Annotated in this window: 56 protein-coding genes (1 of these 56 running past the window's edge); 28 read left to right on the top strand and 28 right to left on the bottom strand. The window is 67.3% G+C overall.

Annotation, left to right across the window (positions count from 1 at the left end; genetic code table 11):
* Positions 1-256, top strand: partial view of a heavy metal translocating P-type ATPase gene (locus tag E1H18_RS25770; protein ID WP_172274907.1) — the 3' end only. Its footprint begins 2,081 nt before the window's first position; 256 of the gene's 2,337 nt are visible here — the last part of the coding sequence; its start codon lies off the left edge, out of view; it ends in the stop codon at positions 254-256.
* A 60-nt stretch (positions 257-316) separates the two neighbouring features.
* A complete protein-coding gene (locus E1H18_RS25765; RefSeq protein ID WP_172274904.1) occupies positions 317-2,083 on the top strand; it encodes an oleate hydratase in 1,767 nt (588 codons plus the stop codon).
* Between the two features lie 31 nt (positions 2,084-2,114).
* Here the strand turns inward: E1H18_RS25765 and E1H18_RS25760 are convergent, their stop codons facing one another.
* The 4 genes from E1H18_RS25760 to E1H18_RS25745 form a co-directional block, all read right to left on the bottom strand.
* Positions 2,115-2,741: a response regulator transcription factor gene (locus tag E1H18_RS25760; RefSeq protein WP_062099708.1), complete on the bottom strand. Its 627-nt coding sequence runs from the start codon at positions 2,739-2,741 to the stop codon at positions 2,115-2,117.
* A 152-nt stretch (positions 2,742-2,893) separates the two neighbouring features.
* Positions 2,894-3,778 carry a ribose-phosphate pyrophosphokinase gene (locus E1H18_RS25755; RefSeq protein ID WP_062099709.1) on the bottom strand — a complete coding sequence of 295 codons (885 nt, stop codon included), beginning with the start codon at positions 3,776-3,778 and terminating at the stop codon, positions 2,894-2,896.
* The gene (locus tag E1H18_RS25750; RefSeq protein WP_062099727.1) at positions 3,775-5,313 is read right to left on the bottom strand and encodes a thymidine phosphorylase family protein; all 1,539 of its coding nucleotides are present in this window, start codon (positions 5,311-5,313) and stop codon (positions 3,775-3,777) included. The genes E1H18_RS25755 and E1H18_RS25750 overlap by 4 nt, the downstream gene beginning before the upstream one ends.
* Positions 5,310-6,842: an MBL fold metallo-hydrolase RNA specificity domain-containing protein gene (locus tag E1H18_RS25745; RefSeq protein WP_231732072.1), complete on the bottom strand. Its 1,533-nt coding sequence runs from the start codon at positions 6,840-6,842 to the stop codon at positions 5,310-5,312. The genes E1H18_RS25750 and E1H18_RS25745 overlap by 4 nt, the downstream gene beginning before the upstream one ends.
* Positions 6,843-6,975: 133 nt before the next feature.
* Between E1H18_RS25745 and E1H18_RS25740 the strand changes: the two genes are divergently transcribed.
* Both E1H18_RS25740 and E1H18_RS25735 read left to right on the top strand, forming a co-directional pair.
* Positions 6,976-7,245 (top strand): DUF2933 domain-containing protein, encoded by a 270-nt coding sequence (locus tag E1H18_RS25740; protein WP_062099711.1) that lies wholly within the window; start codon positions 6,976-6,978, stop codon positions 7,243-7,245.
* Positions 7,242-7,880: an isoprenylcysteine carboxylmethyltransferase family protein gene (locus tag E1H18_RS25735; RefSeq protein ID WP_062099712.1), complete on the top strand. Its 639-nt coding sequence runs from the start codon at positions 7,242-7,244 to the stop codon at positions 7,878-7,880. Before E1H18_RS25740 ends, E1H18_RS25735 begins: the two co-directional genes overlap by 4 nt.
* Positions 7,881-7,915: 35 nt before the next feature.
* Here the strand turns inward: E1H18_RS25735 and E1H18_RS25730 are convergent, their stop codons facing one another.
* Entirely contained in the window at positions 7,916-8,395 is a 480-nt protein-coding gene (locus tag E1H18_RS25730; RefSeq protein WP_062099713.1) for a DUF305 domain-containing protein, read from the bottom strand.
* A gap of 288 nt (positions 8,396-8,683) precedes the next feature.
* On the opposite strand from E1H18_RS25730, the gene E1H18_RS25725 reads away from it, so the two are divergent.
* From E1H18_RS25725 to E1H18_RS25705, 6 genes are all read left to right on the top strand, one after another.
* On the top strand, positions 8,684-9,046 hold the full coding sequence (locus E1H18_RS25725; RefSeq protein ID WP_062099714.1) for a hypothetical protein: 363 nt from the start codon (positions 8,684-8,686) through the stop codon (positions 9,044-9,046).
* A gap of 115 nt (positions 9,047-9,161) precedes the next feature.
* Entirely contained in the window at positions 9,162-9,287 is a 126-nt protein-coding gene (locus tag E1H18_RS27155; RefSeq protein ID WP_255357039.1) for a hypothetical protein, read from the top strand.
* A 124-nt stretch (positions 9,288-9,411) separates the two neighbouring features.
* Complete coding sequence (locus E1H18_RS25720; protein ID WP_066681845.1) at positions 9,412-10,638, top strand: TolC family protein; 1,227 nt, start codon at positions 9,412-9,414, stop codon at positions 10,636-10,638.
* Complete coding sequence (locus E1H18_RS25715) at positions 10,635-12,149, top strand: efflux RND transporter periplasmic adaptor subunit (protein WP_066730187.1); 1,515 nt, start codon at positions 10,635-10,637, stop codon at positions 12,147-12,149. Before E1H18_RS25720 ends, E1H18_RS25715 begins: the two co-directional genes overlap by 4 nt.
* Positions 12,146-15,292 (top strand): efflux RND transporter permease subunit, encoded by a 3,147-nt coding sequence (locus tag E1H18_RS25710; protein ID WP_172274901.1) that lies wholly within the window; start codon positions 12,146-12,148, stop codon positions 15,290-15,292. The genes E1H18_RS25715 and E1H18_RS25710 overlap by 4 nt, the downstream gene beginning before the upstream one ends.
* A gap of 12 nt (positions 15,293-15,304) precedes the next feature.
* On the top strand, positions 15,305-15,676 hold the full coding sequence (locus E1H18_RS25705; RefSeq protein ID WP_099504385.1) for a copper-binding protein: 372 nt from the start codon (positions 15,305-15,307) through the stop codon (positions 15,674-15,676).
* 84 nt (positions 15,677-15,760) lie between these two features.
* On the opposite strand, the gene E1H18_RS25700 is transcribed toward E1H18_RS25705, so the two are convergent.
* The gene (locus tag E1H18_RS25700; protein WP_099504387.1) at positions 15,761-16,168 is read right to left on the bottom strand and encodes a helix-turn-helix domain-containing protein; all 408 of its coding nucleotides are present in this window, start codon (positions 16,166-16,168) and stop codon (positions 15,761-15,763) included.
* A 497-nt stretch (positions 16,169-16,665) separates the two neighbouring features.
* Between E1H18_RS25700 and E1H18_RS25695 the strand changes: the two genes are divergently transcribed.
* The gene (locus E1H18_RS25695; protein WP_099504448.1) at positions 16,666-16,875 is read left to right on the top strand and encodes a GDCCVxC domain-containing (seleno)protein; all 210 of its coding nucleotides are present in this window, start codon (positions 16,666-16,668) and stop codon (positions 16,873-16,875) included.
* Between the two features lie 13 nt (positions 16,876-16,888).
* Here the strand turns inward: E1H18_RS25695 and E1H18_RS25690 are convergent, their stop codons facing one another.
* Complete coding sequence (locus E1H18_RS25690; protein WP_241736215.1) at positions 16,889-18,838, bottom strand: cytochrome c/FTR1 family iron permease; 1,950 nt, start codon at positions 18,836-18,838, stop codon at positions 16,889-16,891.
* A gap of 454 nt (positions 18,839-19,292) precedes the next feature.
* Between E1H18_RS25690 and E1H18_RS25685 the strand changes: the two genes are divergently transcribed.
* Positions 19,293-20,444 carry an aspartyl protease family protein gene (locus tag E1H18_RS25685; protein ID WP_168193568.1) on the top strand — a complete coding sequence of 384 codons (1,152 nt, stop codon included), beginning with the start codon at positions 19,293-19,295 and terminating at the stop codon, positions 20,442-20,444.
* 56 nt (positions 20,445-20,500) lie between these two features.
* Here the strand turns inward: E1H18_RS25685 and E1H18_RS25680 are convergent, their stop codons facing one another.
* The 8 genes from E1H18_RS25680 to E1H18_RS25645 all read right to left on the bottom strand — a co-directional run bounded on the left by E1H18_RS25680 (position 20,501) and on the right by E1H18_RS25645 (position 31,705).
* Complete coding sequence (locus tag E1H18_RS25680) at positions 20,501-21,067, bottom strand: hypothetical protein (protein ID WP_099504452.1); 567 nt, start codon at positions 21,065-21,067, stop codon at positions 20,501-20,503.
* Entirely contained in the window at positions 21,064-23,277 is a 2,214-nt protein-coding gene (locus tag E1H18_RS25675; protein ID WP_241736214.1) for a methyltransferase domain-containing protein, read from the bottom strand. The genes E1H18_RS25680 and E1H18_RS25675 overlap by 4 nt, the downstream gene beginning before the upstream one ends.
* 54 nt (positions 23,278-23,331) lie before the next feature.
* The gene (locus E1H18_RS25670; RefSeq protein WP_206679138.1) at positions 23,332-24,204 is read right to left on the bottom strand and encodes a cation transporter; all 873 of its coding nucleotides are present in this window, start codon (positions 24,202-24,204) and stop codon (positions 23,332-23,334) included.
* Positions 24,205-24,271: 67 nt separating this feature from the next.
* Positions 24,272-25,531: a sodium:proton exchanger gene (locus tag E1H18_RS25665; RefSeq protein ID WP_241736213.1), complete on the bottom strand. Its 1,260-nt coding sequence runs from the start codon at positions 25,529-25,531 to the stop codon at positions 24,272-24,274.
* A 57-nt stretch (positions 25,532-25,588) separates the two neighbouring features.
* Positions 25,589-25,900 (bottom strand): DUF190 domain-containing protein, encoded by a 312-nt coding sequence (locus E1H18_RS25660; protein ID WP_338064190.1) that lies wholly within the window; start codon positions 25,898-25,900, stop codon positions 25,589-25,591.
* A gap of 100 nt (positions 25,901-26,000) precedes the next feature.
* Positions 26,001-29,243: an efflux RND transporter permease subunit gene (locus E1H18_RS25655; RefSeq protein ID WP_099504401.1), complete on the bottom strand. Its 3,243-nt coding sequence runs from the start codon at positions 29,241-29,243 to the stop codon at positions 26,001-26,003.
* A 12-nt stretch (positions 29,244-29,255) separates the two neighbouring features.
* Positions 29,256-30,455: an efflux RND transporter periplasmic adaptor subunit gene (locus E1H18_RS25650; RefSeq protein ID WP_099504403.1), complete on the bottom strand. Its 1,200-nt coding sequence runs from the start codon at positions 30,453-30,455 to the stop codon at positions 29,256-29,258.
* A complete protein-coding gene (locus E1H18_RS25645) occupies positions 30,452-31,705 on the bottom strand; it encodes a TolC family protein (RefSeq protein ID WP_099504405.1) in 1,254 nt (417 codons plus the stop codon). Before E1H18_RS25645 ends, E1H18_RS25650 begins: the two co-directional genes overlap by 4 nt.
* 690 nt (positions 31,706-32,395) lie before the next feature.
* On the opposite strand from E1H18_RS25645, the gene E1H18_RS25640 reads away from it, so the two are divergent.
* The 4 genes from E1H18_RS25640 (at position 32,396) to E1H18_RS25630 (ending at position 38,326) form a co-directional block, all read left to right on the top strand.
* Positions 32,396-32,788 (top strand): helix-turn-helix domain-containing protein, encoded by a 393-nt coding sequence (locus E1H18_RS25640; protein ID WP_099504407.1) that lies wholly within the window; start codon positions 32,396-32,398, stop codon positions 32,786-32,788.
* A gap of 204 nt (positions 32,789-32,992) precedes the next feature.
* Positions 32,993-33,754 carry an ImuA family protein gene (locus E1H18_RS27035; protein ID WP_241736212.1) on the top strand — a complete coding sequence of 254 codons (762 nt, stop codon included), beginning with the start codon at positions 32,993-32,995 and terminating at the stop codon, positions 33,752-33,754.
* On the top strand, positions 33,717-35,192 hold the full coding sequence (locus E1H18_RS25635; RefSeq protein WP_255501142.1) for a DNA polymerase Y family protein: 1,476 nt from the start codon (positions 33,717-33,719) through the stop codon (positions 35,190-35,192). Before E1H18_RS27035 ends, E1H18_RS25635 begins: the two co-directional genes overlap by 38 nt.
* Positions 35,189-38,326, top strand: coding sequence for an error-prone DNA polymerase (locus E1H18_RS25630; protein ID WP_172274893.1), 3,138 nt, complete (start codon positions 35,189-35,191; stop codon positions 38,324-38,326). Before E1H18_RS25635 ends, E1H18_RS25630 begins: the two co-directional genes overlap by 4 nt.
* A gap of 17 nt (positions 38,327-38,343) precedes the next feature.
* On the opposite strand, the gene E1H18_RS25625 is transcribed toward E1H18_RS25630, so the two are convergent.
* The gene (locus E1H18_RS25625) at positions 38,344-38,658 is read right to left on the bottom strand and encodes a hypothetical protein (protein WP_172274891.1); all 315 of its coding nucleotides are present in this window, start codon (positions 38,656-38,658) and stop codon (positions 38,344-38,346) included.
* 87 nt (positions 38,659-38,745) lie between these two features.
* On the opposite strand from E1H18_RS25625, the gene E1H18_RS25620 reads away from it, so the two are divergent.
* Positions 38,746-39,042, top strand: coding sequence for a hypothetical protein (locus tag E1H18_RS25620; RefSeq protein WP_172274888.1), 297 nt, complete (start codon positions 38,746-38,748; stop codon positions 39,040-39,042).
* Here E1H18_RS25620 and E1H18_RS25615 read toward each other — a convergent pair.
* Positions 39,039-39,308: a hypothetical protein gene (locus E1H18_RS25615; RefSeq protein ID WP_172274886.1), complete on the bottom strand. Its 270-nt coding sequence runs from the start codon at positions 39,306-39,308 to the stop codon at positions 39,039-39,041. The two genes, E1H18_RS25620 and E1H18_RS25615, sit on opposite strands and share 4 nt — an antisense overlap.
* A 195-nt stretch (positions 39,309-39,503) precedes the next feature.
* On the opposite strand from E1H18_RS25615, the gene E1H18_RS25610 reads away from it, so the two are divergent.
* From E1H18_RS25610 to E1H18_RS25605, 3 genes are all read left to right on the top strand, one after another.
* Positions 39,504-40,058, top strand: a complete 555-nt coding sequence (locus E1H18_RS25610; RefSeq protein ID WP_241736211.1) for an exodeoxyribonuclease III — start codon at positions 39,504-39,506, stop codon at positions 40,056-40,058.
* Positions 40,059-40,145: 87 nt separating this feature from the next.
* Complete coding sequence (locus tag E1H18_RS27150) at positions 40,146-40,277, top strand: hypothetical protein (RefSeq protein ID WP_255501141.1); 132 nt, start codon at positions 40,146-40,148, stop codon at positions 40,275-40,277.
* Positions 40,274-40,633, top strand: coding sequence for a hypothetical protein (locus E1H18_RS25605; protein ID WP_172274883.1), 360 nt, complete (start codon positions 40,274-40,276; stop codon positions 40,631-40,633). Before E1H18_RS27150 ends, E1H18_RS25605 begins: the two co-directional genes overlap by 4 nt.
* Before the next feature lie 106 nt (positions 40,634-40,739).
* On the opposite strand, the gene E1H18_RS25600 is transcribed toward E1H18_RS25605, so the two are convergent.
* The 7 genes from E1H18_RS25600 to merC all read right to left on the bottom strand — a co-directional run bounded on the left by E1H18_RS25600 (position 40,740) and on the right by merC (position 47,201).
* On the bottom strand, positions 40,740-42,161 hold the full coding sequence (locus E1H18_RS25600; RefSeq protein WP_172274881.1) for an IS1182 family transposase: 1,422 nt from the start codon (positions 42,159-42,161) through the stop codon (positions 40,740-40,742).
* 143 nt (positions 42,162-42,304) lie between these two features.
* The gene (locus E1H18_RS25595) at positions 42,305-43,648 is read right to left on the bottom strand and encodes an NAD(P)/FAD-dependent oxidoreductase (protein ID WP_172274878.1); all 1,344 of its coding nucleotides are present in this window, start codon (positions 43,646-43,648) and stop codon (positions 42,305-42,307) included.
* A complete protein-coding gene (locus tag E1H18_RS25590) occupies positions 43,633-44,412 on the bottom strand; it encodes an alkylmercury lyase family protein (RefSeq protein WP_172274875.1) in 780 nt (259 codons plus the stop codon). Before E1H18_RS25590 ends, E1H18_RS25595 begins: the two co-directional genes overlap by 16 nt.
* Positions 44,413-44,446: 34 nt before the next feature.
* Positions 44,447-46,087, bottom strand: coding sequence for a mercury(II) reductase (gene merA / locus E1H18_RS25585; RefSeq protein WP_172274872.1), 1,641 nt, complete (start codon positions 46,085-46,087; stop codon positions 44,447-44,449).
* Positions 46,088-46,099: 12 nt separating this feature from the next.
* A complete protein-coding gene (merP, locus tag E1H18_RS25580; protein ID WP_172274869.1) occupies positions 46,100-46,378 on the bottom strand; it encodes a mercury resistance system periplasmic binding protein MerP in 279 nt (92 codons plus the stop codon).
* A gap of 12 nt (positions 46,379-46,390) precedes the next feature.
* Entirely contained in the window at positions 46,391-46,741 is a 351-nt protein-coding gene (gene merT, locus E1H18_RS25575; RefSeq protein WP_172274866.1) for a mercuric ion transporter MerT, read from the bottom strand.
* Positions 46,742-46,775: 34 nt separating this feature from the next.
* Positions 46,776-47,201 (bottom strand): organomercurial transporter MerC, encoded by a 426-nt coding sequence (gene merC, locus E1H18_RS25570; protein WP_172274863.1) that lies wholly within the window; start codon positions 47,199-47,201, stop codon positions 46,776-46,778.
* A 141-nt stretch (positions 47,202-47,342) separates the two neighbouring features.
* Here merC and E1H18_RS25565 point away from each other — a divergent pair, with 141 nt between their 5' ends.
* On the top strand, positions 47,343-47,744 hold the full coding sequence (locus tag E1H18_RS25565; protein WP_172274861.1) for a helix-turn-helix domain-containing protein: 402 nt from the start codon (positions 47,343-47,345) through the stop codon (positions 47,742-47,744).
* Between the two features lie 80 nt (positions 47,745-47,824).
* Here the strand turns inward: E1H18_RS25565 and E1H18_RS25560 are convergent, their stop codons facing one another.
* From E1H18_RS25560 to E1H18_RS25550, 3 genes are all read right to left on the bottom strand, one after another.
* Entirely contained in the window at positions 47,825-48,187 is a 363-nt protein-coding gene (locus E1H18_RS25560) for a hypothetical protein (RefSeq protein ID WP_172274856.1), read from the bottom strand.
* Positions 48,188-48,332: 145 nt separating this feature from the next.
* Positions 48,333-48,518, bottom strand: a complete 186-nt coding sequence (locus tag E1H18_RS25555) for a DUF3606 domain-containing protein (protein WP_172274854.1) — start codon at positions 48,516-48,518, stop codon at positions 48,333-48,335.
* A 62-nt stretch (positions 48,519-48,580) separates the two neighbouring features.
* Entirely contained in the window at positions 48,581-48,823 is a 243-nt protein-coding gene (locus E1H18_RS25550) for a helix-turn-helix transcriptional regulator (RefSeq protein WP_241736210.1), read from the bottom strand.
* 100 nt (positions 48,824-48,923) lie between these two features.
* On the opposite strand from E1H18_RS25550, the gene E1H18_RS25545 reads away from it, so the two are divergent.
* The 5 genes from E1H18_RS25545 (at position 48,924) to E1H18_RS26430 (ending at position 51,625) form a co-directional block, all read left to right on the top strand.
* Complete coding sequence (locus E1H18_RS25545; RefSeq protein ID WP_172274851.1) at positions 48,924-49,418, top strand: hypothetical protein; 495 nt, start codon at positions 48,924-48,926, stop codon at positions 49,416-49,418.
* A gap of 5 nt (positions 49,419-49,423) precedes the next feature.
* Positions 49,424-49,873, top strand: coding sequence for a hypothetical protein (locus E1H18_RS25540; RefSeq protein ID WP_370526600.1), 450 nt, complete (start codon positions 49,424-49,426; stop codon positions 49,871-49,873).
* 277 nt (positions 49,874-50,150) lie between these two features.
* The gene (locus E1H18_RS25535) at positions 50,151-50,429 is read left to right on the top strand and encodes a DUF3768 domain-containing protein (protein WP_172274845.1); all 279 of its coding nucleotides are present in this window, start codon (positions 50,151-50,153) and stop codon (positions 50,427-50,429) included.
* A gap of 78 nt (positions 50,430-50,507) precedes the next feature.
* On the top strand, positions 50,508-50,699 hold the full coding sequence (locus E1H18_RS25530) for a hypothetical protein (protein ID WP_101714475.1): 192 nt from the start codon (positions 50,508-50,510) through the stop codon (positions 50,697-50,699).
* Complete coding sequence (locus tag E1H18_RS26430; protein ID WP_194248201.1) at positions 50,699-51,625, top strand: Fic family protein; 927 nt, start codon at positions 50,699-50,701, stop codon at positions 51,623-51,625. The genes E1H18_RS25530 and E1H18_RS26430 overlap by 1 nt, the downstream gene beginning before the upstream one ends.
* Positions 51,626-51,816: 191 nt before the next feature.
* Here the strand turns inward: E1H18_RS26430 and E1H18_RS25520 are convergent, their stop codons facing one another.
* The gene (locus E1H18_RS25520) at positions 51,817-52,038 is read right to left on the bottom strand and encodes a hypothetical protein (RefSeq protein WP_172274843.1); all 222 of its coding nucleotides are present in this window, start codon (positions 52,036-52,038) and stop codon (positions 51,817-51,819) included.
* A 366-nt stretch (positions 52,039-52,404) separates the two neighbouring features.
* Here E1H18_RS25520 and E1H18_RS25515 point away from each other — a divergent pair, with 366 nt between their 5' ends.
* Both E1H18_RS25515 and E1H18_RS25510 read left to right on the top strand, forming a co-directional pair.
* Positions 52,405-54,393, top strand: a complete 1,989-nt coding sequence (locus tag E1H18_RS25515; RefSeq protein ID WP_172274841.1) for a ParB/RepB/Spo0J family partition protein — start codon at positions 52,405-52,407, stop codon at positions 54,391-54,393.
* 438 nt (positions 54,394-54,831) lie between these two features.
* On the top strand, positions 54,832-55,131 hold the full coding sequence (locus E1H18_RS25510; protein WP_172274839.1) for an ArdC-like ssDNA-binding domain-containing protein: 300 nt from the start codon (positions 54,832-54,834) through the stop codon (positions 55,129-55,131).
* Positions 55,132-55,229 lie beyond the last annotated feature (98 nt).

Here is a 55,229-nt window from a genome sequence, read left to right as displayed (position 1 = left end):
GGGCGTCACCCTCCTCAAGGGCGACCTCAACGGCATCGTCAAGGCGCGGCGGCTGAGCCAGGCGACCATGTCCAACATCCGCCAGAACCTGGTCTTCGCCTTCATCTACAACGTCGCGGGCGTGCCCGTGGCGGCCGGCGTGCTCTATCCGCTGTTTGGCATCCTGCTCTCGCCGATCATCGCGGCCGCGGCGATGGCGCTGTCCTCGGTCAGCGTGGTCACCAACGCGCTGCGGCTCAATCGGCAGAAGATATGAGCATGCGCGCTCGTCCCGAAGCCGCCGCCCAAACCGCTCGCCGCCCCTAGGAGCCCGCCAATGCATTACAGCCGCGGAAATTATGAAGCGTTCGTCCGTCCCCGCAAGCCGGAGCGGGCCGACAGGGCGACGGCCTGGTTCGTCGGCGCGGGCCTCGCCGGCCTGGCGGGCGCGGCCTTCCTCATCAGGGACGGCGGCGTCGCGGGCCAGCGCATCACGCTTCTCGAGGAGCTGGAGCTTCCCGGCGGCGCCCTTGATGGCCTGGACGTGGCGGAAAAGGGGTTCGTCATCCGCGGCGGGCGCGAGATGGAGGCGCATTTCGAGTGCCTCTGGGATCTCTACCGCTCGATCCCCTCGCTCGAGCTCGAAGACGCCAGCGTCCTCGACGAATTCTACCGGCTCAACAAGGACGATCCGAACGTCTCGCTGCAGCGGGTCACGCAGAGCCGCGGGCAGGATGTGCCCGACAAGGCGCTGCTGACGCTGAACGACAAGGCCCAACGAGAGCTCCTCTCCGTCTTCCTGGCGACCCGCGAAGAGATGGAGAACAAGCGGATCAACGAGGTGTTCGGCCCCGATTTCCTGAAGAGCAATTTCTGGCTGTTCTGGCGTACGATGTTCGCGTTCGAGGAGTGGCATTCGGCCCTGGAGATGAAACTCTATCTCCACCGCTTCATCCACCACATCGGCCAGCTCGCCGACTTCTCGTCGCTCAAGTTCAACCGGTACAATCAATACGAGTCGATGGTCCTGCCGCTGGTCAAGTGGCTGCAGGATCAGGGCGTCCGGTTCCGCTACGGCGTTCAGGTCACCGACATCGATTTCGCGATCGACGCCGAACGCAAGCAGGCGACGCGGATCGGCTGGATCGAGAAGGGCGCCGAGGGCGGCGTCGATCTTGGCCCCGACGATCTGGTGTTCATCACCATCGGGTCGCTGACCGAAAATTCCGACAGCGGCGACCATCAGACCCCGGCCAAGCTGAATCAAGGCCCGGCGCCCGCCTGGGACCTGTGGCGGCGCATCGCGGCCAAGGACCCGGCCTTCGGACGTCCCGACGTGTTCGGGGCCCATATTGCGCAGACCAAATGGGCGTCGGCGACCATCACCACGCTCGACGCGCGTATTCCGCAGTACATCCGCAAGATCGCCAAGCGCGATCCGTTCAGCGGCAAGGTGGTCACCGCCGGCATCGTCACGGCCAAGGATTCGAGCTGGCTGCTGAGTTGGACGGTCAGCCGCCAGCCCCATTTCAAGAAGCAGCCGAAGGACCAGCTCGTGGCCTGGTTCTACGCCCTGTTCGTCGATCGGCCCGGCGACTATGTGAAAAAGCCGATGCAGGCCTGCACTGGCGAGGAGATCACCCAGGAATGGCTCTATCACCTCGGCGTCCCGGTCGAGGATATCGCCGATCTCGCGGCGAGCGGCGCCAGGACCGTGCCGGTGATGATGCCCTATATCACCGCCTTCTTCATGCCCCGCCAGGCCGGAGACCGGCCGGACGTGGTCCCGGCGGGGGCCGTCAATTTCGCCTTCATCGGCCAGTTCGCCGAGTCCAAGCAGCGCGACTGCATCTTCACCACGGAGTATTCGGTCCGCACGCCGATGGAGGCGGTCTACACGCTGCTCGATGTCGAGCGCGGCGTGCCCGAAGTGTTCAACTCGACCTATGACATTCGCACTCTGCTGGCCGCCGTCGCGCCGCTGCGGGATGGCGAGGGCATCGAGATCCCCGGCCCCGCCATCCTGCGCAAGCTGCTGCTGAAGACGCTGGAAGGCACCGAGATCGCCAAGCTGGTCGAGCGGTTTCATCTGATCGCGGACTAGCGATCGCCGGGGCGGCCGCCGCGGCGAGCGTCTAGGCTCGCGGCGGCCGTCCCATCCCCGCCGCGAAGGCGATCCGCAGGGTCTGGGCCAAGGTCTGGACGCCGAGCTTGCGTGCCAGGCTCGCGCGACAGACCTCGACCGTGCGCGAGGAGATCCCGAGATCATAGGCGATGGCCTTGTTCGCGCGCCCCTGGGCGAGACCTTCGAGGACATCCCGCTCGCGCGGCGACAGGGCCTCGACGCGGCCCTGCGCCTCGGCTTCCTCGGCCGCCCGGCCATCGGCCCGGTCGATGCGCGCGAAGCCGCGATGGAGCGCTTCGAGCAGCATGGCCTTTTCAACAGGCTTGGCCAGGAAGTCGACGGCCCCGGCCCGCATCGCCCGGACCGCCAGGGCGACATCGCCATTGCCGGTCAGCACGACGACCGGCATGTCGACGCCGATATCGGCCAGGGCGACCTGAACCTCAAGCCCGCCCAGGCCCGGCATCTGCATGTCCAGGATGACGCAGCCGATCTTGGCCTGCGTCGCGACGGCCACAAACGCCGTCCCCGACGGATAGGTCTCGACGCTGAAGCCCGTGGCGCGGAGCATGAAGCCGACCGACCGCTGGATCGTCTCCTCGTCGTCGACGATATGAACGACACGCTTGTCCCCCATGGGCCTCCTCAGGCGAACTGAGCGGGCGCCAGGCTGCAGCGGCGAATGCGGCGCCGCTTCGCGGACGCCTTGTGCGGGTTGGACCGGGGTCCAGGGTCAAGAGGCTTCGCCGTTCGCCTCCCGGCGGCTGGCCGAGGATTGGCGAACGCCGTTCACAGCAGGGCGCGCACGGCCTGGGCGATCGCCGGCGTCATGTCGATGGCGTTCGACGCATGGGCGACCGTGTTGGTGCTGACGATGCGCGCGACATGTTCGCCCAGGACCTGGGCGGCGTCGCCGGCGAACAGCGCATGCACCACGACGCAGTCCGGCGGCGCAAAACCCAGGGCCTTGAGCTGGCGGGCCGCGACGGCGAGCGTGCGGCCCGACGAGGCGATGTCGTCGACGAGCACGGCTTGGCGGCCCAGGAAGGCGCCGGCGTTGGGGATCGAGATGTCGACCTCACGATCCCCGGACCGCTGCTTTTGGCAGACCAGGAACGGCGCGTCGGCGCCGGCCGCCACCTGCGCCACCCACTGCTCGCTCTCCAGATCGGGCCCGACGATCACCGGTCGGGCGACGTTCCGCCTGATCCACGACGCCATGAGCGGCGCGGCGTGAACGAGCTGGCTGGGGATTCGGTAGATCTCCGCCAGGGCGTGATGGCGGTGCAGGTGGGGATCGACGGTCACCAGCCAGTCGAGGTGGCGCGAGAGCACCGCCGCGAAAATACGCGACGTGACCGCCTCGCCCGGATGGAAACGGGTGTCCTGGCGCATGTAGGCCAGATAGGGCGCGATCAGGCCCACCCCGCGCGCGCCAAGCTCGCGCAGCGTGTCCGCCGCGAAGAGCAGCGGCGGCAATTTCGCGTCCGGACGCTCGAGGCCGCAGACCAGGATGACATCGCGCTCGGTGACGTCGCTGTCGATCCGAAGGTAGGTCTCGCCATCTGGAAACTGGCGCTGCAGCAGGACCCCTGCCTCCGCGCCGAGCGCTGGGCCAAGGGCTTGGGCCAGGCGCTCGCCGCCGTCCAAGGCGAAGACGATCGGCGGCGTCATGGCGCCGCGATCGCGAAGATCGCCCCGTCGCTCAAGGCGAAGGCGGCCGCATAGTCCAGTTCGCCGGGGCTCTCGGCGTGAAGGGTGCACAAGGGCGACCCCGCGACGATCGACTGGCCGAGCCGGGCGTGGACCGCCACCCCGGCCGCCTTGGCCATCGGCGCGCCCGCGAGCTTGGCGACGGTCGCGAGTTTGCGGTTGTCGATGCTGGCGATCCGGCCGCTGGAGGGCGCGGTCAGGTCTCGCTGGAAGCGGGCGACCGGCGGCGAGCGCATGCCGCCTTGGGCCTGGCAGATGCGCTTGAACTTGGCCCAGGCGCGGCCGCTCTCGAGGCTTTGCCGCGCGCGCGCGAGGCCAGCGCCAGGGGCCGCCACGCCCGCCAGCTCGAACAATCCCCCGGCCAGTTCACAGGCCCTATGGGCGAGATCCTCGACGCCGGGCTCGCCTTGAAGCACGGCCAGTATGTCCAGCGCCTCCAGCGCCGGCCCGATGCCGCGTCCGATCGGCTCAGCCCCAGGGCCATACATCACCCGCGTGCGCAGGCCGAAGGCGGCGGCCACCGAGGTGAGCGCCGCCTCGAGATCCCGCGCGGCCTCCAGGCTCCGCACCTTGGCGGTCGGTCCCACAGGAACGTCGATCACCAGGTGGGTCGCGCCGGCGGCGATCTTCTTGGACAGCACCGAGGCCACCAGCTGGCCGACCGCGTCGATGTCGAGCGCCCGCTCGACGCCAATGATCACGTCGTCGGCCGGGCTCAACCGAACCGCCCCGCCCCAGGCGATGCAGCCCCCCTCGCGCGCCACCACCCGGCGGATCGCGGCGATGTCGAGGTCGACGGGCGCCAGAACCTCCATGGTGTCGGCGGTGCCGGCCGGTGAGGTGATCGCGCGCGAGGAGGTCTTGGGCATGACCAGGCCTTCGGCCGCCATGATCGAGACGATGATCGGCGTGGTGCGGTTGCCCGGCAAGCCGCCGACGCTGTGCTTGTCGACGACGATCGGCCCAGGCCAGCTCAACTGCTCGCCGACCTCGACCATGGCCTTGGTCAGTCCGATCGTCTCGGCCTGATCGAGCGGCGCCGCCGAACAGGCGGTGACGAACGCCGAGAGGTGGACGTCGCTATAGCGATGCTCGGCGATATCCGCGACGATCGCCGAAAAGGCCGCCTGGCTCAGGCGCTCTCCATAGATCCGGCGGCGCACCGCCCGCAGCGAGGCCAACGGCGGAGCGTGGGCGACCTCCACGCGGTCGCCCGCCTTGACCCCGAGCCGGGCCCATGCGGTCTCGGAAAGGCCGATCTCGCCGGGGTCTGGCGTGTCGCCCGAGCTGTGCAACAAGGACACCACCGCCTCGCGGCCGCCGGCGCGCAGGACGACCTGGGCGCGCGACCCCAGGCCCTCGGACCGGCAGACCGGGCAGTCGTGCCGCATCACCGCGATCATGTCGCCGCCAGCCGCGGTGAGCCCCATGCGACGCGCGCGCAGCGTGGCCGACGCCGGCCTCGCGTCGGCCTGCTCGTGCCTTGGGACGCTCACGCCAGCCGCCCCCAGCTGCCGAGGGTCGGGACGGTGCAAGGCCAGCCGTGTTCCTCGCCGATGCGCTTGGCCAGGACCTGCGCGCCGGCCGGCTCGCCATGGGTGACATAGACATGCCGCGGCGCCGCCTGCATGGCGCCCAGCCACCGCATGAGCTCGTCGCTGTCGGCGTGGGCCGACAGCATGGTCAGGTTCGCCACCTCGGCGTGGACGGGGACGTGTTCGCCGTGGATCTTGATCGTCCGGGCCCCCGAGACGAGCGCAGCGCCGCGCGTGCCGGCCGCCTGGAAGCCGGAGAACAGGATGAGGTTGCGCTCATCCGGGGCGAACCGCTTGAGATGGTGCACGACGCGGCCACCGGTCGCCATGCCGCTGGCCGAGATGATCACCTTGGGGGTGGCGTCCGCGGTCAGCGCCTTGGATTCCTCGACTTCGCGCACATAGTGCGCGACGCCGCACGCGGCTTCGCATGCCGCGCGGCTCAGCCTGTGTTCGTCCATGAAATCACACATCAGCCCGCTGGCGTCGATCGCCATCGGGCTGTCCAGATAGATCGGCGCATCACGCAGCCGGCCGTCCGCGCGCAGACGGGACAGATGATAGAGCAGCGATTGGACGCGACCGACCGCGAAGGCGGGGATCACCACGGTTCCCCCGCGTCGGATGCACCGTTCGATATGGTCTCCCAGCGCCCGCGACGGATCCACGCGGTCATGGCGGCGGTCGCCATAGGTGGATTCGACGATGACGTAGTCGGCCCGCGCCGGCGGTTCGGGGTCCTTGATCACCGCGTCGTCATAGCGCCCGATATCGCCCGAGAAGAGAACCGACCGGCCCTTCCAGTCGATCTCGATCGACGCCGCGCCGAGGATGTGGCCGGCGCGATGGTAGCGCGTCCTGATCCCGTCGGCGAGCGAGCGCCATTCGCCAAACCCGATGGTCTCGAACAGCCGCAGGGCCAGGCGCGCGTCGGCCTCCGTGTAGAGCGGCAGCGCCGGATCGTGGCGCGAGAAGCCGTGGCGGTTGGCGAACTCCGCGTCCTTCTCCTGGATGCGCCCGCTGTCGGCGAGCAGCAGTTGGCAAAGGGCCGCCGTGGCCGGCGTGCTGAGGACGGTCCCATCCCATCCCAGGCGGGCCATGCGTGGCAGGGCGCCCGAATGGTCGAGATGGGCGTGGGTGAGCAGCACCTGCTCGACGTCGGCCACCTCGGGCGCAAGCGGCGCCCAGTTGAGGCGGCGCAGGTCCTTGGCCCCCTGGAACAGACCGGAATCGACCACGATCCGGGTCTGGCCGTCGTCCAGCAGGTAGCGCGAGCCCGTCACCGTGCCCGACGCGCCGAGGAAGGCCACGGCAAGGCCGCCGGCCGGCCGCTCGGCAAGGTCGATGCGCGCTTCGCGTTCAAGGGCGGCCGTTCCGAAATTGCCGTGGAGCCGTTGCTTCTTCCTGTTCCTGTGCATGGGCGGCTTGCCTCTGGTGATGATGCTCGCCGCGCAGCCTTTCAGGCTCGGTCGCCGCGGGCCAATACGCAAAGGCCGCAGACATCGCCGCCTGCCTCCGGGGACCCGCGGGCGCCGCCCCCACCCGCCGCTGCGGCCTCTACCTATACTTGGCGCCCGGGTCGCGGGCCTATGATAGGGCGTCAAGGCCTGAAGTGAGCGATCCATGGATGTTCAACACCAAAAGCTGCGTCGGCGCGGAACGATCGTCCTGGTCGGGTTCCTGCTGATCGCCGGCTTCTTCCTGACCACCGAGCACGCCGCGCATGTGCTCGGCGTCTTGCCCTATCTGCTCCTACTGGCCTGTCCGCTGATGCACCTGTTCATGCACCATGGCCATGGCGCCCATCAGCACGGGCGAGAGGACGCGCCCGGCCGCATCCCGGCGGACGCGCCGGCCAATCCCAACGAACCGGTCGAGAGGCAGCGGCGATGACCCATCCCGGTTACGGCTACGGCCTCTGGGGACTGGCTTTGGTCAACGCCGCCGTCTTCATCCTGTTCGCGTTCAGCTTCTTCAAGCCCGCGACCGGCCGCGACTGGCGCAGCTTCGGCGCGTTCAGCGCCTTTATCGTCGCCCTGTTCGCCGAGATGTACGGCTTCCCCCTGACCATCTTCCTGCTCTCGGGATGGCTGCAGTCGCGTTTTCCCAGTGTCGACTGGTGGAGCCACGACGCCGGCCACCTGCTGGAGATGATGTTCGGCTGGCGGGTCAATCCCCACTTCGGACCGTTCCATATCGCCAGCTTCGTGCTGATCGGGACCGGGTTCTGGCTGATCTCGGTCGGCTGGGTGGCGCTGCACGCCCGTCAGCGCCACCGGGAGCTGGCCACCACGGGGGTCTACGCCAGGGTGCGCCATCCCCAGTACGCCGGCTTCATCCTGGTGATGCTAGGCTTCCTGCTGCAGTGGCCCACGCTGTTGACGCTGGCGATGTTCCCCGTGCTGGTGGTGATGTACGTCCGCCTGGCCCGTCACGAGGAGCAGGCGGCGCTGGCGCAGTTCGGCGACGCCTATCGCGACTACAGGGCGCGGGTTCCCGCCTTCATCCCCCGCTGGCCGTTGCGTTGACCCCCGCCATCGCCGCGGGGGCGACCGGGCGATGCTCAGCGAAGGGGCGCGAGCATGGCGCTCATCTGGTCGATCTCCTGCTGCTGGCCCTTGATGATCGTGGCGCAAAGGCTGCGGATCTCAGGATCCTTCACCGGCGCGCGTCCGCACATCAGGATCGCGCCAGCGTGATGCGGGATCATCGAGCGCAGGAACTCGCGGTCGCCGACCAGCCACTGCTGGCGAATGGCCGCAAAGCACAAGACCCCGATGACGAGGCTGGACGCGACCAAGCCGCGGTTGAGGCCCTTGCGCGGATACATCATGCCCATGAGCACGAGTTCGAGCATGACCATCGGCGCGGTCATCAGGCCGGCCATGTAGGCCTGGTTGAAGCTTGGATGGATGTTCGCGGCCCTGTCGACCATGGCGTACATCAGGACATACATGGCCAGGAACGACAGCACGGTCATGGCGGCCAGGCGCAGGTAGGGCCTGTGGTGTTGATGGTCTTTGGGCGCGTGGTGCTCGGCCATGACTGTTTTCCGCTCCTGGAGCCCGGCGCAACCACGCGCCGGGGCGAGGTTTTCCAGCGGGTTGCGATGCTCCCACAACCGGCGAACGGCGCCCCGGTTCCGCCTCTGAAAATATTCACCGCGACCGCGCCAAAGGTCGAGGGATGGTCCAGGCCGCTGCGTATTGGACCAGATGGCGGCTTTCAGGCCCCGCCTCCAAGCCGTCGCCAGTCCGCGCGCGTCGCGGCAAATCGCATTCGGGGATTGTCCGGACATGACGAGGCCGTGTGACCGCGCTAAGCTCGCCCGATGCTAAGGCATGCGCTCGCTTTCCTGGCCGCCGTGGCCCTCGCGTTCAGTCCGCTGGCGGTCAACGCCGCGCGGGCTGATTGCGACATGGCCGGCATGGACGCGATGAGCATGATCGCCATGGCCCCCGCCGGCGACGACGTGGCCCAGGCCGAGCCCTGCTGCGATCACGGCAAGACCATGTCGGCCAAGGATTGCGCCAAGGCCTGCGCGATCAGTTGCGCCCTGTCCGTTGCGGCCCCCTGCCCGGGCTCGGAGACCCCGATCGCCGTCGGCTATCGCGTCGAGACCCGCTGGTCCAACACCAGCGGCCGCACCCACCGCCTCATCCCCGAAGATCCGCCCCCCCGAACGATCGCCTAGGACCGGCCCGAGGGCCGATCCCCGCCATCGCTGGTTTCACGCCCCGGTCCTGCCGGGCGCGCGTGATCGCCCGCGCTTTCGCCGGCTGGCTTTTCGATCTTCAAGGATGACCTTCATGTCTCCCCGCCTTCCCGCGCTGGCGCTCGTCTCCGGCCTAGCTTCCGCGACGACCGTCTCGGCCGCCACGCCACGCGCCTGCGGCTATTTGCGGGCCGCCCAACCGGCCTGCCTGGCTCGCTAGCTCGGCCGGGACGGGTGGGGCCGATCCCCTGTCTTCGCCCGTCCCGTCCGGCCCCGGCGAAGCGGCTGCAAACGCTTCGCCGGGGCGCTGGCCCCTCACGGCTTCCTCCAGGATTTTCGTCTCCATGCGTATTCTCCCCCTTCTGGCCGGGCTGAGCTTGGCGAGCGTCGCCCACGCCGCGCCCCTGACCTACGCCCAGAGCCTCGACGCGGCCGCGGCCAATGCGCCGGCGCTGCGCGCCGCGGCCCTGCAGGTCGAGGCCGCCAAGGCCTCGGCCAAGGCGGCCGGCGCCCTGCCCGATCCCAAGCTCGCCGTCGGCCTCGACAACTTCCCGGTCTCGGGGCCGCCGGCCGGCCGGTTCGGAACCGACGAGATGACCATGGGCAAGGTCGGCTTCAGCCAGGACATGCCCAGCGCCGCCAAGCGCCAGGCGCGGATCGGCCGGGCGCAGGCCGACATCGTCGCGGCCGGGGCCGAGGGCGCGGTCGAGGCCCGCCAGGTCCGGGTCGCCACGGCGCTGGCCTGGATCGAACTGCTCTACGCCCAGCGCAAGCTCGCCGCCCTGGACGGGGTGGTCGCCCAGCTGGCTCCCCTGTGGAGCGCCGCCCCGTCCGGCGTCGCGTCCGGACGCTCGCGGCCCGCCCAGGCGCTGGAGGCCGCGCAGATGCGCGCGGCCCTGGCGGATCGCCGCAGCGAGGCGGTCTCGGCCCTGGGGAGGGCCCGTGCGGCCCTGACCCGCTGGACCGGAGATCCCGACCCCGAGGCGCTCGGTCCGGCGCCCGACCTCGATCTCCCCCCCGCCAGTCTTCGGGCCGCGATCGACCGCCATCCCGCCGTGCTGGCCAAGGACGCCGCCGCCCGCCAAGCCCAGGCCGACGTCGCCCTGGCCAAGGCCGACAAGCAGCCCGACTGGAGCTGGGAAGTGGCCTACCAGCGCCGCGACCCGATGTTCGGCGACATGGTCTCGGCCGGGGTCAGCATCAGCCTGCCGCTGTGGGGCAAGAGCCGCCAGGATCCGATGATCGCCGCGCGCACCGCCAGCGCCGGCCGCGCCGACGCCCAGCGCGAGGACGCCCGCCGAGCGCTGAGCGCCCAGCTCGAGGCCGATCTGGCCGACCACGTCATGCATCACGAGCAATGGCTGCGGGCCCGCGACACGCTGCTGCCGCTGGCCAAGCAGCGGGCCCAGCTGGAGACCGCCGCCTATGGCTCCGGCGCGGCCGGTTTGCCCGACGTGCTGATCGCCTTCTCGAGCCTGGCCGAGGCCCAGCTCACCACCCTAGATCGCGAGGCCGCCGTCGCCATCGACGCCGCCCGCCTGACCCTCACCTACGGAAGCGACGATCAATGACCCCCTCCCCCTCGATGAAGGCCCTGCTCGGCGCCGGCGCCGCCCTGGTCGTGCTGGCCGGGGCCGGCGGCTATGGCCTGGCCCGCCTGACCGCCAAGCCGCCGATGCCGGCGACCTCGGCCGACAGCCGCAAGGTGCTCTACTGGTACGACCCGATGGTCCCGGCCCAGCACTTCGACAAGCCGGGCAAGTCGCCGTTCATGGACATGCCGCTGACGCCCAAATACGCCGGCGAGGCCGAAACCAGTGGTCCGGCGGCGGGGGTGCGGATCGACCCCTCGGCCGCCCAGAACCTCGGCTTCCGGCTGGCGACCGTGGAGGAAGGCGCGCTTTCCAGCGGCCTGACCGCCACCGGGATCGTCGACTTCAACCAGCGTGACGTCGCCGTCGTCCAGGCCCGCAGCGGCGGTTTCGTGCAGCGGGTTTATGGCCGCGCGCCGGGCGACGTGATCGCCGCCGGCGCGCCGCTGGCCGACCTGTTGGTTCCCGAATGGGGCGGCGCCCAGGCCGAATATCTGGCGGTCCGGCGCACCGGAGACGCGGCCCTGAGCGCCGCCGCCCGCCAGCGCCTGCGCCTCTTGGGCATGCCCGACGGCGTGGTCGCCGGTCTCGACCGAGACGGGCGGCCGCGCACCACGATCACCATCACCGCGCCGCTCGGCGGGGTCGTTTCCAAGCTCGACGTGCGCGCCGGCATGACCGTGGGCGCGGGCCAGACCCTGGCCGAGATCAACGGCCTCTCGAGGGTCTGGGTCACGGCCGCCGTGCCCGAGGCGCAGGCCGGGCAGCTGCGTCCGGGCCAGGGCGTTGGCGTCACCCTGGCGGCCTATCCGGGCGAGACCCTGCGCGGGACGGTCCAGGCCGTGCTCCCGCAGGCCCAGGGCGACAGCCGCACCTTGCAGGCGCGGATCGAACTGGCCAACCGCGACGGCCGCCTCAAGCCTGGCCTGTTCGCCACCATCGCCTTCGACGCGGCGACGCGGACCGCCCTGCTGATCCCGTCCGAGGCGGTGATCCGCACCGGGGCGCGCGACGTGGTGATGCTGGCCGCCGACGGCGGCCGCTACCAGGCCGTCGAGGTCCGGACCGGGCGCGAAGCTGGCGGCCGGACGGAAGTCCTGGCTGGGCTGTCTTCTGGTCAGAAGGTCATCGCGTCGGGCCAGTTCCTGATCGACTCCGAGGCCAGCTTGGCAGGCTTGCAGGTTCAGCCGCTTCCGGCGTCGGGTCCTTCGACCTCGCCGAGCGACATGACCATGGCCAAGCCCACGGCGGCGGCCAAGCCGGCCCTGGCCGAAGCCACCGGCCGCGTCGAGCAGGTGACCCCGGACGGCGTCACCCTCTCGCACGGCCCCGTGCCGGCCATCGGCTGGCCGGCCATGACCATGACCTTCCGCGCCGACCCGAGGCTGCTGAAGGGCGTGAAGGCCGGCGACCAGGTCCGCTTCGCCTTCGACCCGCCGCCGGCCGACCCGATCATCCGGCGCATCGCCAAGATCGGCGGTGGCGCATGATCGCCGCCCTGATCCGCTGGTCGGTCGCCAACCGCTTCTTCGTGCTGCTGGGCGCCCTGGCGCTGATCGTGGCCGGCGGCCTGGCGGTGCGGTCGACCTCGATCGACGCCCTGCCCGATCTCTCCGACACCCAGGTGATCATCCGCACCAGCTATCCGGGCCAGGCCCCGCAGCTGGTCGAGAACCAGGTCACCTATCCGCTGGCCACCACCATGCTCTCGGTCCCTGGCGCCAAGACCGTGCGCGGCTATTCGTTCTTCGGCGACAGCTTCGTCTATGTGATCTTCGACGACAAGACCGACCTCTACTGGGCCCGCTCGCGGGTCCTGGAGTACCTCAATCAGGTCCAGGGCCGTCTTCCGGAGAGCGCCCGTCCGGCCCTGGGTCCTGACGCCACCGGGGTGGGCTGGGTCTACGAGTACGCCCTAGTCGACAAGACCGGCGGCCACGACCTCAGCCAGCTGCGATCGATCCAGGACTGGTTCCTGCGCTATGAGCTGAAGACCCTACCGGGCGTGGCCGAGGTCTCGGCGATCGGCGGCATGGTCCGCCAGTACCAGGTGGTGCTCGACCCGCAGAAGCTGGCCAGCTTCGGGGTCACGCACCAACAGGTTGTCGCCGCGCTGAAAGGCGCCAACGCCGAGACCGGCGGCTCGGTGCTGGAGCTGGGCGAGGCCGAATACATGGTCCGCGCCACCGGCTATCTGAAGACGATCGAGGACTTCCAGGCCGTGCCGCTGAAGACGGCGGCCGGCGGCGTCCCAGTGCGCCTCGGCGACGTGGCCACGATCCAGGTCGGCCCGGAAATGCGGCGCGGCGTCGCCGAACTCAACGGCCAGGGCGAGGTCGCCGGCGGCGTGGTGATCCTGCGCTCCGGCGAGAACGCCCGCACGACCATCGCGGCGGTGAAGGCCAAGCTGGCCGAGCTGAAGAAGAGCCTGCCGCCCGGCGTCGAGGTCGTCACCACCTATGACCGCTCGGGCCTGATCGACCGCGCCGTTCACAACCTGACCGGCAAGCTCGTCGAGGAGTTCCTGGTCGTGGCCCTGGTCTGCGCCCTCTTCCTGGGCCATCTGCGCTCGGCCCTGGTGGCGATCATCTCGCTGCCGCTGGGCGTCCTGGCCGCTTTCCTGGTGATGAAGAGCCAGGGCGTGGACGCCAACATTATGTCGCTGGGCGGCATCGCTATCGCCATCGGGGCCATGGTCGATGCGGCCGTGGTGATGATCGAGAACGCCCACAAGAAGCTCGAGCGCTGGGCGCACGATCATCCCGGCGAGACCCTAAACGGCAAGACCCGCTGGTCGGTGATCACGGAGGCCGCCGCCGAGGTCGGGCCGGCGCTGTTCTTCAGCCTCCTGATCATCACTCTATCGTTCATCCCGGTCTTCACCCTGCAGGCGCAGGAAGGCCGGCTCTTCCGCCCCCTGGCCTTCACCAAGACCTACGCCATGGCGGCGGCGGCGATCCTGTCGGTGACCCTGATCCCGGTGCTGATGGGCTATCTGATCCGCGGGCGCATCCCCGACGAGGCGGCCAACCCGATCAACCGCGTGCTGACGGCGGCCTATCGGCCGCTGCTGGACCGGGTGATGCGCCGCCCCAGGACCACCCTGGTCGTCGCCCTGCTCGCTTTCGCGACCACGGCCTGGCCGCTGGCCCATCTGGGCGGCGAGTTCATGCCCAGCATGGATGAAGGCGACCTGCTCTACATGCCCTCGGCCCTGCCAGGCCTGTCGGCGGCCAAGGCCGGCCAACTGCTCCAGCAGACCGACCGGATGATTAAGACGGTGCCGGAAGTCGAGAGCGTGTTCGGCAAGGCCGGCCGGGCCGAAAGCGCCACCGATCCGGCCCCGCTGGAGATGTTCGAGACGACGATCCGCTTCAAGCCGCGCGACCAGTGGCGGCCCGGCATGACGCCCGACAAGCTGGTGGCCGAACTCGACCAGCGCGTTCGCGTACCCGGCCTGACCAATGTCTGGGTCCCGCCGATCCGCAACCGCATCGACATGCTGGCCACCGGCATCAAGAGCCCGATCGGGGTCAAGGTGTCGGGGGGCAACCTCACCGACCTCGACCGCATCGCCCGCGAGGTCGAGGTGGTGGCCAAGGACGTGCCCGGCGTCAGCTCGGCCCTGGCCGAGCGCCTGACCGGCGGGCGCTATGTCGACGTCCGCATCGACCGCGCCGCCGCCGCGCGGTTCGGGCTCAACATCGACGATATCCAGTCGATCGTCTCGGGCGCGATCGGCGGCGAGACCATCGGCCAGACGGTCGAGGGCCTGGCCCGCTATCCGATCAGCGTCCGCTATCCCCGCGAGCTGCGCGATAGCCTGGAGGGACTGCGCGCCCTTCCGGTGCTCACGCCAGGCGGCGCTCAGATCACCTTGGGAACCGTCGCCAATGTTGAGATCGCCGATGGCCCGCCGATGTTGAAGAGCGAGAACGGCCGGCCGACGACCTGGGTCTATGTCGACGTGCGGGGCCGGGACCTGGCCTCGGTGGTCGGCGATTTGCGCCAGGCCGTGGGCGAGAGGGTCAAGCTCTCGCCGGGCGTCAGCCTCTCCTATTCGGGCCAGTTCGAATATCTGCAGCGCGCCGCCGACCGGCTGAAGATCGTCGTGCCGGCCACCCTGCTGATCATCTTCGTCCTGCTCTACGTGATCTTCCGCCGCTTCGACGAAGCGGGGCTGATCATGGCCACCCTGCCGTTCGCCCTGACCGGCGGGATCTGGACGCTCTACCTGGCGGGGTTCCACCAGTCGGTGGCCACTGGCGTCGGCTTCATCGCCCTGGCCGGGGTCTCGGCCGAGTTCGGGGTGGTGATGCTGATCTATCTCAAGCACGCCATGGACGCCCTGGGCCCGAACCCGGCGCCCGACCAGGTCGAGTCTGCGGTGCGCGAAGGCGCCCTGCTGCGGGTGCGGCCCAAGGCCATGACCGTGGCGGTGATCCTGGCAGGCCTGGCGCCGATCCTCTGGGGCCACGGCGCGGGCTCGGAGGTCATGAGCCGCATCGCCGCCCCGATGATCGGCGGCATGCTCACAGCGCCCCTGCTGTCGATGTTCGTGATCCCGGCCGGATACCTGCTGCTGCGTCGCCGGCAAGCCCGAACCGCCGTTTCCGCTTCCACCTCAGCCTAAGGAGATACGCTGATGAAGACCCTGTCCCTGACCCTCGCCGCCCTGGTGGCGATGACCGGCCTGGCCGCGTGTGATCGCAAGACTGAAGCGCCGGCGGCCCCAGCCGCCTCAGCCCCGGCGGCGGGCAACGACATGGCCGGCATGGACATGGCGCCGGCCGACAAGATGGCCAAGGGCGTCGGCGTCGTGAAGGCGATCGACAAGACCGCCGGCACGATCACGCTCGACCACGAGGCGATCCCGGAAGCCGGTTGGCCGGCCATGACCATGGGTTTCAAGATCGCCCCGGGCCTGTTGGAAGGCGTCGCCGTCGGCGACCAGGTCGCCTTCGACCTGAAGCTTCATGATGGTTCTGGCGAAGTGACGGCGATCCGTCGGCAATAGGCCCCACCGGACGGGCGCGGACCAAGGTTCGCGCTTGTCCGGTAGACCGGGGAGACCAGGATTGGCCGACGGTCCGGTCCCGCCTCAGCCGGCCGGTGCGCTTAGCGTCAGAATGAGCGGACACCCCGGATCTTGCCCCTCGTCGCAGGCCCTCACGGACGCGGCCAATACCTGCTCCATTCGCTGAAGGTCGACGATCCGCGAGCGCACATCGCCAAGATGGGCCGCGGCCAGGTCACGAACCTCGGCGCAGGCGGACTGCCCGCCAGCGGCCAGATTCAGCAAAGCGCGGACCTCGTCGAGTTTGAAGCCCAACTCCCTTGCCCTGCGCACAAAGCTCAGCCGGCCTACGTCCTGCGCGCCATAGCTCCGATACCGTCCGCGTCGCGGCGGCGCGGAGATCAACCCGATCCGTTCGTAGTAGCGGATCGTCTCGATGTTGCAGCCGGTGCGGCGAGAAAGTTCGCCGATCTGGAGAGCGTGATCAGTCATGTCCGCCTTGGATTAGGGCTTGAGTCTGTAGTGACTACAGATGGCATGCTCGTCGGTGTCGGACCAGGAGGTGACAGGATGACGGTGCGAAACGGCCCAGGAGCGCGGCCCGGCGGAAGGGATGAACGCCCCGCCGAAACGGCCCTGACATGGGCGGCCCTGGCCACGGCGGCGGGCGCGGTTTTCGCCTGGGCCGCCTGTTGCATCCTGCCGATGTCCCTGGCTCTGGCCGGACTGGGCCTTGGCGGGCTTGGCTGGGTAGCGGGTCAACGCAGCTGGATCACGATCCTTGCGATCGCCGCCATCGGCGCCGGCTGGGTCATGACTTGGCGGCGGGCGCGCACGTGCCGAACCGACGGGTCATGCGCCGCGCCGTCGAAACTCCAAGTGAGTCTGCTTGGAGCAGCCACGCTCCTCCTCGGTCTTGCTTTGATTTGGCGACCGATCATCGAGCCTTGGGCTTTGGCCCTAATCCGGAACGCACGCGGATGAACACCATGCGGATCGAACCAACGTCCACCTTGACCTGTCCCGAGTGCGGACACCGCGCGACCGAGACCATGCCGACCGACGCCTGCCAGTACTTCTACGACTGCCTGGGATGCGGCGCCGTGCTCAAGCCCAAGCCAGGCGATTGCTGCGTCTATTGCTCCTATGGCGACGTGGCCTGTCCGCCGATTCAGCAGGGCGGCGGCTGTTGCGGGTGACCGCGGGTCGGGCCTAGGCCGCCGCATCCTTGCGGCCGCCCGACCGGTTCCAGAAAAATCCGACAACGAGAATGGCGATGGTCATCGCCTGAGCGGCGACGCCCTCGATCGTCGGGAAGAAGCCCAGCAGCTCGACGCGCGGCAAGGCCAGCGGATGCAGGTCGAGCAGACCCGCCTCCTGCAGACCGGCCACACCCTTGCCGGCCAGGACGACCGCCAAGATAGCCATCAGGATCGCGCTGTACTCGAAGAACTTCCCGATCGGCAGGCGCTTGGAGAAACGCAGCATCGCCCAGGCGATGGCGGCCAGCACGACGACGGCGCAGCCGACGCCAGCCAGCACCGCGCCGGCCCCGCCCTGGGTCCAGAGCGCCGTCAGGAAGAGGATGGTCTCGAAGACCTCGCGATAGACGACCACGAAGGCCAGCAGGAACAGGAACCAGGCCGATTGCTTGGAAAGCGCGTGCGACAGCTTCTCGCGGATATAGACCTGCCAGGCGTCGGCCTGGGCCTTGCCGTGCATCCAAAGGCCGACGGAGATCAAAACCGCGGCGGCGATCACCGAACCGAAACCCTCGGTCATTTCGCGACTGGCGCCGCTGATCGAGATGAAGAAGGTCGCGACCGCCCAGGTCAGGCCACCAGCCGCCAGGGCCGCGATCCAGCCGCCGTGGACGTAAGGCAGGACGTCGGTGCGTTCGGCCTTGCGCAGGAAGGCGATCATGGCGACCACGATCAGCAGGGCTTCCAGGCCCTCGCGCAGCAGGATGGTGAAGGCGCCGGCGAAGCTCGACAGACCGCTGGCCTTCTCCGGGGCCAGGGCCCGGCCGGCGGCGGCGAACAGGGCGTCCAGGCGCGCGATCTGGGCGCGGACCTCACTGGCCGGCGCGGCCTTGCCGATCGCGCCGCGCACATCGCCCATCGCGCCCTCGATCCGCCGCATCAAGGCCGGATCGCGCGCGCCTAGTGACGGCTCGACCGGCTCGAAGCCGTCGAGATAGGCGGCCAGGGCGAGATCGGCGGCGGCCTTTCGGTCGCCAGCCTCGTAGGCCTTGAGGCTGGCCGCCAGCTTCTGTCGGGCGACGTCGAGCGAGCCGCCGCCCGAGCGGGTGACGACTTCGGGATGGCGGCGCAGATAGGCGGTCAGGGCCCGGGCCTTGGTCTCCCCCACGGCTGTTGCGAGGGCGGCGGGCGTGGTCTGGGTCAGGGTTTGCAGGTCGGGGAAGCGGGCGCGGACGGCGGCGTCCTCGTTCCAGATCTTCTCGCCCGCGGCAGCTTCGGCGTCGCTGAAAGCGAAGCGCCCGACATAGAAGGCCAGGTCCCAGCGGTCGTCAGACGGCAGGTGGGCGTAGCTGGCCATGGCGGTACCGTCGAGGCCCTGCTGGATGACCTGGTAGAGGCCAAAGACGCTGCGCTGGCGGGCGCGCTCGGCGTCGGCGAAGGCGATCGGCGGCGGGTCCAGGCCGACGGCGTTCGGACCGTCGGCCTTGCCCGTCTCGCCGTGGCAGGCCGCGCAGTTCTCGGCATAGAGGGCCGCGCCGCGCGCCAGGTCCGGCGCGCGCTTGGGCGCCAGCGGCGTCGGATAGGCGGCCAGAAGGTCGTTGGCCAGGGCATGGGCCTTCGCCGAGACCACGGCCGGCTCCTGCTTGGCGGCGATCGTGGCCTGAAGGCTCTCGGCCTTGGCCAGCAAATCCGGCTGGGCCTTGGTGGCCGGCAGGCCGGCGATGCGCTCGCGCACCTGGCCGGCGAATTCGTTCATCTCGGCATATTCGGACGGGCTGATGACCTTGCCGTCCTTCACCGCCCCGGCGTAGTCGACCGACAGGTAGTCGAGCAGTCGCCATGCGGTCTGGGACGAGCTGGCCTCCTGGGCCGTCGCGACGCCCGCGCCACCCGCCAGGACCAGGATCACGATCATCAGCCCAGAGATGGCCCGCCCCACGGCGTTAAGAACAGTAGTCATTATCACTCCGGTGGCGTGGCGATCGGCAGGCTGGAAACGGTACGGGCGACAGGAAGGGAAGCGCGGAGCCGCGAAGGCCGCCACGATGAAGCTTCATGCATCCTATAGCCACTGGAGGAGCAAGCGGAAATTATCTCCGATCGACTGATCGCGGCTTAGCGCACCGGGAATGGGGCCAGATTTTAGTTACGGAGATGACCAAGATCGGCGGCATGGAGCGTGGCGCGGTCCAGTTGGACAGCTCTCCGACAAGCCCGAGATCGAGTGGCGGCCGTGACCGGCGCACGCCAAGTTTGGCCGCGAACACGCACTCGGCGCTATGAAGGCGGACGTCGCTCTTGGTGATTGACCCCGATTGAGGCGATGTTCCGCAGGCCCTCAACATCGTCCGTGAGTCCCGTAAATGCATTGCTCAGAGGAGACCCGCCGAGCGTTATTGGCCAGAATGGGATCAATGGCGTTCGCGACGGGCGCAACGTTAGCGGTCGCGAAGAAGGCGACGAGCGCGACGGTCGCCCGGAACCCCAAAACGCTCTGGTCGACCCTCCTTCCGGATCCCGATGCCGTGATGGTCGGCGGGACTGTACAGGGCGAGCGCCTCAGGATTTTGATCGATACAGGCTCGGCTATGACCGTCGTCGATGCCGCGCTTGCCAAGCGGCTGGGCTTGGCTTCAACGGGCGCCCGCAGCGTTCGCGGCGATGTCGGGTCGGTCACGCTGGGCGCGGGTAGCGACCTCAGTCTCGATCTTGGCGGGACGCATTTCGCCGTCGAGCGATATTTGGTCACCGATTTCGCGCCAATTTTTGGAGCCGATGGTGGCTCGCCCAATGTTATCCTTGGGATCGACGCGCTTAGAGACGCCATTCTCGCGATCGATTTTACAGCCCGCCGCCTCGCATTCCTCCCCCGCGACGCCTTCCGGCCATGGCCGGGCGCGGAACGCTTTGCGGTCACCAAGAGCTTGCGCGGGCAGCTCTCTCTCCCGATCGTCCTGGAGGGACACGACCCGGTCGCCGCGGCGATTGACCTGGGCAGTTCCAATCCTCTCACCGTCACGCCGGCCTTGGCGGAGGCGCAAACCTTGATGCGTGGCCGGAGAATTTCATCGGCGGCGACGGGGGGGATCGACGGGCTGTCCATCAGCCGCACTATTTCGGTAGCGACGCTCCGGGTCGGACGCAGCCTGATCAACGATGTTCCCTGCGAGGTGTTGGCGAAGACCGACCCCACCCTTGTCGTCGCCAAGCTGGGCCTTCCCGTTTTCGAGCGATTTCTATTTGCTCTGGATGTCGCGGGCCAAGCCCTTTGGCTGAAACCCGAGGCACGTCGATTGGCGACGCCGTTTAGGCGGGATTTGTCTGGCCTGGGCCTCGCTGTGGAGTCTGGTCATCTGCGCGTCGTCCATGTCGCCCAGGGTGGGCCGGCCGCCTTGGCCGGGTGGCGCGAGGGCGAGATCGTTGTCGCCGTGGATGGCGTGCCAATCGGCCCGCGTTACGCATCGAGCGGTTTGGCTCAATGGCGCTACGGGCCGGCGGGAGGCAAGGCCGTGCTCTCGCTGTCGGATGGATCTACACGCACGCTGGTGCTGCGACGCTACTATTAAGGCTCGAGCAAGTCGCGCTGCCCGGCAACGCTGTTCTACGGCGCCTCGCACCAGGATCAGCGTAGCAGGTTCGCGCAGGTGTCGAAGATCGCCCAGCAGTAGGCGCCTAGGGTGGGCAACGCGGTGACGGCGATTCCAAAGGCCCGCGCGCCCGCGCCGCGCGGATAGCCGCGGAGGAACGTGCTCCTTCCGACGCTGAAGAGGACGACCGCTCCCACGATGTAAGCCAGGGCGGCTTCGCCCTTGGCCGTCGCGAGCGCCAAGAGGCCAACGCTAGTCACGAAGGCCTGCTCAAGGGTGTTTCGAAGGAACGCGGCGGGAATGGCCAAGCGCGCGCTTGGCCGGCTGAAGGCGGACCCGGCGTTGTCGGCGGCCGATACAAACCGCACGTGCGCCACCCTCTGCACGGCCAGCAGCACCCAAAAGCCGACCACCAGATTGGCCCGCAGGCCAAAGGCGATGCGTTCGGCCAGAGACGTCGGGAATTCGAAGAGCCGGGGCAGGCCGAGACACGCCAGTGTGAGGACCGGGACGCATACGGCAAAAGCGAAGGCGGCCTGTCTGCGAACTCGTCCCTGTTCAGTCACCAGATCGATCTGAGGCGGCGCCATCTCCTCCGTCATTTGGGCGCCTTGGTGCGCCGCGCCCATAGACGATAGGTATCGCCGAAGATTTCGGGATGCTTCATCTCGTGGAGATGAAGGCGCCGGAGGTCGCGCATCGAGTCGGATGATCGATTTTCGGCGCGGTAGCGGGTTCGATCTGCCTGATGCCCGAACTGCACGCCGAGAAACTCCAGGCCCGCTGAATCCAGAAGCTCGCCAATCTGGGGCAACGTGAAACGATGCTCTTCCACATGAAAGAGTAGGTCTCGGCAATCAGATAACGTCCAGAAATCCGAGGCCGGGCTCACCACGCTCTGCAGCTGGGCGGGCGCGCCCGCCAGCATCAGTTCACGCCGTAGAGCGCGAATCCCCTCCGCCGAGTTCGCGTACTGTCCATGGGCGATGTGGCGTCGCGCCTCGACAACGGCGCGCCGGCCGATCTCGCTGTAGAGCCCAAGGAAAATAAGGCCCTGCGGTTTCAACAGCCCTGAGAGCACCTTCAGACCTCGCACCGGCTCGGCCATATGGTGAATGACGCCAAAGCTGTCGATCAGATCAAACCGCTGGCTTAGGGCGGTGAGGTCAAGAATGTCGGCTTGAAGGTGTTCAACCTCGATCCCGTATTCTCGGCTCTTGCGCATGGCGTAGCCAAGGCTGGCGCCGCTTAAGTCAACCGCTAGGATCGAAGCGTTACGGTAGGTGCTCGTCACGCGCAGTGTTTCCAGTCCCGTGCCGCACCCAGCGACGAGCACTTGGGGTGCGTCGGTCTCGGGAATTTCCCGCGTTGCGAGCTCAGGCAATGCGGCCTGAACAGCCTCCCGGAACGGCAACGGCGCACCCAGACCGCAGCGCGTCCAGCGCGGATATGAGTTCTCTTCGTATTGCTGCTGCACGGCGATCGAGATGCTGTCGACCATGGGCTTCAGCAGGGGCAGGGTTGAGCGAAGGCGCGCCTCCTCGGCAGGTTCGGTCAGTTGTTCTCGGAGGAGATCGGCCAACGCCGGGAGATCAACGGCCTGAAGTCGCGACGAGAGCGGGGTGGAGGCAAGCGGGCGATACGCCGCCACCAGGGCGATCCTCGCGGCCGCCCCCGCCCCGAATTCGGGGTCTCCGTGTTCAAGCTGGGCGATCAGAGAATCAACGCGACTCTGCTCTTCGGCGCTAGCGAAATAGACGTATTCGTTGAGAAACGCCTGTCGCGCGATCGCGACAATGAGGCCAAGCTCCTCTTCCAGGCTTGCAGGCTCGTCGTTGGCGATGGCCAATAGATCAGCTCGCAGCTGAACGAGCAGAAGCTCCACTGCCGCGTTCGGAATTGGCGCAGATGCAAGGAGGCTTCGAAACAGCGGATCCTGGACGAAGCGGGAGGCGGCATCACTTTTTTCCTCAAGCGTGCGTGTCAGCGCTCGCGGTTCAGCAGCGACCGCATTGAGGAGATCGTCGATCTCCGCATCTTGACGGATGACCGCTAAGGCCGCGGTCGCCAAATTCCGTGGGTTCACGTCCGTTCGTTCGAAAAGGCGGCATAGAACATCACGGAAGGCAGGGGTCGCGGGCGCCACTCGAGTATGGCGAAGGGCGCCTGCAAGCCGCCGCCAGTGCTCGTCGTCCCCAGGCGCGATGTCGACGGCCTGAGCCAGCACGTCGAAGGCTTGCAGCCCTTGGCCAATCTGCAGCAGCGCAACGCCGAGATTGGCGAGGAGGACGGGCCGCATGGGATGGCCGACGGGCGCGTTGACACAGCCTGTCTCGAAGCGGGACGCGGCCAAGCTCGGATCACCGTTTTGCAACGCCAGGAGCCCATACCCGCTGAGCGCGCCAGGCAGGGTTGGCGATAGACGCAGGGCGGCTTGGTAGCTGCGCTCGGCATGAACCCCCTGTCGCATGATCCTGAAGGCGTCGCCTGCGGCAGCGTGGGCTTCTGCAAAGTCCGGCTTCAACACCGCGGCGCGCTGGAAGAATTTCGCCGCTGTCGGATAGGCGTGTAGGCGCCTGTGCGCCTCTCCGAGATTGAACTGGATGAACGGGTTTCGAGGTTGACCGGCAGCCGCCCGCTCGAACCACACCAGCGCATCATCGACCGGACCAGTGTTCATGGCCACGGTTCCAAGGACGTTCAGCGCCGAGGAATCCTTTGGCGTGACGGCGAGGACCCGCTGGGCATGAATTTGCGCTTGGCGCCATTGCCCCCCATTCACAAGCGCGACCGCACGTTGCAGGTCCGACATTACTTGGGCTGACGGGCGGTGCAGCAGATGTGGCGGCTGCCGGCTCATGAGCGGCTAGACCGGCTGAGGCGTCTGCGCCTCGCGCAGATCGGCGCGCGCATCGCGGATAATCGACCAGGCCGACTGCAGGAAGAGCCCGCCGATGACGACCGCCACCACAAGGTCCGGCCAAGCCGCCTTGGTCCAGAAAACCAAGCCCGCGGCGACAACAACCGCGAGGTTGCCCAAGGCGTCGTTGCGCGAGAAGAGCCAGACCGCGCGGACGTTGGCGTCGCCCTTCCGATGCGGGATCAGGATCAACGCAGCGGCGACGTTCGCTACCAGCGCCACGGCCCCAAAGAGGCCCATGAGTTCGGCTTCAGGCTGGTTCAAGACCAGGACGCGGTAGCCTGTATTCAGGAGCACGCCCAGACCAAGCAACGCCAGAAAGTAACCCTGGATCAGGGCGGACTTGGCTCGCCACGCGAGGGACCATCCAATCGCCAGCAGGCCCAAGAAGCTGATCAGACCGTCGCCAACGAAGTCCAGGGCATCGGCCTTCAGCGCCTGAGACCGTGCGATAAACCCGGCGATGATCTCCACCAGCCCGTAGCCAACATTGATCAGGACGACGCCCCAAAGGGCCCGTCGGTAAGAGGGGGTGACATGACTGACCGCTTTGGCGCTTTGGCGTTGGTCGTCGTCCGCGACGGCCTCTTCGCGATCCAGTTGGTAGCCGAGCCCGTTCACGGTCGCCTCGATCTCGGACGCGCGTCGCTCCACCCCGTCGACTTGCAGGGTCATCATCGACGAAGCGATCGATACGCGCGCCGTTTCCACGCCAGGAAGTTTTGACACCGCCGACTGGATCTTCTCGGCGCAGCTCGAGCAGTCCATTCCAGTGACCCGGTAGCGAAGTGTTTCGGCGACCGCCGTCGTGTTGGGCATGCACATCCTCCTCTTGGCCAAGACCTTACTTGCTCAAGTCACTAGAGGATCAAGTCGTTGCAGGCGGTTATTCGCCCTCCAGGTCATGTGGTTCGGGCGCGGTCGCCATGCGGCGATGGGATCTTAAGAGCCCATCACGCAGGACAGCTACGACACGGCGCCCGTTGAGGGGGACGAGGATCGCCGCTAGGCCCAGATAGGTCCAAGCCAGGATTGTTAGGCTATTGACCGTCGCCACCTCGTCTTCTCGGAAATGAAAGGCCAGTCCGACCTGCACGGCGAAGAGCGCGAACAATAGACCCGCCGACAGAACCGAAATCCGCAGGCGAACCAACAGCATTATGGCGAACAGCGACTGGGCGGCCGTCAGCAAGAATTCTTCCTTCTGCCGCGCGTCAAGGGGCAGGCCGATCAGCCCCCCCGCCCCAAGGCTCATTGCGAGCGGCAGCATGCCGACCAGCAGGGTCCATTGGTTGATCTTGTCGCTGATCATGGCCGTCAGTCCGCTTACCGCACGCCCGGCCAAGACGAAGAGGACCGCAATCGTCACGGCGGGCGCTTCGCTGGCCAATGGCGCGAGCCATTGGATGAGGAGGAACTCGTCGACGCCAAGGATTCTTCCTGACCCCACCATGGCTTCGGCAAACGGCTCGGCGGAGGTCGCGATCACCACGAATGCGATCAAGGTAAGCCCACCCATCCAGGCCCACTGTGCGGTGGGGCGGAGCGCGTTTAGCGCCGCCGCAGGGCCAGGCTCCTCGTCCTCATCGTCGTCGTCGTCGTCGGCCTTTGGCAACTGGCTGACGCGGTAGAGGTAGCCAGCGAAGATCAGGAACAGCACCGCGAAATCGAAGGGAGCAATGGCGCCTTTGAAAAGGATAACGAACGCATAGAGGCTGCCCAGCATAAGGAAGGCGATCTCGACGGCGTTGACGGGTGAGAGTTCGAGAGCCTTGTTGCGCGTCTTCAGCCAATGCAGCAGCACCATCAAAGGCCAGGCCAGTCCCACCAAAAGGCGGTTGGCGCCGGTCATATTGGCGGCGGCGTAGTGGACGTAGTTCGACTGCGGAGCCTGGCCAGCGCGGAAAGCATAGTACAGATCCACCGCGTACTCTGGAAGAACGGTGACCAAGGCGACCAAGGCGACGATGAGGCCTTGAGAAATGTGTTTCTCAGCGGCTTCCGCCCCCCAGGAAAGCATGAAGCCCGCAGCCAGGACCGCGACACCGAAAAAAAGGGCGTCCGCCACAGGGTCGGGTCGCCACCCTGTGATCCTGAGGACCATCGCCGGCGCCGCCGCGAGCAAGGCCGCCAACACGAGCAGCATGAATCGGCGCATTCCTGACCCTCCCATAGCCGCGAGACGCGAGCGTCGGCGACGTGTTTAGCTTGTCTGGTTCCCGTAGCGGACGACCTCAACCTTCTCGAACGTGATCAGACCGATGTCGTGGAATTCGCCGAGAGTGACAACAAACGCGCGAAGGGGCGCTTCATCGTCGACGATCTCGATGACCACCGGCATGTTGTCGTCGAGCCGAAACGGCCGATGCGCGTGCAGTCGCGAGGAATGGCCATAGCCCAAGCTGCCGCGCAGCACCGTGGCTCCGGCCAACTGCGCTTCCCGAGCCCGCTTGACGATGACCGCCGCGAGCGCCTCGGCGCCATAGAGCGCGTCCTCGTCGGTATAGATCCTCAACAGGACCGCTGAACCAGGTGCAACCATCACGCCACTCCTGACCAGGTGGAATAAGGACCACAGTTCATGTTCAACTCCTCTGTCTAGCTCGGCTCACCCTTTAGGCTGACGCCTCCGTGGCTTTGGAGGAAGAGGCCGACGCTTCCCGGCTGAAGCGGTCGCCGATCGTCAACAGAAGCTTGCTGATGGCCGGCAGGACGAGGAGGGTGACCGCCGTGGCGGTGATCAGGCCGCCGATGACCACCATGGCCAGAGGCTTCTGAACCTCGGCGCCTGTGCCATGCGCCAGCGCCATCGGGATGAACCCGATCGCCGGCACCAAGCCGGTCATGAGGACGGGACGCACCCGCTCCATGCCGCCTTCGTAGATGGCCTCAACGACGCTCGCCCCATCCTCAAGCCGCTGACGTATGCTGGTCATCACCACCAAACCGTTCAGGACCGCAACACCGGCCAGGACGATGAAGCCGACGGCCGCGGAGATCGAAAAGGTGATCCCCGTGAGGGCCAGGGCGAAGACACCGCCCGACAACCCCAGTGGAATGGCGGCGAAAACGGCCAAGGCTGGCCAGAAACCGCCGAGCGCCAAGAACAAGATGAGGAAGATCGCCAGGAAGCACAGCGGAACCACGATCGAAAGTCGCGCCGTCGCGGCCTTGAGATTTTCATACTGTCCGCCCCAGACCATCCACGAGCCCGGCGGAAGCGGAACGGCCGCCACCTTGTCGCGTGCTTCGGTCACGAAGGAACCGACATCGCGGCCGCGGACATTGGCCTGGATGACGACGCGCCGCTTTCCGTCCTCGCGGCTGATCTGATTGAGGCCGTCGGTGAAGCGGAACTCCACGAGTTGGCGCATCGGAACCGACTGGCGCGCTTGACCTTCGCCGCCGGACAACATGACCGGCATTGCTCCCAGGGCTTCGATGTCGTTCCGCTCGGCCATGGGCACGCGCACAACGATGTCGAAGCGGCGATCCCCTTCGAAGACATTGCCCGCCTCGCGGCCGCCGAGCGCGCTGGCCAGCGTATCGGCAACGTCCTCGACGGTCAGGCCATAGCCCGCGATCGCGGCCCGGTCGAACCGGACATCGAGCGTGGGCGCGCCGGAAGTCTGTTCTACCCGCACCCCTGACGCGCCAGGGATGGATCCAAGCGTGGCGCCGATTTTAGCCGCTGCGGCGCTCATCTTTTCCAGATCGTCGCCGTAAAGCTTAATGGCGACGTCGCCGCGCACCCCAGCGACCAGTTCGTTGAACCGCATCTGGATCGGCTGGGTGACCTCGTAGTTGTTCCCGAGCAACGGCTCGGCCTTACCGAGGATGCGCTCGACCGCTTCGGATTTCGAATGCACCCCCTTGGGCCAGTCCTTCTGCGGCTTCAGGATGACGAAGCCGTCGGACTGATTGGGCGGCATCGGATCGGCGGCCATCTCCGCCGTGCCGGTCTTGGAAAACATCATCTCCACCTCCGGCAGGGTCGTGACGGCGCGTTCGACGTGCAACTGCATGTCGCGAGACTGCTCCATCGCCGTGGAGGGAATCCGCAAGGAACCGAGAAGCACGTTCTTTTCGTCGAGGGTCGGAATGAATTCCTGGCCGATCGTCGTGAAGATCCCCGCCGCCACCACAAAGACCGCCAAGCCGCCGCCGATGAACGGCCAGGGCCGCAGAAGCGCGCGACGCAGGATAGGCTCATAGCGAACCTTCACCGCCTGAACCGCTTTGACCTCCTTTTCAGCCACCTTGCCGCGCATGAGGATGGCGACCATCGCGGGGACGAAGGTCAGCGACAGGATGAAGGCCGCCGCCAGCGCCAGCATGATGGTGACCGCCATCGGATAGAAGGTCTTCCCTTCGACCCCCGTGAACGTCAGCAAGGGCGCGAACACCAAGAAGATGATCGCCTGACCGTAGACGGTCGGCCGGATCATCTCTTGCGTGGCGTGGAGCACAGTCTCCAGCCGTTCTGGCAAACTGAGCAGGCGGCCCTGGTGCTCCTGTTTGTGGGCAAGCCTCAGAAGACAATTCTCGATGATGATCACCGCGCCGTCGACGATCAGGCCAAAGTCGAGCGCTCCCAGGCTCATCAGATTCCCGGGCACCTTCAGCCCGTTCATGCCGATGGCCATCATCAGGAAGGAGAAGGGGATGACCAGCACCGCAATCAGCGCCGCCCGGCCGTTGCCCAGCAACAGGAAGAGCGTTGCCGCAACGAGCAGCGCCCCTTCCGTCAGATTGCGCTCGACCGTGCCGATGGTGGCGTTCACCAGCGCGGACCGATCGAGAAGCGTGTGTACGACCACCCCGGGGGGAAGGGAGGCCTTAACCTGCTCCAGCTTCTCGCCTGTGGCCTTGGCCACTGTGCGGCTGTTTTCGCCGATCAGCATGAGCGACGTGCCGACCACGACCTCCTGGCCGTTCTTACTGGCCGCGCCGGTCCGCAGTTCGCCGCCGATCCGCACCGCCGCCACATCCTTGACGTGAACGGGGACGCCGCCCCGGGTGGCGATCACGGCCTCTGCGATTTCGTCGAGCCGCCGCACCCGCGCATCGGCGCGCACTAGGTAGGCTTCGCCCGCGCGCTGGATGAAGTTAGCGCCGACAGACAAATTGGCGGCTTCGAGCGCTTTCCCAAGATCGGCGTAAGAGACGCCATAAGCGGCCAGTTTCGCGGGGTCGGGTTCGACGAGGTACTGTTTCTCATAGCCGCCGATGGAATCCACGCCGGCCACGCCTTTGACCGTGCGCAACTGCGGCCGAATTATCCAATCCTGGACGGTTCGTAGGTAGGCCGCCTGGGAGACCGCGTCAGCGAGCCGCTCGCCTTCCGGCGTGAGATAGGCGCCATCGGTTTGCCATCCGGGTGCGCCATCGCGTATCCGGGCGTTCGGGCCGGGACGGGCGAATTCGACCGAGTACATGAAGATCTCGCCCAGCCCGGTAGAGACCGGCCCGACCTGTGGCTGCACCCCTGCCGGGAGCGAGGCGCCGGCCTGAGCCAGCCGCTCGGCGACTTGCTGGCGGGCGAAATAGAGGTCGGTGCGGTCGGTGAACACCGCCGTTACCTGCGAGAACCCATTACGCGAAAGGGACCGGGTCGTCTCGAGGCCTGGGATGCCGGCGAGCGCGGTTTCGATCGGGAATGTGACCCGTTTCTCGATCTCGACGGGCGAGAGCGAAGACTCGACCGTGTTGATCTGGACCTGCTTGTTCGTAACGTCCGGAACAGCGTCGACGGGAAGCTTCGTGAGTTGCCACAAGCCGAGAGCGGCGATGATCAGGGTAAGGGCGACGACATACCAGCGTCCCCTTACCGCGAGGGAAATGAGGCGAGCGATCATGCTTCTGTTCCTCTAATCTTCTTCCGCCTCGCCCTTGGCGAGTTCGGCTTTCAGGAGGAAGGCGTTTTTGACCACGATGCTTTCGCCAGCTCGGAGGCCCGAGGCGACCTCGACGCGCCCGGCGGCGCGAGCACCAACGAGGACCGGTCGGGCCACGAAACCTTTTTGCGTTCGGACAAACACCACGTCCTGTCCCTCCCAAGTCTGGACAGCCTCCTCGGGCACCACGATGCCTTGGGTGAGCGACTGACGCGCGGTGATCCGCGCCCGCACCGCCTGACCTGGCTGGAGCAACCCTTGCCCTCCGGTCAGGGTGAGCACGACGGTGGCGGCCCGGGTGGTCTCGTCGACGCCGGGCGTGACGGAGCGCACGATCGCGCTGGCGGTGGCGCCGTCATTCAGCTCAAGCACGGCAGAATCGCCTGGACGAATGCGGCGAGCGTCAGCGGCGGTCACGGAGGCTTCAACCTGCAGCTGGCTCGCATCCGCCACCCGGAAGAGTTCGGTCTCCGGCTGTACGAATGCGCCGACGCTTGCCGGCGCTGAGGTGACGCGACCCGTGATCGGACTTGTCACCATGACGTATCGGCCATCCCGAGACACATCGGCCGCGCGCACAGCAGCAGCGGCGCTCAGCGCCTCGGCTCGGGCTGAAGCATCCTCCGCTTGCGCGGCTTCGAGGTCCTGGCGCGCACTGACACGCTGTTCATAGAGATGGCGCTCTCTCGCGAGCGCCTTGGCCGCCAAGTCGGCCTTGGCGGCGGCCACACTCCGTGCGGCCGCGATCTGAGCAGCCTCGCGACTTTCCACCAACGCCAATACTTCGCCGGCGCGCACCGGTTCGCCCAAACGCTTGTTGATCCGACTGACCGAACCGGCTGCGCGAGCGGTAAGCACGGCCTGGGCCCCCGGTGCGGCTTCCACGGTCGCCTGCGCCACAATCTCGGCGGCTAGGCCGGTGGCGGACACCGTCTGGACTGAAAGCCCGCTCGCGGCGATGCGGCCCGCCTCCATTTCGACCGCGTCGGGCGCGCCGACCGGCTTCTTCTCTTCACCGGCTTCGGCAGCCACTTTCGCCGGCGGGTTGCTCGTGAGCTTTGCGAGGCCGAAGCCGCCAGCGGCGGCCAGGATCGCGGCCACGGCGATCCCGCCGTAAAGGGCGTTTCGGCTGACCGCGCCCGCCGCGGAGACCTGCTTGTGGTCGTGCTTCATGGTTGATCTCCAAAGGGGGGGACGCCAGCTAGACGGGCGAGCGCGGCCTGCGCGCTCAGCCGCTCGGTAGCGGCGTCGATCATCTGAGTGCGGGCATCGGTCAGCGCGCGACGGGCGTTTAGCAGTTCTACCAAGGCCAGTTTGCCGCCTTCATAGCCGATGCGCGTGAGGCGGTAGGCTTCCTCGGCGGTTTGCTCGCCTTCCCGAGCCGCAACCAGGCGCGTTTCTGCGGCGCTCACGCGAGCAACGCCCGATCGCGCCGCGGCTTCGGCATCGAGCCGAGCCGAATTGAGGCGGGCCTCTGCGGCATTCAGCTCAGCTCGCGCCGCGCTGATGTTACCGCCATTGCGGCTGAAGATTGGAAACGGCATCGCGACGCCGGCCACCATGGCGGTGGAATTGTCTTCCTGCATTTTGCGGACCCCGAACGAGACGGTCACGTCTGGCACCGCCTGGCTCCGCTCCACCCGTACGCGCCGCGCCGCCGCATCGCGCTCGGCTTCTGCTGCCAGATAGGCAGGGCTCGAAAGGGGGTTCGGATCTGGAATTCGGAGGGTCTTGGTGGCTTCGTCGAGCAGGCTGACCGGGATCGAGGTGTAGGACACCGGCGCGCCCACCATGGCGGTGAGATTGGCGAAAGCCGTAGCGCGCGCGGCCCTGGCCTGGTCAACCGCAGCGCGCGCTGCCTGCACCGCCGCTTGGGCTTGCACCCGCCGCAGATCCGCCTCACGCCCGGATTGGACTAGGACGGTTGCTATACGGGCGTCTTCCTGCGCGAGTTCAAGGCCTTCGCTTGCCAATTGCAGCCGGCGATCGGCGCCGTCTGCCTCTGCGTAGGCGGCGGCGAGATCGAACGTATATTCCGATTGGGCGCTCGCCGCGCGCCGACGCGCGGCTTCGACGTCGGCGCGTCCGGCAGCGATACGCGCCGATCGTTTGCCGCCGAGTTCGATCGTTTGCTCGATCGAAGCCGTAGTCTCGGCCATGTTCACCCCATTGCTGGTGGCGAAGTTCTCGACTTCGACGCCCAGTGTCGGGTTGGGCATAGCGCCAGCTTGGCGTGCAAGCCCTTCGGCGCGCGCGATTTCGGCCCGCGCTTCGGCTAAACGGGGGGCCGTCGCCTGGGCCTGACGCAGCAGCTCCCTGAACGGCGGCGCGGGGTCAGCGAGCGCGGCGCCGGCTAGCAGTGACTGCAACGAAAGGCCAAGCAGCAGCTTAAGGCGCAGCTTTTGAGGAACAGATAGGGACATAGACCTTCTCACGATTTGACGAGGCGGCGCGCCACAGGCGCGTAGCGGCTCAAGCGCGAGGCGGTCGATTCAATTCAAATTCGGGATTCGACACAGGCAATGCCGTGTTCGCCAACGCGTGGCGTTCGGTCGGTCGGTCGCTGGCGGGCGCATGATCTGCCGCCATAGGCGGAGGAAAGGCCACACTATGTTTGCAATGGCCGTAAAGGCAAAACCCGACCAGAGCCGGAGAGGGTCTACCCCGCTCTGCGTTGGTCGCCATCGCGACTTGCTGAAAGGTGGCCGCTGACGAGGTGGTCGGCGCAGGTTTGCTTTCGGGGCAGAAGGCAACATCGAGACTTGGTGCAAGAGCGAACAAGGCGACAGCGCAAGCGATCGCCAGCTGCGCAATGCCCTTTCCCCAAGCCCTCAGCCTGTCCATGGCCACCCCAGATACTCCAACGCCACGAACGGGCGCACGCTGTTGGGCGCGCTTTCATAAGACACCGCGCCTTGACTCGTCGGCATCTTGCTTCCTCTAGTGGCTAGAGGATCAAGCGTTTTCTTTACTCGGCTGAGCCCGGCGGAAATCAGCTATCGAAATGCAGCGCAAGAGCCCGAAACCATCGTTCGATGGGGCGGCGTCGCCCGAAAGATTTCGTTCGCCGCTGTGGAACCAGGGCCTATTCGTATGAACAAGGAGCCCTCTAGATGACCCTCTCCATCGGCCTGTTGGCCAAGGCCGCCGACGTCAAGGTCCCGACCATCCGCTTTTACGAGGAGATTGGCTTGCTCCCCGAGCCGAGGCGCGCGGCCAACGACCGTCGGGTTTATGACGCCGACGCCGTCCGACGTTTGGCGTTCATTCGCCACGCGCGGCAGCTCGGCTTCTCAGTCGAGGCGATCCGCAACCTGCTGGATCTGGCAGACAACCCTGAACGCCCGTGCGGCGAGGCTAACGCCCTGGCCTCCCGGCAACTTCAAGATGTCGAGACTAAGATCGCCCAGTTGGAAACGCTGCGCAGCGAACTGCGGCGCATGGTGACCGCGACCTGTGACGGCCGGGCTGCCGACTGCCGGGTGATTGAGGCTTTGGCCGGATAGATGGCCGACCTTCCTGCGCTCGGCGGTATCGGCTTTGGCTGACCAGCAGGCGCTGCTACGCCTGCGACAAAAAATATCTGAATCGGCACAAGCCCTTACGTTTTCGCATGAATCGTAGAGCTTGGGCGTCAAACACGGACGCACCCGGCGTTGACTCATAAATCGGGATGAGAACAAAGATAGAACTTCTTAGTTTTGGTTCACATGTCCCTCCCGCGCTCACCCGCCGCGCTCGACGCGCTCAGACGTCAGGTTCGCCTGATCGAGCTGGCCGACAGCGCCAGCGGCCGGGTCCTGCCTTTCGGCGTGGAGGCGATCGATGAGCGGTTGCCCGGTCAAGGTCTGGCAATGGGCGCGCTGCACGAAGTCGCCGGCGGGGCCGAGGGCGCGCTGCATGGCGCCGCCGCAGCAAGCTTCGCGGCCGGGATCCTCGCGCGGGCGGATGGCCCGGTGCTCTGGTGTCTTCGTCAGCGCGATCTCTTCGCGCCGGCCCTGGCGCAGGCGGGTCTGCCCCCCAAGCGCGTCATCTTCGCCGAAGCCGGCGACGAGGCGGCCATCCTGGGGGCGATGGAGGAGGGGCTGAAGTATCGCGGTCTGGCCGGCGTGGTCGGCGAGGTCGCCAAACTGTCGATGACAGCGTCCCGCCGTCTTCAGCTCGCGGCCGAGAAGAGCGGCCAGATGGCGATCGCCATCCGACGATGGCGACGGATCGCCGATGCGGCCGATCTTGGTCAGCCGACGGCGGCCACCACCCGGTGGAGAGTGTCGGCTCTCCCCTCCTCCCCCCTGCCAACCGCCGGCGTCGGCCGGGCCCGCTGGCTCCTGGAACTCATGCGTTGCCGCGCTGGCGAAGCTTTCGACATCGAGATTGAAGCCTGTGACGCCAAGGGTCATCTCCGTCTTCCTACCGCAGTGGCCGACCGATCGGTTGCGCCGCAGCCTGGGCAAGAGCGCGCCGCCGCCTGACGTTCCCGTCGTCATGGTCGGACGGGTGGGGCGTCGCCGCGCCGTGGCGAGCCTCAACACCGCAGCGGCGGAAGCCGGCGTTCGACTTGGCCAGGCCGTTGCCCATGCCACCGCCATGGTCCCAGGCTTGGTGCTCCACGACCTGGACGCGGACGGTGACGCGGCCGCGCTCCATCGCTTGGCGCTCTGGGCCCAGCGTCTCTACTCGCCCGTCGCGTCTCCCGATGCACCCGATGGATTGGTCATTGACGCCACCGGCGCTGCGCACCTGCGCGGCGGCGAGGAGAAGATGCTGATCGACATCCGCAGTCGGCTCGAGAAGGTGGGGCTGCAGTCTCACGTCGCCATCGCCGACACCTGGGGCGCGGCCCATGCCGTGGCGCGCTATAGCCGCCGTGCCATCTACGTTGTCGATCCTAGCGTTATCGGAAGGGTGATCTCGGACCTGCCAGTCGCGGCGCTGCGTCTTCCGGCCTCCACGGTCGAGGCGCTCGGGCGATTGGGGTTCGACACCATCGGTGAGCTGGAGGCCACGCCCAAAGGGCCCCTGGCCCACCGTGTCGGCTACGCCCCGGTGCGGCGTCTGGACCAGGCCTTCGGTCGCCACGCCGAGCCGATCGAGCCGGTCATGGCGCCAGAAACTCTGACCGCGCGCCGGGCTTTCGCCGAGCCGATCGGCGCGCCCGAAACGATGGCGCGATACGTCACCCAATTGGTCGCCGAGCTTTGCGCCGCGTTGGAGGCTGTCAGCCTCGGGGCCCGGCGTCTGGACGCCTATTTCGTGCGGGTCGACAATCGGACCGAGACGGCAAGGATCGCCATGGCCTCTCCGACCCGGGACGCCAGGCGCTTGGCGCGACTGCTCTGCGAGAGGCTCGAGTACGTCGATCCCGGCTTTGGCGTGGAGAAGATCATCCTCGCCGCGCCTGGCGCGGAGTCTCTGGTTTTCAAGCAAACCGACAGCCTGGGCGACAGCGACGCGCCCACCGACCTGTCGGCCCTGGTGGACACCCTGACCAATCGCCTGGGCGCTGGCCAAGTCTATCGCTTGGCGTCGGCCGAAAGCGATCTGCCCGAGCGATCAGTGCGCGCCGCGCCCGCGCTAGACGCGGTGGAGGAGTTTTCCTGGCCTCTGGATTGGCCCCGGCCCACCCGGCTCTTCGCCCGGCCAGAACCGGTGGAGACCGTGGCTCTGTTGCCCGACGCGCCGCCGGCCGCCTTCACCTGGCGCGGCGTTCGCCGGCGCGTTCGTTGCGCCGATGGCCCTGAGCGGGTGTTTGGCGAATGGTGGAAGGCCGACGCCGAATTGGCCCGCTCGCGCGACTACTACCAGGTCGAGGACGACTCTGGAGAACGCTTCTGGCTCTATCGTGACGGTGACGGCGAGGATCCGGCGACCGGCACGCAGCGCTGGTTTATCGCGGGGATCTTCGCATGAGCGCGACTTACGTCGAGCTGCAATGCGCTTCGCATTTCTCGCTCTTGCGCGGAGCGTCCTCGCCGGGCGAGCTTTTCGACCAGGCCGCGGCCCTGGGCTACGAGGCGCTGGCGGTCTGCGATCGCAACAGCCTGGCCGGCATCGTTCGCGCGCATATCGGGGCCAAGGCCACGGGGGTTCGGCTGATCGTCGGCTGCGAGCTGGCGCTTCGCGACGGCATGACCCTGGTGGTGCTGCCGACCGACCGGCCCGCCTATTCGCGGCTCTGCAGATTGCTGTCCCTGGGCAAGCACCGCGCCGGCAAGGGCGAGTGCGACCTGGACCTGCACGACGTGGCCGCCCATGCCGAGGGTCTGATCGCCATTCTCATCCCCGACAAGGCCGACGATCTTTGCGCCCTGCAGCTGAAGAAGGTGGCCGCAGTCTTCGGGGCCAACGCCCACTTGGCCCTGACCCTGCGCCGGCGTCCCGGCGACGCCTTGCGGCTTCATCGTCTCGACCAGATCGCCCGGGCCGCCGGTGTGACGCCGGTTGTCACCAACCGAGTGCTCTTCCATGAGCCCTCGCGCCGGATGCTGCAGGACGTCGTCACGTGCATTCGTGAGGGCACGACGATCGACGATGTTGGCTTCAAGCGTGACCGCCACGCCGATCGCTATCTGAAGGCGCCGGCCGAGATCGAGCGCCTGTTCGCCAAGCACCTGGACGCGGTGGCGGCAACGACTTCGATCGCCGCTCGCTGCCGGTTCAATCTCGACGAGCTGAGCTACCAGTATCCCAGCGAGGTCAACGAGGGGCGCTCGCCCCAGGAGACCCTAGAGCGTCAAACCTGGGAGGGCGCGGCCGAGCGCTATCCGGACGGGGTGCCGCCCGAGGTTCGCGCGACCTTGAACCATGAGCTGAAGCTGATCGGGATCATGGGCTATGCGCCCTATTTCCTGACGGTCAATTCGATCGTCCGCTTCGCGCGGTCCCAGGACATCCTCTGCCAAGGTCGCGGCTCGGCCGCCAATTCGGCGGTCTGCTATGTGCTGGGCATTACCTCGATCGACCCTGAGCGCAACGACCTGCTGTTCGAGCGCTTCGTCAGCCAGGAGCGTAACGAGCCGCCGGACATCGACGTGGATTTCGAGCATGCGCGCCGCGAGACGGTGATGCAGTGGATCTTCGACACCTACGGGCGCCATCGCTGCGCGCTGGTCGCCGTCGTCCAGCGCTTTCGCCCGCGCGGGGCGGTGCGCGACGTGGGCAAGGTGTTGGGCTTGCCCGAGGACATGACCAAGGCCCTGTCGAGCCAGGTGTGGAGCTTCTCGCGCGAGGAGATCGAGGAAAAGCACGCCGCCGACCTTGGCATGGACCTGTCCGACCGTCGGCTGCGCCTGACTCTGGAGCTGGCTCAGCAGCTGCTCAACACCCCGCGCCACTTTAGCCAGCATCCCGGCGGCTTCGTCCTGACCGAGGACCGCCTAGACGAGCTGGTGCCGATCGAGCCGGCGGCCATGGAAAACCGCCAGATCATCGAGTGGGATAAGGACGACATCGACGAGCTGAAGTTCATGAAGGTCGATGTACTGGCCTTGGGCATGCTGACCTGCCTGCAGAAGGGTTTGGCGCTGATCGCGCAGCACAAGGGCGTCCATCTCCAGCTGGCCACCATTCCGCCGGAGGATCCGCGCACCTACGCGATGATCCGCAAGGCCGACACCCTGGGCGTCTTCCAGATTGAAAGCCGGGCCCAGATGGCGATGTTGCCGCGCATCAAGCCGCGCAGCTTCTACGACCTGGTGATCGAGGTGGCGATCGTGCGGCCCGGCCCGATCCAGGGCGACATGGTCCACCCCTATCTTCGGCGGCGCGAGGGCCTAGAGCCGGTCAGCTATCCCACCCCCGAGCTGGAGAAGGTGCTGGGCAAGACCCTGGGCGTGCCGCTCTTCCAGGAGCAGGCCATGCGCGTGGCGATCGAATGCGCCGGGTTCACGCCGGGCGAAGCCGATCAGCTGCGCCGCGCGATGGCGACTTTCAAAATGACCGGCGGGGTCACGCACTTTCGCGACAAGCTGGTCGGCGGCATGGTCGAGCGAGGCTACGATCTGGAGTACGCCGAAAAGACCTTCTCCCAGCTTGAAGGGTTCGGATCCTACGGCTTTCCGGAAAGCCATGCGGCCAGCTTCGCGCTGCTGGCCTACGCCTCCTCCTGGCTCAAGTGCCACCACCCCGACGCCTTTTGCGCGGCGCTCCTGAACTCCCAGCCGATGGGCTTCTACGGGGTCTCGCAGATCGTGCGCGACGCAGTCGAGCATGGCGTCGAGATTAGGCCCGTGTGCGTCAATCGCTCGCGATGGGACTGCACCCTTGAGCCGGCCAGCCGGGACGGTCGCCTAGCCGTTCGCCTGGGCCTGAGGATGATCAAGGGCGTGGTGGACGAGGAGGCCGCGACCCTGGTGGCCGCGCGCGGTGACCAGCCCTACACCTCGATCGACGACCTCTGGCGCCGGTCAGGGCTGAAGCCGGGGATGCTTGGGAAGCTCGCCGAAGCCGACGCCTTTCTGCCAAGCCTACGCCTGCACCGACGCGAAGCGATGTGGGCGATCAAGGCGCTGCGCGACACCGCCCTGCCCTTGTTCGATCAGCCGGAGGCCAGCGAACTCAACGAGCCAGCGCCGCAGCTGAAGGCCATGACCGAGGGGCGCGAGATCGTCGAGGACTACGGCAATCTTGGCCTGTCGCTTCGCCGGCATCCCTTGGCGCTGCTTCGGTCGGATCTCACCCGCCAGCGCCGCGCGCCCTGCCGATCGGTCAGCGCGGGCCGCGATGGTCACTTCATCCAGACCGCCGGCCTGGTGCTGGTGCGCCAGCGGCCGGGATCGGCCAAGGGCGTGATGTTCATCACCATCGAAGACGAGAGCGGCGTGGCCAATCTGGTCATTTGGCCAACGCTCTACGAGAAGCAGCGCCGGGTGATCTTGGGCGCCAGCCTGCTTGGCGTCGATGGGCGGATCCAGCGCGAAGGCGATGTGGTCCACCTTGTCGCATATAAGGTCCATGACCTGGGCGACATCCTGGCGACCCTGCAGTCGCAATCGGGTGATCAAGGCGGCATGCAATGGGCCCGCAAGAGCCGGAATTTCTGCTGATCGCGACTGCCGGGGAGCTACTCGTCGCGCGCCGGCATCGGCGGCCGCAGCTTTTCGAAGAGATCCTGGTGCTCCTCGCCCCGGGTCGAGCGGGCCACGTTCAGGCGCACGTAGAGACCTTCGGCGCCGTGAGCACGGACGGCCAAATCCCAGTCGCGCATAGCATCGAGCAGGCTGTTGACCGCCCCGCAGCCCATCACCTGGGGCGCAGACCCGCGCCAGCGGACATAGGCGAAGTTGCCCGCCGCCGAGGGCAGCTCGGCGGGGTCTTCGACGAGCTTAAAGCGGTAGGTCGCGCCAGATGCGCCGGCAAGATCGAGGGTTTGCTTCACGGGGCGATAATAGGCGCCGGCTTGAAAAAACTCACGCCTTCTACCGCACTGACGTCGCGTTAAGCGTTGCTTTGTAAGCGAGACGCCGTGCAGCCCGACCTCTCGACCTTTTTGCAGGCGGCCATGGACGTCGGCCTTGCCGACCGCCTGGCGGTGCTGCGTGATGACGTCGAGCGCGCGATCGACGACTTCCCGCCGGGCGGCGGCGGTTGGCGCGTTCGACTAGAGGGCCAACGCGCGCGCCTGCGAAGCCCCGATCTTGATCTGGTCGTGCGCCTGGTCGGCGTTCTTTGCGATGAGGAGCCGTCGCGACGGGCCCGGATCATCCCGGTGGCCCGGTCTCTGAAAGCGCAATTTCCCGCGCTGGCGAAGTTGGCCGGCTAGCGCGCGGTCTTCTTCAAAAGCGCCATAGCCTCCAGTCGCGCGCACGCGGCGTTGTGGGCCAGGGCGCTGTCGCGCGAGCGCAGATATTCGACCGCGAAGGCGGCCACGGCGGCGTCTAGCGCTTTGGTGAAGGCGATGCGGTGGCGCGAGGCGCAGTACGCCGCCTCCACCGAGAGGTCCTGGAACAGAAACCGCGCTTGGGACAGGGAGCCGCCGACGAGAGCGGCGATCTTCAGGACCTGGGCTTCGAAGCGGGCTTGGGTCACTGGGCTTGTCCTTTGCAGGGCCTCATCGTGGCCCATCGCATGTGCGCATGCTGCGACCTTAGCGGCTCTCGCGGCGGCGGCAAAGATCGAGCGAGGTCTGCATCCTTGAGCCAAAGCGCTGCTGCGGCGTTCAGGTCCGATGACCTTCCGCGACCATTCCTTTGGTGATCAGCAAGCCGTTGGGCCGGCGCGGCGATGAAAATCGCGACCTTCAACATCAACAACGTCGTTGGCCGGCTGGACAACCTGATCGACTGGCTGGCCCAGGAAGAGCCCGATGTGGTCTGCCTTCAAGAGCTGAAGGCCGAGCAAGGCGCGTTCCCGGCCCAGCCGTTGGAGCAGATGGGCTACCACGCCGCATGGTCTGGTGAGCGGACCTGGAACGGCGTGGCGATCTTGGCCCGGGGTGTCGAGCCGGTGGTGACCCGCACGCGGCTTCCGGGCGACACAGGCGACCGCCAGGCCCGCTATATCGAGGCGGCCGTGGGCGGGGTGCTGATCGCCAGTCTCTACCTGCCCAATGGCAATCCGGCGCCAGGTCCCAAGTTCGACTACAAGCTTGACTGGTTCGAGCGCTTCATCGACCACGCCGCCGACCTCATGGCCAGTGGGGCTCCGGTGGTGCTAGCCGGCGACTACAACGTCATCCCCACCGACGCCGACATCTACCCAAAGCATTCTTACGCCGGCAACGCGCTGCTTCGGCCCGAGAGCCGCGCGGCCTTTCAGCGTTTGCTTAGCCAGGGGTGAACCGACGCCTTGCGGGCGATGCACCCGGTGGGGCCGCTGTGGACCTTCTGGTCCTATCTTCGAAACCGCTGGGAGACTGATCACGGGATGCGACTGGATCACCTCTTGATATCGACGAGCTTGGTCGACGATCTGGTGGCCGGCGGCGTGGATCGCTGGGTGCGGGCAGAGGCGAACGCCAGTGATCATGCTCCAGCCTGGATCGTGATCGACCGATGAGCCAGACTTCCAAGACCCCAAGCGCCTATCCAACGACGCCCGATGGTCGCTACTTCGTGGTCAAGGGGCGGCTGTGGCGGCTGTCCAATCCCGGGCTGGATCCGCATGTTCGCGAAAGCCTAGTCAAGGCGCTGATGGACGCTCGACGCGAGGTGGGAGCGGCGGGGCGGCACGACGATGAAGAGGGCAAGGCGCTGGCGCGGTCCAGGGTGGATGAAGCCAAGCGAGGACTCGGCGAGCGAGTGCCTGTCTGGTGGTCGGACGGCGCGCCTGATTTCAATCGTCGGCTTGTGAAGAACACGCCCTATGCGCAGTGGTTCGAGGCCTTGAGCCAGACGGGGGAGGCCTCCCCCTGAGCTTGAGCCACAAGGTTCAATCTACCCCCTCTGCGGGGACACCCCCAGGCTGTGCCAAAACTCGGCGGCACAGAGCACCGGCGACTGCAGCGAAGCGCCGTGCGGCTCAGGCCGCTGGCGTTAGACGCTCCGCACCGAAGGCGTTCACCGCGTGGAGGATGTTGAAAGCCAAGATCGAGAGCGCGGCCTCCGCTTTCACCGCTCTGAGCCCTCGTGTGAGGAATCTGCCGCCGCCCGACATTCGCTTAATCGTGCCGAACGGGTGCTCAACAGTACATCGGCGCGTCACCATCAAGCTCGGATCGGCGTAGATCCTAGCCTCCATCCGATCGAGGGCCGCCTGATCGAAAAGTCGATGGATCGTCCTCTGGGCGCCGGGCGTGCATCGGGATTTCAGTCGACAGTCCTTGCACGTGGACGTTCGGTATCGGATGGCGCGGTTGCGCGTGTGCTTGCCCGACGGCCTCAGGGTCTCGCCGGCCGGACATCGGATGGTGTCGGACACTTCATCGTAGGTAAACTGGATCGGCCGGAAGAAGTCGGAGCTCATCGCGCCACGCTTGATCGGCGCAGCCACCTCGATGTTGTCACGCTCACATTCGGCGACAGCCTGGGCGTTCGAGTAGCCGCCATCGGCCAGGATTTTGAGCCGGTCGATCTCCAACACCTCCATCGCCGCCAGCGACATGGGGTGAAGGAGTTGGCTGTCGTTCGCCTCGTTGGCGACGTCGTGATGAATGATCAGTCCGCTGTCGACATCGACGACGCTTTGCATGTTGTACGCAGGGAACTTGGGCGCGCGGCCGTAGCCCATAGGCTTGGCGTCAGGCTCGCCGAAAACGAGCACCTTCTCATCGCGATCCGCCAAAACCTGCTGGCGGCGCACAAGACGATCCTTTCGGCGGCGCAGAGCGGCGATTGCATCCGTAAACGCCTGGCGGTGCTTCGGCTGATCGTCGAAGCCCTTGGCCGACGCCTCGTCCATGATGTCGAGCCGGTCCAGGTAGTAGCCGATCTCCTTTTCCGTGTGCGCCAGGTCGCGCGCAAGCCGATCTGCGCCGGCGATATTCTTGGAGCTGGCGACCGCGCGCATCTTGGTCCCATCCAGCGCGACGAGACGGCCGCTGATCAGGCCGGCTTCCCTGCAGAACTGAATAAAGGCGGCGCTCGAAGCGATGATGGCTTCCGGGTTGTCGTGCCGGAAGGCGGCGATCGTGCGGTAGTCTGGGGCCAATCGGCGGAGCAACCAGAGCGCTTCAAGGTCGCGAGTGCATGCGCGTTCCAGATGGCGCGAGGATCGGAGCTGGTTGAGATAGCCCCAGATATAGAGCCTGAGCATGTCGCCCGGGCGGTAACCAGGACGGCCGGTGGACGCGGCGACGGTGCGGCCAAAACCCAGTTCAGTCAGGTCGAGACTGGCGACGAACGCATCGACGATGCGCACGAGCGCGTCCGGGGCGACATAATCGTCGAGGCAAGGCGGAAGCAGGCTGGCCTGACCGCGTTCTGTTCCTTCGATAAAGCTCACGAACACCTCAGGGCAGGCCTTAATCAGGTGTAGATTCTAGTAGTGTTCGCGCCTCTCGGACAGACGTAGTCACAGTCTTGCGTTCGTACACTGAGATTTTCCTACATCGGCCGAGGGCCTTCAGTCTAAGGCATTGGCGAGCGCTACAGCATGTAACCCAGGTCCGATGCGCCGGTCGGATAGGCGAACATGGTGGAGCGAAGGTCGGCGGCGGTCAGGCCGTGGCGGATCGCCAGGCCGAAGAGGTTGATCACCTCGTCGGCGCCCGGCCCCACAAGATGCGCGCCGAGGACCAGGTCACTGTGCTCCTCGATCAGCACCTTGTGGCCGTAGACCCGCTCGGCCAAGCGGCGGGCGGTGAACCAGTCCGGCGTCGAGGCGGCGTTGATGCGGAACACCAGCCCGCGGCGACGGGCCTCCGCCTCCGAGAGTCCGACTGCGGCGATCGGCGGCACGGTGAAGGCAACGCTCGGGACCCCGCGATAGTCCGGCTTGCGCGACGTGCCGTCCAACAGGTTGGCGGCCACCACCCTGGCGTCGTGGCTGGAGACCGGCGTCAGGGGCGGCCCGACGCCGGCCGCGTCGCCAGCGGCATAGACCCGCGGGTTGGAGACGCTTTGCAGATGGTCGTTTAGCTGCATGCGGCCGTCGCGCACGGTGACCTGGCCCGCCGCGAGGTCCAATGCGTCGAGGTCGGGCCCGCGGCCTGCGGCGTGCACCACCAGTTCGGCCGGGACAGCGAGGTCCGGCGCGCCCGGACGGCTGGCATGGACTAGCAGGCCGCCCTGGACCGGCTCGACACGGGTGACCGTAGCGCCGGTCTCGACGGCGATGCGGAGTTCATGGAAGCGCGGCATGAGCCAGCCGACCAGGTCGGGATCGAAATTCGGCAGCAGCCGCGCAGGCCGTTGCAGGATGGTGACCTCGGCCCCGGCGCGCGCCGCCAGGTGCGAGAATTCGGCGGCGACGTAGCCGCCGCCGATCAGCACGATCCGGCGCGGGAGGCGTTCAAGCTCCATGAAGGTGTCGCTCGTGACGACCAGTCCCTCGCCCGGGATGCCAAGCGGGATCGGCCGCGCCCCGGTAGCGATCAGCACGTGGCGGGCCTGCAAGGTCCGGCCGTCCACCTCGATCGTGTCTGGGGCGGCGAAGCGGGCGAGCCCGTGGACGGCGTCGACGCCCAACTCGGCGTAGCGATGTTCTTGTTTGGCGGGAATGGGATCGGTGAAGGTCCGCTTGAACCCCATCAGGCCGGGCCAGTCGATCGCTAGGGCGCCTTCGACGCCATGCCCGGCCATGCGCCTGGCCGCGTCGATCGCTTCCTCGCCGCTTACCAGCATCTTCTTGGGATCGCAGCCGCGGAGCGCGCACGTGCCGCCGAACGGCCGGTGATCGATCACGGCGACGGACCAGCCGGCGGCGCGGACCTTCGCAACGGCAACCTGGGCCGCCGTGCCGCTGCCGATGACGATCAGGTCGTAGGCCATGGCCGCAACTCCATCCGCATCGGCGCGAAGATCGCGCGGCCGACCTCCAGCGCTTCGGACAGGCTCAGGCGCACCCCGTCCTGACCGGCGGCCAGGCTGTTCGTGCGCCAGGTCTCCAGGTGAGCGTCATCGCAGAAGAAGGCCTGCAGGGTGCAGAGCGAAGACGCCGCGCAACCGGCGGCGTAGCGATGGCCGGACCAGACGACGATCCCCGAAGGCTCGACCTGATCCAGTTGGCGGCCGTGGCTCCGTGTGTGGATGGCGAGCGCACGGGCGCACTGACGGCACGCCGAGCGGACGGTGATGTCGCGCTCCAGCATCGCCCCGACGCCGAGCGCGTCGATGGCGCACATGGCGCCCACGGAGAGCCCGCCGGTCTCGACGTGATGCTCAGTCGGACCATCGGTGAACGGATAGGCGCCGCCTATCCGGCCGGCAACGTTGAGAATGAGGAGGTCGCGCCCGGCCAGACGCCGCAGCACGCTGTCGGTCTCAGCGATGGCGAGTCCGGCCCCGGCGGCGACGTCCGCGGCCTCCGGAGCGTGCCCGCTCATGGCGTAGGCGCTCAGGACGATGCCGTGGATTCGGCTCTCGGTCTCATCCAGCCCATCCCACTTGGGGCCGATGAAGGCCTCGACGACGGCCCTCAGGGCGTTTTGGGCCTGTGGTGTCGTGACCGCTCCCCAGTCTGGGATGATCACGCCGCCTCGAAACTCGACGGCGGGCCATCCGGTGGCTTCAGCGTGTGAGGTGGGCGTCGTCATCACGCGCGCTCCGCTCGCCACCCAAACTGAACCTTCAACCGGCGCAGCAGGAAAGCTGTTTCACATCCTTGGAGAAGGTCTGGGCCGCGAGCTTCAGGCCTTCCACCATGGTCAGATAGGGGAACAGCTGGTCGCCCAGCTCGCCGACGGTCATGCGCGCCCGGATGGCGAGCGCGGCCGTCTGGATGATCTCGCCCGCCTCCGGCGTCACCGCCTGGACGCCAATGAGCCGGCCGCTACCAGCTTCGGCGACCAGCTTGATGAAGCCGCGGGTGTCAAAGTTGGCGAGCGCGCGCGGGACGTTGTCCAAGGTCAGGAGCCGGCTGTCGGTCTCGATCCCGGCGCGGTGGGCCTCCGCCTCGCTGAGCCCGACCGTGGCGACCTGCGGATCGCTGAACACGACCGCCGGCATCGTGGCCAGGTCCAAGGCGGCCTCACCGCCGGTCATGTTGATCGCCGCCCGGGTTCCGGCCGCCGCCGCGACATAGACGAACTGAGGCTGGTCTGTGCAGTCGCCGGCGGCGTAGATGTGCGGCGTGCTGCTGCGCATGGCCGTGTCGATCACGACGCCGCCCTGCGCGTTGACGGCGACGCCGGCCGCCTCCAGGACAAGCGTCCGGGTGTTGGGCGCCCGGCCCGTCGCGACGAGCAGCTTGTCCACGCGCAGTTCGCCCTGGCCGGTGGCGAGGACGAACTCGCCATCGGCGTAGGCGACCTTGCTCGCCTGGGTGTGCTCCAGCACCTCGATGCCCTCGGCGCGGAAGGCGGCCGTGACCGCCTCGCCGATGGCCGGGTCCTCACGGAAGAACAGGGTATGGCGCGCCAGGATCGTCACCTTGCTGCCGAGCCGAGCGAAGGCCTGGGCCAGTTCGACAGCGACGACCGATGAGCCGATCACCGCTAGGCGCGATGGGAGGGTCTCGCTCTCAAGGGCCTCCGTCGAGGTCCAGTACGGCGTATCCGACAACCCCAGAATGGGCGGCTCGGCCGGGCTGGCGCCGGTGGCGATTAGGCAGCGTTCGAAGGTCACATGTTGCTCGACCCCGTCGGACTGGCGCACGAGCAGGCTGTGGGCGTCCGCGAAGCGGGCCTCGCCGCGCAGCACCGTGATGGACGGGGTGTCGGCCAGGATGGTCTCGTATTTCGCCTGCCGCAGCTCATCGACGCGCGCCTGCTGCTGGGCCAGCAGCTGCTCGCGCAGGATCGCTGGCGTACAGGCCCCGATCCCGTCATCGAACGGGCTTTCGCGACGTAGATGGGCGATATGCGCCGCGCGGATCATGATCTTGGACGGCACGCAGCCGACGTTGACGCAGGTTCCGCCAATGACGCCGCGCTCGACAAGGGTGACCTTCGCGCCCTGCTCGACGGCTTTCAGCGCCGCCGCCATCGCCGCGCCGCCGCTGCCGATGACGGCGATGTGCAGCGGGACGCCGCCGGCGCCGCGTTGCGCGCCGCCCGCGTCGGCGACCGAGGCGCGATAGCCGAGCGTCGCGACCGTGGCCGCAAGGGCCTCGGAGCTAACCCCCGCATCGGCCGCGATCTCCGCGCGCGCCTTCAGATAGGAGACGGCGGCCGAGCGCACGCCTGGGACGCGCTCCAACGCCTCCCTCACGTGCGTGGCGCACGAGTCGCAGGTCATTCCGTCAATGCGCAGGGCGATCGCGGCGGTCACGGGGCAGGCTCCTCAGCGCTTCACGGTGGACGGGTAGCCCGCGCCCGCCGTCGCCTTGGTCAGGGCGGCGACCGTGGTCTTGGCGTCATCGTAGGAGACGACGGCCTCGCGCTTTTCGAAGCTGACCTCGGTTTTCTCGACGCCGTCGACCTTGGCAAGCGCCGTCTTGACGGTTATCGGGCAGGCCGCGCAGGTCATGCCGGGCACCGCCAGGGTGACCGTCTTCGTCGCGGCCCACGCGGGCGAGCTGAGCGCGCCCATCAGGGCGATCAGGGAGACGAGCGTCTTCATGGGGACTTCCTTTCAGTAGAACAGGGGCAGGACGTAGGGGAACGCCAGCGCGACAAGGACGAGCGCTGCGACCGCCCAGAAGATGACCTTGTAGGTGGTCCTGACCGTGGGCACGGCGCAGACTTCGCCGGGCTCGCAGGCGCGGGCCGGGCGAAAGATTCGGCGGTAGGCGAAGACCATGGCGATCAGCGCTGCGCCGATGAACAACGGACGATACGGTTCCAGCGCGGTCAGGTTGCCGATCCAGGCGCCGCTGAACCCGAGGGCGACCAAGACGAGCGGGCCGAGGCAACAGGTCGATGCCAGAATGGCGGCTACGCCTCCTAGCGCCAACGCACTGCGGCCGCTTTTGGGTTCTGACAAGTCGACTCTCCTTCCGATCAACTCCGCCATCACGTTAGGAAACAGCCCTTTCGCGGGGTGGCGCGGGCGCATTGCGAGGCGGTGCAGCGAGATCCCAGATCGCGACGACCACCATCAAGGTCAGTCCGGGATAGAGGAGCCACGCCGTCGGCCAACCGCGGGTGGCCATGAGCAAAGCCGCCGCCAGCACCAAGATCGGCCCGATGACGCTCAGCGCCATTCGCGGCCACCGGCGATGGCGAAGTCCGCCGACCACGTTGGCGACGAGGGCGATCACGGCGAACAGCGGCAGGAGGTAACGAATAAAGACGCCTTCGTACTGGCTCAGAAACCCGAGGCCCAGCGCGGCGCCAAGGCTCGCAAGAGCCGGGAAGCACGCCGCGCAGCCCATGGCGGTGACGATCGAGCCGATGACGCCCGCCTTGTCGGCCGCGCGGGTGAGGGGATTCTGGATGGGCATCGCAATAGCCTCGGCGACTTCGTGGAACCGTCAGAGCGACGCTACAATCAGGACTGCAGCTTGCCCGTGGGGGCTGAGGATCACTACATACGATCTGTAGCGACTACAGACTCAAGCCCAAAATTGAGAGGCGCGAACAGCATGGCGGATACCGCGATTCCGATTGGCGAACTGTCCCGGCGCACGGGCTGCAACATCGAAACGATCCGCTACTACGAGCGGATCGGCCTGATGCCGGCCCCGCCCCGGCGGGGCCGCTACCGGAGCTATGGCGCGGACGACGTGGGCCGCCTCGGCTTCGTGCGACGGGCCCGCGAGCTGGGCTTCACGCTGGACGAGGTGCGCGCCCTGCTGGGCCTTGCAGGCGGCGGGCACGCGTCCTGCGCCGAGGTGCGCAACCTCGCCGCATCGCATCTGAAAGACGTGCGCACGCGCATCGCCGACCTGAAGCGGATGGAGCGGGTGCTGGCCGACTCGGTGCGGGCTTGCGACGCGGGGCAGGATCCAGGCTGTCCGCTGATCGAGGCGCTCCGCGCCGCCTGAGCGGCTGCGATATGATCGTGGCGGCTGCGACTTTTAGCACAGCCTGCCCCGCAACGCCCCGTGCGTGATTGAAGCGACGCCTAGTCGCCGTCCGGCGCCCCGAAGAGCCTGACGACCAGGATCGCCTTTGGGTCACCGTCGTCGGCCAGTTCGAGCAGTTGGGGATAGCGGCGCTGCGGCGAGAAGATATCCAGGTCCGCCTCGTAGACGTCCGACCAATCTTCGATGTCGCCGGGCATGATCACGCGCATGTCCGGATCGAACCGTTGCAGCTGGCCGATCAGCGCGCCGACGCTCAGCGGGCCGTACGGCGAGCCGGCCCCCTCCCCTGTCGTCGAGCGACGCAGGTAGGCGACCAGACGCCGCAGCCGGCCAAGGATGGGGCGCTTGGCCTTGATCGGCGCGCCGGCGCGCAGGGCGATCGTGGTCATCGCGAGCTGCACAGGGGTGCTCCCGCGCCTGGCCGTGTTCCATCGCCCAGGGCCTCCACGGCAGTGGCGCTAAAGAGCGTCACCGCCGCAAGCGAGATCATCAAAGCGTGTTGGGGGCGGCCCGGCCGCGGGTGTTGAGCGGACCGCCCGGGCATGGTCAGTGCGCGCCGCGTTGCAGGTAGGCCTGCACGGCGTCAGCGCCATTGCCGGCCGCCTTGACCGCCCGCTCGAGTTCATCGCGCGAGACGCCGAACTTGTCGCTCCAATAGCGGACCTCATAGTCCTCGCTCAGGCTGATCTTGGAGGCGTCTTGCGGGCCGGTCTTGGTCTTGTCGTCGGACATGGAAATCTCCTTTCCACCCCAACCGGCGCCAGCGACTCCGGGTTCCCCTCGCGGGCGTCAGGTCAGGCTTTCAGCCGCAGCCCTGGTCCGCCGTGATCGCCCGCTTCCAGGAAGACGACGCCGGCGACGTCCAACGCCGCGCGAACAGCTTCGACGTTGGCGGCCGCCCGCTGGGCGGTTCCGATCCTCGGGTCCTCCATGCGCCGGATGCTCATCAACGACAGGCCGGCAGCCTCCGCCAACTGGGGCTGGCTCCAGTCCAGCAGCGCCCGCGCCGCCCTGATCTGCCCGGCGGTCAGCAGCATAGGGAGAACATAAAATGTTCAGTACGGAGCATTTAAAGTTGTCCAAGCTATCGTGGGCGTGGTAGCAATTTGTTCTTAAGTGAACAGATGAGTTCAAGCCATGGCCTCACGTCGCAAGGCGGGAGACGCGGTCGCGCGCCTGCCTGCCCTCTCCCGCCGCGCCATCCTCGTCGGCGTCTCCGCCACTCCCGTTCTCGCCGCAGCGCCGAGCGGCGCGCCGGTCGATCCGATCATCGCGATCAGCCAGCATTGGCTAAAGGTCGACGCGGAGCGAAACCGTCTGATGCTGGCCTGGGGCCAGTTGGAAGGCCGGTTCATGAAGTCCGATGGCTGGGGCGAGCTGTCGACGCAGGAGCGCACGGCGATCCGTGAGGGCGGACGGCTTGGCGAAATCAGCGCTCGGCTAGACCAGCTTGAGGCCGAAAGCGAAACGATCCTGGACACCTTGCCGACGGCGGCGGCCACCAGCGTCGAGGGCGTCGTCGCCAATCTGATGATCGTGATGACCCTGCTCTATCCGGACGATCACGAGATGACCCACGGCATGGTCAAACGGGCGATCGCCGACATCAAGGCGCTGGCGGGTCTGGATTGATGGGTGTGCGCCCGAACCGTCCGAGTCCTGACCGCCAGCTGGCGCGCGTCTTCCTTCGCAACGCCGGCGGCTTCTTCCGAAGCGGCGACGCGACCGGCGCGCTCTATCCCGACCATGCGCTCTACGATTTCGCGATCGCCATCGAGCTTTCGCTCAAGGCCTTCCTGCTGTGGCGGGGCCTGACCGACGACTGGAACCGTCGTCACATCCGCCACGACCTGCGCAAGGCGCTCCGCTGCGCCCGTCGCGCGGGCTTGCGCGACATCCCTGCCGATCTGGAAGCGATCGCCCAGGTCCTTGGCCCCGCCTATCAGCGCCACGCCATCCAGAGCCAGGCCGAGCAGCTCTTGGCGCTTATCAACGTCCCGGCCGCCTGCGAGACCGTGCGCCAGCTCCTGGAGCTGGTCGGGACGATCGTCGTGGCGGAGGCCTCGTCGGCCACGGATCCTCATTGAGGCGTGGCTAAGGGGCCTGGCCCCTCGCGCGCGGAAGACCGGCCTTGGGGTGTCCCCCACCTTCCGCCGGTGGCGTGCAGGTCGGGCGATCCCCCTCCCCTCCCCCGGTCGTCCCCTTGCTACCCCCGCCTCGCCGGCGGGCAGGGGTTGATGCGCAAGGCATCCAACCCTTGGAGACCCAGATGACCCAGCTCTTTTCCACCGACGCCGAACGCACCGCCGAGACCGCCCGTCTCAACGATCTGGCCCGCAAGGCGCCGCGCACGGTCAATGCCTCGTGGCTGGCGACGGGGGCGCGGCGGCGCTGCTGGCCGAGGGCGGGGTCGAAGAGGATCGCGGCCAGGCCCTGGCCTTGGCGCTGGCCCGGTACGCATCGTTCGACGAGGGCGGCGACCCCTATGGCGAGCGCGACTTTGGGGTGCTGGAGCTATGGGGCGAGCGACTGTTTTGGAAGATCGACTACTATCACCCCGACCGTGACGAGCACTCGCCGGTCAAGTGGAGCACGGAGCTGACCCGGCGCGTTGTGACCATCATGCTGGCCAGCGAATATTGACCCGGACGGGCCAGTCCCCCGGACTGGCCCCCTCCCCTCCCCGATGCTATATTGAGCGGTGTTCGAAGGAGTTTCGCCATGGGCCGTTGGTCCTCATCCGATCCCGCAGACGTGGCTTGGCGCCGCGAGCAGATGAGCGCGAGCAACGACATCGAAGGCGTGCGCCGCGATCCCCAGGCCGACCAGCTGATGGCGCGCCTGGACGCGGAGGGCAAAACCCCGGCTCAGAAGCGTGACGCCCTGCGCGGTTACTTCGCCCAGAAGGCCTAGTGAGCGACCGCAAGGCGGCCGAGCGCGCCGCGTTCGAGCGCGTCTTCTACCCTGACAGCCGCGTTCTGGTGAACGAGCTTGGCTTGCGTGATGCAGCCTCGCTCGACGCCGCCGAGCGCCTCTTCACCGATACGCGGATCGAAGAAGGCATGCCCGCGCTCGCGGGCGAGCCGACCTATGCCGGGTTCAAGGCGATCCATCACCATCTCTTCCAGGACCTCTATGCGTGGGCCGGGCAAGAGCGGACCTATACGACGGGGCGCGGCCCCACCCCGTTCGCGCCGCCCGAGCAGATCGGGCCGTGGATGGAAAAGCAGTTTTCCGCCTTTCGCGCGGCCCGGGAGCTGAAGGGACTGGGCGCCGAAGCCTTCGCGGCCAAGTCGGCGGAGTTCATCACCGAGATCAACGCCGCCCATCCGTTCATCGAAGGCAATGGCCGCGTGCAGCGGGTGTGGCTCGGCGGCGTGGCCGAACGGGCGGGCTTTGAATTTGCGATCCGGCCCGAAGACCAGGCTGCCTGGTACGAGGCCTCGCGGATCGGCTTTGAGGCGGCCAACACCGCGCCGATGGCGCAGTTGATCCTGGCGCGGATCCAGACCCTGCAGCTGGCCGAAAACGGTCGCGGCCCTGAACGGGCCGCGCAGTTCTTGGCCATGAGCCGGGAGGCGGCGCTGGCCAGTGGCGACGGGAGCTTCCAGGCGGCCTGGGCGAACCTGGACAAGATCGCCGCCGTCATCGGATCGGCCATGGCCCATGACGCCGAGGCCCGAGCGCGGCTGCTGGACAAGGCCCGCCACCAGGTCGCCGAGCACCTGCGGGCCGGGCGGACGATCGTCGAGGTCTCCAAGGAGCAGGCCTGGCGAAACGCCGCCCACAATCAGGCCCCCTCCCCTACCGACCCCACTCTTGCCGAGAGGAACCGCTAGACTCGGCCTGGCCAGAAATCCACGGGGATGGCGGGCCGAGCGGCTCCCCCACAGAGCAAGCGAGGACCGCCAAGGCGGCAGCGACTTAAGCTGTCGCCGTGCGCGGTGGAGTTCTGGCCATCCAGAGCGCGGTGAGTTTGCATGTGCAAATCGATCAGGGCCGCGCTTCGCGCACGGCAAGCCGCGGCTTGCTAGCCGCCCTCGGCGGCGGGCCCTGAAATCGCGGCGCGCGGGATTTTCGCGATCAGGAGGCTGGAGCGCCAAACCTCCACCGCTTCGCCGCTGTCGTGATCCTTGAGCAGCTGAAGGGCGTGGCGCTTGGCCATCTCGTCGTCTTCGAAAACCGCAATGTCCATGAAGAGGGTCGCGCCGGCCTTCGAGTTTCCCAGAAAGGTGTAGGCGTTGTCCTGCATCGCTTGGTCGGTCCCCGTATTGTTGATGGCGCCCACCATTTGATGTCGGTTTGAGCGCGTTCAAGGCCGCTCCCAGCAGCTCCACCTACACATGTTTCGGCGTCTCGTTGCACGAAACTTCACCTTGGTAGCCACGCGTAGCGTGGCGGTTGGCTGAGGGGCGGTCGCCCCTCGCGCCCGGGGGATAAAGTCTGCGCTTCGCTACGACCGAACGGGGGGTGTCCCCGGCCTTCCTTCGCTTCGCTGCGTGCAGGCCGGGTGATCCCCCTCCCCCCGTCCGTCCCCCGGTTGCTACCCCCAGCCTCGCCGGCGGGCAGGGGTAGATGCGCAAAGCATCGACCCCAACCCCAAGACGGAGTTCAACCGATGACCGTTCGTGAAATCCAACTCTCCAAGCTGGTTCTGTCGCCCAACAACATGCGTCAGGGCGAAGTCGAAGTGGGCGATCTGGTGGCCGACATCGGCGCTACCAAGACGGTGCTGCAAAACCTGCGGGTCACCGCCCAGCAGAAGGACGGCAAGGCCACGGGCCTGTTCGAGGTCCATGTCGGCGGGCGACGCCTGAGGGCGCTGAGCGTCTTGGCCGCGCGCAAGGCCATCCCCCGCTCGTTCCTGGTGCCGTGCGTCGTCTGCCCTGACGAGGCGACCGCGCTTGAGGAGAGTATCGCTGAAAACGCCGTGCGACTGGCTCCGCATCCGGCCGACCAGTTCGCCGCCTTCCATGCCCTCAGCCAGACCGGCAAGACCGTCTCGGAGATCGCCGAGCGCTATTCGATCGCTCCCCGGATTGTGGAGCGGCGGCTTAAGCTGGCGACGGTCTCGCCGCGCCTCATGGCCCTCTTCCGCGCCGATGAAATCAACCTGGACCACATGGCGGCCTTCACCCTGACCGACGATCAGGCGGCCCAGGAAGCAGCCTATTTCGACTTCCCCGAACACGACCGTCAGGCCTACCGCGTCAAGCAGCGTATCGTCGGTGGGCGGGTCAGCAGCCAGAACAACGCCACAGCCAAGTTCGTCGGGCTGGACGCCTATCGCGCCGCTGGCGGCGAGGTCAGTCAGGACCTCTTCGCCCAGGTCGATGATGCAGGCTACATCACCGATCTGACCCTGCTGGAACGACTGGCCACCGATGCCCTTGAGGCGCAGGCCAAGACGTTGGAGCCGGAAGGCTGGTCCTGGGTGGAGACCACCCTTCGCTTCGACTACAGCCTGTCCCAGACTTTTGGGCGGGCCTACCCCACGGTCGCGCCTCTGACCCCCGAGGTTCTTTCCCAGATCGAGGCCCTGACCGCCGAGATGCGGGCGCTGGAGGAGGCCGAGGCCGAGACCGACGAAGCGGCCGAACGCATCAGCCAGATCGAGGATGAACTCTACGCGCTCGAAAGCTCAGGCGAGGAGGTCTATGCGCCCGAGGTCAAGGCGATCACCGGGGCCATCGTCACCATCGCCGACGACGGGTCGCTGCGGATCGAGCGGGGGTGCGCCAAGCCGGGGGCCGACACCAAGGCGTTGCGCAAGCTGGACGGCAAGGCCACGGAAGGCGGAAGCAGCGTCACGCGCGAGCGGACCAAGAAGCCCGTGGGCGCCCTGCCCGACAAACTGGTGCTGGACCTGACGGCTCACAGGACGGCGGCGCTTCGGGCCGCGCTGATCGAGCGTCATGACGTCGCCTTCGTGGCGGTCGTTCATTCGCTGCTGCTGCTCACCCACTACGGCGCGGGTCATCGCTCCTCGCCCGCCTCGACCATCGATCTTCGGGCCGACCTGTCGGCCAACCATCCGCGCAAGCACGCCGAAGGGTTCGAGGCCAGCCGGGCGGGCGAGGCGCTCAAGCGGGTCAAGGGCCAGATGACGCTGTTGCTGCCCGCCAGCCATGGCGACCTGTGGACCTTCCTCATGGGCCGCGAACCGGGCCAGCTCATGGAGCTTGTCGCCTATGCCGCCTCCCAGCTGGTCGATGCGGTCAAGCAGCCCTTCGAGAACGAGACGAGCGCGCGCCAAGTGGCGTCCGATCATCTGGCCAAGGCGCTGGACCTGGACATGGCCCAATGGTGGACCCCGACCGCGCAAGGCTACTTTGGCCGGATCTCCAAACCGTTGATCGTGGCCGCCGTCGAGGAAGCCACAACCGCCCAGGCGGCCGAGAACATCGCTGGCCTGAAGAAGCAGGAACTGGCGGCCGAAGCCGAGCGACGCTTGGACGGCAAGGGCTGGCTGCCGACCATCCTTCGCCCGCGTGAGATCGTCCAGGACGACGAAGCGATGGAGGGCCTGGGCTTTGACGGCGAAGGTGACGAGGACTTGGACGCCGCGCCTTGGGATGAGGATGAGGCGCCGATGGCGGCCGAATAGCCATAAAGCCAGAGCCGGGGCCTTGCGCCCCGGCCATCTTCCGGAGCGGGTTTGCACGTGCAAACCCGCTCCCGTGCGTTTGAGGTCAGGGGACAGTTTGCACGTGCAAACCCTGCCGATACGGCGCGGGCCTGCGGCCCGCCCTCCCCTCAAATTTGGTCGCTAAGGGGCTTTGCCCCTCGCGTGGGGGCGGTGAAGTCTTCGACCCGAGGCGAGGGTGTCCCCCACCTTCCTCCCTCTGGTCGTGCAGGTCGGGCGATCCCCCTCCCTCGCCTCGGCCGCCCCCTTGCTACCCCCGGCTCATTGGCGCCGGCCTAGCCGGTTGGATCGCAAAAGAAGCGAGCCAACCCAAGACGACAAGGGCAAGAAAACATCTTTATCTTCGGGTGTCGGAAAACATAAAGATGTATTCTTCAGCCTTAGAGACGGAGCCCGGACATGACCAAAGCCCCTACCTCCAAGAGCCGCAAGACCGCCGCCACCAAGGCCGCGCCGACCGAGCGTTTCGACGTCCACCAACATGTCACCGACCAGATCATCAAGGCCCTGGAAGCCGGAACCAAGCCTTGGGAGCAACCCTGGCGCTCGGCGGGCGGATCGCTGCGACCCCTGCGCTTCAACGGCGAGCCCTATCGCGGGATCAACGTCGTGATGCTGTGGGGCGCCAGCCAAGAGCGCGGCTTTGCCTCCCCCTACTGGATGACCTTTCAGCAGGCGTTGGAGCTGTGTGGGTTCTAACTGAAGTGCGACGAAGGGCCTGGGCAGGATGACGGGGAGGGGACCTCCTGTCACGTCAGGGTTTCAGGGCCTTGGCAGTCGGGCGACGGGCGGGCGCG

It is taken from the genome of Caulobacter sp. RHG1, from assembly GCF_013181195.1.
Classification (GTDB): domain Bacteria; phylum Pseudomonadota; class Alphaproteobacteria; order Caulobacterales; family Caulobacteraceae; genus Caulobacter.
This window is presented reverse-complemented; position numbering and strand designations above follow the sequence as displayed.

What these genes read in the sequence shown, in the direction of transcription:
- E1H18_RS25765 (WP_172274904.1), top strand. Translation starts at nt 317, where the DNA reads ATGCATTACAGCCGCGGAAATTATGAAGCGTTCGTCCGTCCCCGCAAG.
- E1H18_RS25760 (WP_062099708.1), bottom strand. Translation starts at nt 2,741, where the DNA reads ATGGGGGACAAGCGTGTCGTTCATATCGTCGACGACGAGGAGACGATC.
- E1H18_RS25755 (WP_062099709.1), bottom strand. Translation starts at nt 3,778, where the DNA reads ATGACGCCGCCGATCGTCTTCGCCTTGGACGGCGGCGAGCGCCTGGCC.
- E1H18_RS25740 (WP_062099711.1), top strand. Translation starts at nt 6,976, where the DNA reads ATGGATGTTCAACACCAAAAGCTGCGTCGGCGCGGAACGATCGTCCTG.
- E1H18_RS25735 (WP_062099712.1), top strand. Translation starts at nt 7,242, where the DNA reads ATGACCCATCCCGGTTACGGCTACGGCCTCTGGGGACTGGCTTTGGTC.
- E1H18_RS25730 (WP_062099713.1), bottom strand. Translation starts at nt 8,395, where the DNA reads ATGGCCGAGCACCACGCGCCCAAAGACCATCAACACCACAGGCCCTAC.
- E1H18_RS25725 (WP_062099714.1), top strand. Translation starts at nt 8,684, where the DNA reads ATGCTAAGGCATGCGCTCGCTTTCCTGGCCGCCGTGGCCCTCGCGTTC.
- E1H18_RS27155 (WP_255357039.1), top strand. Translation starts at nt 9,162, where the DNA reads ATGTCTCCCCGCCTTCCCGCGCTGGCGCTCGTCTCCGGCCTAGCTTCC.
- E1H18_RS25720 (WP_066681845.1), top strand. Translation starts at nt 9,412, where the DNA reads ATGCGTATTCTCCCCCTTCTGGCCGGGCTGAGCTTGGCGAGCGTCGCC.
- E1H18_RS25715 (WP_066730187.1), top strand. Translation starts at nt 10,635, where the DNA reads ATGACCCCCTCCCCCTCGATGAAGGCCCTGCTCGGCGCCGGCGCCGCC.
- E1H18_RS25710 (WP_172274901.1), top strand. Translation starts at nt 12,146, where the DNA reads ATGATCGCCGCCCTGATCCGCTGGTCGGTCGCCAACCGCTTCTTCGTG.
- E1H18_RS25705 (WP_099504385.1), top strand. Translation starts at nt 15,305, where the DNA reads ATGAAGACCCTGTCCCTGACCCTCGCCGCCCTGGTGGCGATGACCGGC.
- E1H18_RS25700 (WP_099504387.1), bottom strand. Translation starts at nt 16,168, where the DNA reads ATGACTGATCACGCTCTCCAGATCGGCGAACTTTCTCGCCGCACCGGC.
- E1H18_RS25695 (WP_099504448.1), top strand. Translation starts at nt 16,666, where the DNA reads ATGCGGATCGAACCAACGTCCACCTTGACCTGTCCCGAGTGCGGACAC.
- E1H18_RS25690 (WP_241736215.1), bottom strand. Translation starts at nt 18,838, where the DNA reads ATGACTACTGTTCTTAACGCCGTGGGGCGGGCCATCTCTGGGCTGATG.
- E1H18_RS25685 (WP_168193568.1), top strand. Translation starts at nt 19,293, where the DNA reads ATGGCGTTCGCGACGGGCGCAACGTTAGCGGTCGCGAAGAAGGCGACG.
- E1H18_RS25680 (WP_099504452.1), bottom strand. Translation starts at nt 21,067, where the DNA reads ATGACGGAGGAGATGGCGCCGCCTCAGATCGATCTGGTGACTGAACAG.
- E1H18_RS25675 (WP_241736214.1), bottom strand. Translation starts at nt 23,277, where the DNA reads ATGTCGGACCTGCAACGTGCGGTCGCGCTTGTGAATGGGGGGCAATGG.
- E1H18_RS25670 (WP_206679138.1), bottom strand. Translation starts at nt 24,204, where the DNA reads ATGCCCAACACGACGGCGGTCGCCGAAACACTTCGCTACCGGGTCACT.
- E1H18_RS25665 (WP_241736213.1), bottom strand. Translation starts at nt 25,531, where the DNA reads ATGCTGCTCGTGTTGGCGGCCTTGCTCGCGGCGGCGCCGGCGATGGTC.
- E1H18_RS25655 (WP_099504401.1), bottom strand. Translation starts at nt 29,243, where the DNA reads ATGATCGCTCGCCTCATTTCCCTCGCGGTAAGGGGACGCTGGTATGTC.
- E1H18_RS25650 (WP_099504403.1), bottom strand. Translation starts at nt 30,455, where the DNA reads ATGAAGCACGACCACAAGCAGGTCTCCGCGGCGGGCGCGGTCAGCCGA.
- E1H18_RS25645 (WP_099504405.1), bottom strand. Translation starts at nt 31,705, where the DNA reads ATGTCCCTATCTGTTCCTCAAAAGCTGCGCCTTAAGCTGCTGCTTGGC.
- E1H18_RS25640 (WP_099504407.1), top strand. Translation starts at nt 32,396, where the DNA reads ATGACCCTCTCCATCGGCCTGTTGGCCAAGGCCGCCGACGTCAAGGTC.
- E1H18_RS27035 (WP_241736212.1), top strand. Translation starts at nt 32,993, where the DNA reads ATGTCCCTCCCGCGCTCACCCGCCGCGCTCGACGCGCTCAGACGTCAG.
- E1H18_RS25630 (WP_172274893.1), top strand. Translation starts at nt 35,189, where the DNA reads ATGAGCGCGACTTACGTCGAGCTGCAATGCGCTTCGCATTTCTCGCTC.
- E1H18_RS25610 (WP_241736211.1), top strand. Translation starts at nt 39,504, where the DNA reads ATGAAAATCGCGACCTTCAACATCAACAACGTCGTTGGCCGGCTGGAC.
- E1H18_RS27150 (WP_255501141.1), top strand. Translation starts at nt 40,146, where the DNA reads ATGCGACTGGATCACCTCTTGATATCGACGAGCTTGGTCGACGATCTG.
- E1H18_RS25605 (WP_172274883.1), top strand. Translation starts at nt 40,274, where the DNA reads ATGAGCCAGACTTCCAAGACCCCAAGCGCCTATCCAACGACGCCCGAT.
- E1H18_RS25595 (WP_172274878.1), bottom strand. Translation starts at nt 43,648, where the DNA reads ATGGCCTACGACCTGATCGTCATCGGCAGCGGCACGGCGGCCCAGGTT.
- E1H18_RS25590 (WP_172274875.1), bottom strand. Translation starts at nt 44,412, where the DNA reads ATGACGACGCCCACCTCACACGCTGAAGCCACCGGATGGCCCGCCGTC.
- merP (WP_172274869.1), bottom strand. Translation starts at nt 46,378, where the DNA reads ATGAAGACGCTCGTCTCCCTGATCGCCCTGATGGGCGCGCTCAGCTCG.
- merC (WP_172274863.1), bottom strand. Translation starts at nt 47,201, where the DNA reads ATGCCCATCCAGAATCCCCTCACCCGCGCGGCCGACAAGGCGGGCGTC.
- E1H18_RS25565 (WP_172274861.1), top strand. Translation starts at nt 47,343, where the DNA reads ATGGCGGATACCGCGATTCCGATTGGCGAACTGTCCCGGCGCACGGGC.
- E1H18_RS25555 (WP_172274854.1), bottom strand. Translation starts at nt 48,518, where the DNA reads ATGTCCGACGACAAGACCAAGACCGGCCCGCAAGACGCCTCCAAGATC.
- E1H18_RS25550 (WP_241736210.1), bottom strand. Translation starts at nt 48,823, where the DNA reads ATGCTGCTGACCGCCGGGCAGATCAGGGCGGCGCGGGCGCTGCTGGAC.
- E1H18_RS25545 (WP_172274851.1), top strand. Translation starts at nt 48,924, where the DNA reads ATGGCCTCACGTCGCAAGGCGGGAGACGCGGTCGCGCGCCTGCCTGCC.
- E1H18_RS25530 (WP_101714475.1), top strand. Translation starts at nt 50,508, where the DNA reads ATGGGCCGTTGGTCCTCATCCGATCCCGCAGACGTGGCTTGGCGCCGC.
- E1H18_RS25520 (WP_172274843.1), bottom strand. Translation starts at nt 52,038, where the DNA reads ATGCAGGACAACGCCTACACCTTTCTGGGAAACTCGAAGGCCGGCGCG.
- E1H18_RS25515 (WP_172274841.1), top strand. Translation starts at nt 52,405, where the DNA reads ATGACCGTTCGTGAAATCCAACTCTCCAAGCTGGTTCTGTCGCCCAAC.
- E1H18_RS25510 (WP_172274839.1), top strand. Translation starts at nt 54,832, where the DNA reads ATGACCAAAGCCCCTACCTCCAAGAGCCGCAAGACCGCCGCCACCAAG.